Source organism: Streptomyces sp. BYX5S (assembly GCF_054724165.1).
In genome coordinates this window covers 6,977,777-7,033,914 of sequence record NZ_CM138829.1, presented here as the reverse complement: position 1 = coordinate 7,033,914, position 56,138 = coordinate 6,977,777, and the positions used below count along the sequence as shown (strand labels likewise).

Here is a 56,138-nt window from a genome sequence, read left to right as displayed (position 1 = left end):
CACGGCATCCCCGGAGGCGCCCTGTTCGTGCTCCAGTTCCAGGGCACGGGCACGGTCGTCGTGAAGACCCACGGCACGCCCGTCGTGCTGCCGGTGACGCCCACCACGTTCGCCGACTCCAACGCCGTCGTGGCCTGGTCCGCGGCCGCGCAGGTGATCGTCTCCAACCAGGTCCGCATGCGCCGCAACGCCTACCCCGGCGACAGTGGCGAGGGCGTCAACCTGCAATTCCGGGCCGCACCCGGCAACTTCATCGTCGTCCAGCCGTACGAGGTCTGAGGGAGCCCGTCATGAACCAGCCACTCGCGGGCTTCGCCCCGACCCCGGTCGCCGCACGCATGGAGAACCACGGCAACAACATGCTGAAGGTCGCCATGCAGACCGGCAACGACCTCTTCGCGCGCGTGGGCTCGATGATCGCCTACGAGGGCTTCGTCCAGTACGAGCCCAACCCGCCCGCCGTACGCCAGGTGGCCCGGGACTGGATCACCGGTGAGGGCGCGCCCCTCATGAAGTGCTCCGGCGACGGCCTGCTCTACCTCGCCGACTACGGCGCCGACGTCGTCGTCATCAACCTCGGCGGCGAGTCGATCTCCGTCAACGGCACCAACCTCCTCGCCTTCGACGCCCACCTCCAGTGGGGCGTGGAGCGCGTGAAGGGCCTCGCCAAGTTCACCGGGCAGGGCCTGTGGAACATCACGATCAGCGGTCAGGGATTCGTCGCCCTGACCTCGCGCGGCACCCCCATGGTGGTCGACTGCGGCCGAGGCGAGGACGAGACCTACGTGGACCCCGACGCGCTCATCGCCTGGTCGCCGAACCTGAAGGTGAAGGGCAAGCGCAGCTTCCGGGCGGCCTCGCTCATCGGGCGCGGCAGCGGAGAGGCCTACCAGATGGGCTTCTCCGGCGAGGGCATCGTCGTCGTCCAGCCCAGTGAGGACAGCACCGACCGTCTCCGAGCCCGGGGCTGAGGGGGAGCGAACACACCATGCAGAGCCCGCTTTTCGCACACACCGAGCAGCAGACCCAGGAGCGCTACGCGGTGCAGAACCCGCAGATGCTGCGGGTCACCCTGGAGGGCCACGACGACATCCTCGCCCGCAAGGGCGCGATGGTCGCCTACCAGGGACTGATGGAGTTCGACGGCGAGTACCAGTCGTCCGGCCAGCGGCGCGCCCGCGCGCACACCGGCGAGGGACTCAGCCTGATGCGCTGCCACGGCCAGGGCACCGTCTTCCTGGCGAACCTCGCCCAGTACATCCACGTAGTGGATGTCGAACAGGACGGGCTGACCGTCGACAGCAGCTACGTGCTGGCGATGGACTCGTCGCTGCACCACGAGGTCATCGCGGTGGACAGCCAGTTCGGCATCTCCGGCTCGGGCAAGTACCAGCTCAACATCACCGGGCGCGGCAAGGTCGCGCTGATGACCTCCGGCCAGCCGCTGATGCTTCAGGTCACGCCCGACCAGTACGTCAACGCCGACGCGGACGCCATCGTCGCCTGGTCCACCGGGCTTCGGGTGCAGATGCAGGCGCAGACGCATTCCTCGGGCGTCTGGCGGCGCCGGGGCAACACCGGCGAGGGCTGGGAGCTCAGCTTCATGGGCAGCGGTTTCGCGCTCGTCCAGCCCAGCGAGCTGCTGCCGCCGCAGAACGCGGCGATCGGCGGCGGTCTCGCCGCGCAGTACGGGATGGGCCAGCAGGGCGCCCGCGGCCAGAACCAGGGCAACGTCTGGAGCTGACGCTTCCATGAGCACACGTGTAAGGGGCGGTCGCCACGGCGACCGCCCCTTACACGTGCAGCTGTTCAGGACTCAGAGCCGAGCCCGCGTGGCCTCCACGAGACGGACGACGGACGTGTCGGCGACGTCCGCCACCTCGTCGTACGGGAACCAGCGCAGGTCCAGCGACTCGTCGCTGATGGCCTCCGTGGCGTCCGCCGGGGCGAGCGCCGCGTACTGCACGTCCAGGTGCTGGCTGCACGGGCCGGGGATCGGGTGCCGGTCCAGGCGGACCGGGCCGCCCGCGAGCAGCGTGAGGCCGGGGATGCCCGATTCCTCGGTCGCCTCGCGCAGGGCCGCGGCCGCGAGCGTCGCGTCGCCCGGCTCGCAGTGCCCGCCCATCTGGAGCCACATCCGCAGCTTCTTGTGGAGCGTCAGCAGCACGCGCCCGCGCTCGGGGTCGACCACCAGGGCGCTCGCCGTGATGTGCCCGGCGGTGCAGGGCTTCCACATCCCGGCGTCGCCGAAGGAGGCGAGGTGGTCCAGGTAGGCCTGGCGCAGGTCCGGCTGGTCCTCGTAGCCCTTGAGCACGAGGACCGTGTCGTCGTACAGGCTCACTTGCCGGAGTCGCCCTCGCCCTGGTCGCCGTCGCCCTTGTCGCCCCGGTCCTTGTCGTCCTCGCCCGCGCCGCCCTGGTCCTTCTTCAGGTTCGGCTTCTCGCCGGAGCCGCTCGCCGCCTCGCCGAGCATCTTGTCGATCTCGGAGAAGTCCAGCTGCTCGTCGCGGTGCACGAAGCCGTCCGGGTCGTCCAGGTCGGACGCCGTCGGCAGCATGTCCGGGTGCGCCCACAGGCCGTCCCGGCCGTCCACCCCGCGCGCGTCCGTGAGCGAGGCCCACAGGCGCGAGGCGTCCCGCAGCCGGCGCGGACGCAGCTCCAGGCCGATCAGCGTGGCGAACGTCTGCTCCGCCGGTCCACCGGTCGCACGGCGGCGGCGCAGCGTCTCACGCAGCGCGTCGGCGGACGACAGACGCGGCTTCGCGGCCGCGTGGACCACCGCGTCGACCCAGCCCTCGACGAGCGCCAGAGCCGTCTCCAGGCGGGCCAGGGCCGCCTTCTGCTCCGGCGTGTCCTCCGGCTGGAACATGCCCTGCTGGAGCGCTTCCTGGATCTGCTCCGGGTTCTGCGGGTCGAACTGGCCGACCACGTCCTCCAGCTTCGTGGTGTCGACCTTGATCCCGCGCGCGTACCCCTCGACGGCGCCGAACAGGTGCGAGCGCAGCCACGGCACGTGCGAGAACAACCGCTGGTGGGCGGCCTCGCGCAGCGCCAGGTAGAGGCGGACCTCCTCCTGGGGGACGCCGAGGTCCTTGCCGAACGCCTCGACGTTCAGCGGCAGCAGCGCGGCCTTGCCGGCCGGGGTCAGCGGCAGGCCGATGTCCGTGGACCCGACGACCTCGCCCGCGAGGACGCCGATGGCCTGCCCGATCTGCTGGCCGAACATGGCGCCGCCCATGGAGCGCATCATGCCGATCAGCGGGCCCGCCATGGCCTGCATCTCCTCGGGCAGCACGTCACCCATGGCCATGCCGACGCGCTCGGCGACCGGGTCGACGAGCTCCTTCCACACCGGGAGGGTCGCCTCGACCCACTCGGCGCGGCTCCAGGCGACCGACGAGTGCGCGCCCGAAGGCAGCGACGTCGCGTCGTCCAGCCACAGGTCGGCGAGGCGCACGGCGTCCTCGACGGCGGTGCGCTCCGCGGGGCCCACGCTGGTGTCCTTCACACCGTCCTGCGTGCCCTGCGAGACGGTCTGGCGGGCGATGTCCTTGGCCATGTCCCAGTTCACCGGGCCGCCCTCGTACGAGAGCATCTGGCCGAGCTGCTGGAACGCCGCCCCCAGGTCGTTCGGATTCATCGAGCCGAACATCGCCGCGAACGGGTTGTCCCCGCCCGCGCCACCCGGGCCGCCCGCGCCGGGCAGGCCCGGGAACCCGAATCCGAACGGGCCGGCCGGTCCCTGACCGCCACCGCCCTGCTGGTCCTTCTTCTTGCCCTCGTCGCCGTCTTCCGGCTCCTCCGGCGGAAGGCCGAAACCGAATGGGGTGTCACTCACGGGAATCCTCGGCTGGTTGGGCCGCCGGTTTCTGGGCCCGGCGGCGACTGCCCGACTACACACCCAGCGTAGACACCATGGCCGGATCGGGCCTCAGTGCTTCGCCGACTCGGTGCCTGCGGCAGGATGGATGCCTCCTGGTACGTACGCGTCATAAACGTACGTACTGAAGACAACCGCTGGAGACGCCCGGTGAGTTCCCCAGATCCGCAGGTTCGCGCAGCGCGAAACCCCTCGTCCACTTCCGCCGTACGCGGCCCCGTCGTCGCGGTCACCGGTGCCGCGTCCGGCATCGGCGCCCTGCTCACCGAGCGGCTCGCCGCGTCGGACGCCATCAAGCAGGTCCTCGCCATCGACGAGCGGCGCGGCGAGTGCACGTCCGCCACCTGGCACGTCCTGGACGTGCGGGACCCGGCCATCGCCGAGAAGCTGCGCGGCGCCGACGTCGTCGTGCACCTGGCCCTCGATCTCGACCTCGAGTCCGACCCCGCGGCCCGCACCGCGTACAACGTGCGGGGCACCCAGACCGTGCTGACCGCCGCGGCCGCGGCCGGAGTGCACCGCGTCGTCCTGTGCACCTCGACGATGGTCTACGGGGCCCTGGAGGACAACGAGCTGCCGCTCGCCGAGGACGCGGAGCTGCGTGCCACCGCCGAGGCCACCGGCGTGGGCGACCTGCTGGAGGTCGAGCGCCTCGCCCGCCGCGCCCCGCGCGCGCACCCGGGCCTCAATGTCACGGTGGTGCGCCCCGCGGTGCTCGTCGGCGGCGGCACCGACACGGCGCTCACCAGGTACTTCGAGTCGCCGCGCCTCCTGGTGGTGGCCGGTTCCCGGCCCGCCTGGCAGTTCTGCCACGTGGACGACCTGTGCAGCGCCCTGGAGCACGCGGTCCTGGAGAAGGTCGACGGAGAGCTCGCGGTCGGCTGCGACGGCTGGCTGGAGCAGGAGGAGGTCGAGGAGCTCAGCGGGATCCGCCGCATGGAGCTGCCCTCCGCCGTCGCGCTGGGCGCGGCGGCCCGCCTGCACCGGATCGGCCTGACGCCCTCCCCGGCGGGCGATCTGGCCTACACGATGTACCCCTGGGTGGTGAGCGGCAGCCGGCTGCACGACTCCGGTTGGCGACCCCAGTGGACCAATGAGGAGGTCCTCGCGGAACTCCTGGAGGAGGTCGCCGGGCGGCGCACCGTGGCGGGCCGGCGACTCGGCCGCAAGGACGCGACGGCGGCCGGTGCCGCGGGCGCGACCGTCGCGCTGCTGGGCACGGCGGCCGTGGTGCGGCGGGTCCGCAAGGCTCGGCGGCGCATCTAAGGAGCCGCGGGGGCGACTGTAGGAGGATCCAATTCACGGCTGTCAGTGGTGTGCGGCACGATGAGGGCATGGCACCCACCCAGCACGAGCACCCCGGCGAGCACGCGGCACAGGACCCCATCAAGCTGCTCGCGATCCGTGACACGCCGCTCTCCCTGGACGAGGTCTTCACGGCCGTCGGGGACGACGCGGCGGGCGGCACCGCGCTCTTCGTGGGGACCGTGCGCAACCACGACGGCGGGGCCGACGTGGACAGGCTCGGCTACTCCTGCCATCCGACCGCCGAGGCGGAGATGCGGCGCGTCGCCGAGAAGGTCGTCGCCGAGTACCCGGTGCGCGCCCTCGCGGCGGTCCACCGGATCGGTGACCTGACGGTGGGCGATCTCGCCGTGGTCGTCGCCGTGTCGTGCCCGCACCGGGGAGAGGCCTTCGAGGCCTGCCGCAAGCTGATCGACGACCTCAAGCACGAGGTGCCGATCTGGAAGCACCAGACGTTCTCGGACGGGACGGAGGAGTGGGTGGGGGCCTGCTGAGGCTCCGGTTGCGTAACCGCCCCCCTGCGGCGAGCGTTGGGACTGCGGATGGTTAATCTGCTGATACGTCAGTGGCAGTCGCTCAAGGGGTCGGGAGGTCGGCATGGCAGCACTCCTGTGGCTGCTCATCCCGGTTGTCGCTGCGGTGGCCGCCGGACTCTGGGGCATCTGGGCCGGTCGCCGGCGCCACAAGACCGGGGACGTCACGGAACTCAGCGGCTACGCGCGCTTCCGCGAGGCGATGGAGAAGTCGCACCAGGGCACCTGAAGGGCCCGGCCCCCAACGTGCACTGACAGCCTCGTCCCGTACTGTCGTTCCATGCCACGCCGCACTGCGACGATGCTCGCCTCGACCCTCATGCTGATCGCGCTTCTGTGCGCGGGGGTGCTCATCAAAGTGCCCTACGCGGAGATGTCGCCGGGACCGACGGTGAACACGCTCGCGGACCACGGCGGCGAACCCGTCATCCAGATCAACGGCCACAAGACGTACGACACGTCCGGCCACCTGAACATGACGACGGTCCGCGTCACCAGCGCCGACTACAACATGAACCTGGTGTCGGCGGTCTACGGATGGCTCGCGCACGACAGCATCGTGGTGCCGCACGACACGCTCTACCCGGACGGCCAGACCGAGCAGCAGTCCTCGCAGCAGAACGCCGAGGAGTTCAGCCAGTCCCAGGAGAGCGCCAAGGTGGCGGCGCTGCACGAGCTGGGCATCCCCGTGAAGTCCTGGGTGATCGTCTCCAGCGTCGTCAAGGGCAGCCCCGCGCAGGGCACGCTGCACGCCGGTGACGTCATCAAGGCCGTCGACGGGACCAAGGTCACCAAGCCCACCGACGTCGCCGAGCTCGTCACCAAGCACGAGCCCGGCGAGAACGTCGTGTTCACGGTCGTACCCGTGAAGGAGGCGGCCGCCGCCGAGAAGGAGGGCAAGGAGGCCACCCGCACGGAGAACGTGACGATCAAGACGGAGAAGGCGGAGGACGACCGCGCGATCGTCGGCATCCAGGCCGGGACCGACCACACCTTCCCGTTCGAGATCGACATCAAGCTGGCCGACGTGGGCGGTCCCAGCGCGGGCCTGATGTTCTCCCTCGGCATCATCGACAAGCTCACGTCACAGGACCTGACCGGCGGCGCGTTCGTGGCCGGCACCGGCACCATCGACGACGACGGCAAGGTCGGCCCCATCGGCGGCATCGGCATGAAGACCGTCGGCGCGCGCGCCAAGGGCGCCCAGTACTTCCTGACGCCGAAGGACAACTGCGCCACCGCGGCCAAGGACACCCCGGACGGGCTGACGCTCGTCGAGGTGGACACCCTGGACGACGCGATGGACGCCCTGAAGGACATCCGCAACGGCGACACCAAGGACCTGACGACCTGCTCCGCCAAGAGCTGAGCGGCTCCGCACACCGCAGCACGCGGAAGGGGCGCCACCGGGGGATTCCGGTGGCGCCCCTTCCGCGTCAGGCGGTGTCGAACTCACTCGGCGAAGGTCGCAGACAGGGCCTCGGCCAGGCCCGGCACCAGGTTCGACCCCGTGAGGACCTCCGTCGTCGCGTCCTTCTCGCGCAGCCGCAGCGCCGAGTCGCGGGTGCCGTCGCGCAGCACGCCGACCGTCATGCGGACCTCCTGGCGGTCCGGGTGCTCGGAGACCCACTTCGTCAGCTTCTTGCCGCTCAGGCCCTCCGGGACGGACGCCTCCGCGGACGGCGGCAGCATGAGCCGCTCGACCGTCAGGGCGCAGCCCGCGACGGCGTCGGGCCAGGCGATGGTGCCGAGGAAATCGTCGAGCGGCTTGCCGGCGGGAATCTCGTCCTGCTCGATCGGGGTGAGGCCGGGGGCCTCCTGCTCGCCGTCGAGCCCGAGCTGGGCCGCGAGAGCGGGTTCCTGGGCGCGCAGCGCGCCCGTGTCGACGAGGGCGAAGAGGCGAGCGGGCTGGTCCCAGCCCAGTCCGGAGGCGTACTCGTCGATCTCGAGAACGGCACGGGTGAGGGGGCTCGCTGCCATGGGAGTGTTGGACATGGTCACAATCCTGCCTCGTTCCTGCCCCGAACCGGGAACTGAGTAAAGCGTGAGTAAGTTGCATAGGTGATGGGTCCGCGATCTCGGGGGCCCGACCCACCGAATATCGAACTTCGAGGTGCGCACCTTGGCTTTCCAGATGCCGGACCGCGGCGGGGGCCCGACGGGACCGCGAATCAGAGTGGGCCGCCCCTCCAGGCGCGCCCGGACGTTGCTGTTGACGCTCGGCGTCCTGGCCGTGCTCGGCATGGCCTTCGTCATGTTCGCCGGGTTCTGGACCGACTGGCTCTGGTACCGATCGGTCAAGTTCTCGTCCGTCTTCACGACGCAGTTGTGGACGAAGATCGGGCTCTTCTTCGTCTTCGGTCTCCTGATGGCGCTCGCCGTCGGCGTGAACATCTGGCTGGCGCACCGGCTGCGTCCGCCGCTGAGCGCCATGTCCATGGAACAACAGAGCCTGGACCGCTACCGGATGGGCATCGCGCCCTTCAAGAAGTGGCTGCTGGTCGGCATCACCGCGCTGGTGGGGCTGATCGCGGGAGCGTCGGCCGCCAGTCAGTGGCGTACGTGGCTGATGTACGTGAACGGCGTGCCGTTCAACCAGAAGGACCCGCAGTTCAACATGGACGTGTCGTTCTACGCGTTCGATCTGCCGTGGTTCCGGTTCCTGCTCGGCTTCGGTTTCGCGGCCGCCGTCATCGGCCTGGTCGCCGCCGCGCTGACGCACTACCTGTACGGCGGTCTGCGGATCACCAGCCCGGGTGCGCGCGCCACGGCCGCGGCCACCGGGCACCTGTCCGTCATGCTGGGCGTGTTCGTGGCCCTGAAGGCGGTCGCGTACTGGCTCGACCGGTACGGGCTCGCGGTGAAGCAGAGCGACTTCAAGGCGACGGACAACTGGACGGGCCTCAGGTACGTCGACGCCAACGCGTATCTGCCGGCGAAGACGATCCTGTTCTGCATCGCCGTCATCTGCGCGATCCTCTTCTTCGCGACCCTGTGGCGGCGCACCTGGCAGCTGCCGGTCATCGGCTTCGGCCTGATGGTGCTCTCGGCGATCCTGATCGGCGGCCTGTACCCGGCCATCGTCCAGAAGTTCCAGGTGCAGCCGAACGAGCAGTCCAAGGAAGCCCCGTACATCAAGAAGAACATCGAGGCGACCCGTAAGGCCTACGGCATCGACAAGGCCAAGCCCGTCGACTACAAGGGCAAGGGCTCGGACGACACCGAGAAGCAGCGCGCGGAGTCCGACACCGCGGCCAGCTACCGGCTCAACGACCCGAACATCGTGTCGCCCACCTTCCAGCAGCTGGAACAGCAGCGGAAGTACTACCAGTTCCCGACGACCCTGGACGTGGACCGCTACAACGGCCAGGACACCGTGGTCGGCCTGCGCGAGCTGAACCTCGGCAAGCTCGACAAGCGCAACTGGATCAACGACCACTTCGTCTACACGCACGGCTACGGCGCCGTGACGGCGAAGGGCACGGCGACCTCCGGGGGCGCCCCGCAGTTCACCGAGTCGGGCCTGCCGACCACCGGCGACCTCGGCGACTACGACCAGCGCATCTACTACGGCGAGAAGACGACGCAGTACTCGATCGTCGGCGGGCCGCAGAAGGAGCTGGACTACGAGCAGGACGACGGCACCCAGAAGACGACGAGCTACAAGGGCAGGGGCGGCGTCAACCTCGCCAACCCGGTCAACCGCGCCGCGTACGCCGTCGCCTTCAGCGAGCCGCAGATCCTCTACTCGGGAGCCATCGGCGACGGTTCGCGGATCCTCTACAACCGCACGCCCAAGGAGCGCGTCGAGGCCGTCGCGCCGTGGCTGACGATCGACGGCGACCCGTATCCGACGGTCGTGAACGGCAAGATCAAGTGGGTGATCGACGCCTACACGACGTCGAACGGATACCCGTACGCGTCCCGTACGACGCTGGGCGACAGCACCGCCGACTCGCTCAACGAGGCCGACAGCCAGCGCGCCGTGGTGGCCCAGCAGAACCAGGTCAACTACATCCGCAACTCGGTGAAGGCGACCGTCGACGCGGGCACGGGCGAGGTCAAGCTCTACACGTGGGACGAGAAGGACCCGGTCCTGAAGACCTGGAAGAAGGCCTTCCCGGGCACGGTCGAGCCCAAGAGCGCGATCCCGGCCTCCCTGAAGGAGCACCTGCGCTACCCGCAGGACATGTTCAAGGTCCAGCGCGAGCTGCTGAGCCTGTACCACGTGACGAACTCGAACCAGTTCTACAACGCGTCCGACGCCTGGCAGGTGCCGAACGACCCGACCAAGAAGGACAACAGCGCGGTCCCGCCGTACTACCTGTCCATGAAGATGCCGGGTCAGACCAGCCAGCAGTTCTCGCTGACGACGACGTTCACGCCGAGCGGCAGGCCCAACCTGAGAGCCTTCATGGCGGTCGACGCGGACGCGACGAGCAAGGACTACGGCGCCATAAGGCTCCTCAGAGTCACCGAGGACAAGGTCGCGGGACCCGAGCAGGTGCAGAACACGCTCAACTCCTCGGGTTCGGTGGCTAACTGGGTGCGCGACATGAAGGGCGCCGACTCGACGGTCCTGTACGGCAATCTGCTGACGGTCCCGCTCGACAAGGGCTTCCTGTACGTGGAACCCATCTACGCCCAGGGCCGTAATGCCGAGTACCCCCTCATGCGCAAGGTCGCGGTCAGCTACGGCAACAAGATCGGGTTCGCGGACTCGCTGTCCGAGGCGCTCAACGAGGCGTTCGACGTGGACGGCTCCGAGCCGGCCGAACCGGAGGAACCGGGCGACGACACCTCGAAGACGCCGTCGAACTCGACGGTGAAGGAGGCGCTCGCCGACGCCGACGAGGCGTTCAAGGACGGCCAGGAGGCGTTGAAGGACAACGACTGGACCGCGTACGGCGAGGCCCAGGAGAAGCTCCAGGACGCCCTGGAGCGCGCCGAGAAGGCACAGAGCGAGGCCGACAAGGCGGCCAAGGACAAGGGCGACGACAAGTCCGGCGCCGACAAGGAGGCGGCCGGCGGCTGAGTGGTCGGGTGCCCCCTCCGCGCCGTGATACGGTTTCACACACAACGGCGCGGGGTGGAGCAGCTCGGTAGCTCGCTGGGCTCATAACCCAGAGGTCGCAGGTTCAAATCCTGTCCCCGCTACTGATGATCGAAGGCTCGGAAGCTAAGGCTTCCGGGCCTTCGGTGCGTCGGGGCCCCGTCTGTCATGGGCCCCTGGCATGTGCGAAGCATGTGCGAATGATGCTCCTCCCGAGGGGAGTTGAGCTTTCTGTGTTTCACTTGTCTCCCTGTGGGCATGTCGACAAAACGCTGAAGTGACCTCAATGGCTGCGGTATACCAGGTGTACCCGGGTTGCGGGTGGTGCGACGATGGACGTTATGGGGGACAAGGCAACTCTGTTGGAGACAGGGCGGTTTGTGCAGCCGACGGATCGGGATGAACCGGGCGAAGCTGTGGAAGAAGCACGCCAGCGGCTGGCCGCTGAGGCCGGCGACGTCGAGGCGATGAGCGTCCTCGGCGCCATGCTGCTGCGCCGCGGAGATCTCGGCGGAGCCGAGCCCTTGCTGCGTACCGCCACCGGAGCCGGTGACCGGGCCGCTGCCAACAATCTCGGAGTCCTGCTCCACCAGCGCGGATACGCCGACGAGGCCGCCGGATGGTGGCGCGTCGCGGCCGTCGCCGGATCCGCGCCCGCCGCGCACGCCCTGGGACGCCACTTCCGCGAGCGCGGCGACGAGCCCGCCGCCGAGTACTGGCTGCGCCAGGCCGCCGAGCAGGGCCACACCCTCGGCGCCTACGCCCTCGCCGACCTCCTGGAGCACCGCAGCGATGTCGGGGCCGAGCGCTGGATGCGGACCGCGGCCGAGCGCGGGCACCGCGAGGCCGCGTACCGGCTCGCCCGCGCGCTCGACCGCAAGGGCGGCACCGACGTGCTGGTCTCCGGGGACGGGAACCCGGCCGAGGAGGCCGAGCAGTGGTACCGGCAGGCCGCCGCGCGCGGGCACCGGCGGGCCGCGCTGCACCTCGGGTCGATCCTGGAGAAGCGCGGCGACCTGAAAGAGGCCGGACGCTGGTACCTGACCTCCGCCAAGGACGGCGAGGCGCGCGCCGCGTGCGCCCTCGCGTTCCTGCTGCGCGACGCGGGCGACGAGGAGAGCGCCGCCGTGTGGTGGCTGCGCGCCGCGCAGGACGGCGACGGCAACGCGGCGAACGCCCTGGGCGCGCTGCACGCGCAGCGCGGCGAGACGCAGACCGCCGAGCGCTGGTACCGCGCCGCCATGGACGCGGGCGACAACAACGGCGCGTACAACCTCGGGCTGCTCTGCGCCGAGCAGCAGCGCACGGTGCAGGCCGAGGGCTGGTACCGGCGCGCCGCCTACGCGGGTCACAAGGAGGCGGCCAACGCGCTCGCGGTGCTGCTTCTGCAGAACGGGGACGCGGTCGGCGCCGAGCCCTGGTTCTCCAAGGCGGCCGAGGCCGGCAGCGTCGACGCGGCGTTCAACCTGGGGATCCTCTACGCGAGTCGAGACGACGAGGCGGCGGCGCTCCAGTGGTACGAGCGGGCCGCGGCCGGCGGGCACACCGAGGCCGCCTTGCAGGCCGGGATCGCACGGCAGCGCGAGGGCGACGAGCAGGCCGCCGAGCGGCACCTGCGGTGCGCCGCGGGCGGCGGCAGCGCCGAGGCCGCGTACCGTCTCGCCGCGCTGCTCGACGTGCGGCGGCCGCCCGCGCCCCGGCACGAGCTGGGGGAGCCCGTCACCGAGAAGAGCGAGTGCGAGGAGTGGTACGAGCGGGCCGCCGAGCACGGGCACCGGCGTGCGCAGGTGCGGGTCGGCATGCTCGCCGCCGCGCGGGGCGACGTGGTGGAGGCGGCGCGCTGGTACCGGGAGGCGGCGGAGGCCGGATCGCGCAACGGCGCGTTCAACCTCGGGCTGCTGCTCGCCCGCGAGGGGAGCGAGCCGGAGGCGGCGCTGTGGTGGACCCGGGCGGCCGATGCCGGGCACGGGCGGGCGGCGCTGCGGCTCGCGCTGCTGTGCGCGCGCCGGGGCGACCTCGCCGAAGGCCAGAGATGGGCGTCGCGCGGGGTCGAGCTCGGCCCCGCGGAGGTCGCGGAGCGGGCGGGGCGGCTGCGGGACGCGCTGCGGCAGGAACTGTCGGCGTAACGCCGCCGGACCCGCCGCGGAAGCAATTTGCGCTGGTCGAAGGGGTGCCGTAGAGTTGTGTTCACCGACGCGGGGTGGAGCAGCTCGGTAGCTCGCTGGGCTCATAACCCAGAGGTCGCAGGTTCAAATCCTGTCCCCGCTACTGAAAGTCCGAGGCCCGGAACCAGTCACTGGTTCCGGGCCTCGGCGCGTGTGCGGCTACTGGTGGCCCACCGCCTCCTCGTAGAGCTTGCGGTTCACCGTCCTCGACTCCGGCAGCGGATCACCCTCCGCGACGCCCGCCGCCCGGTACGCCGCCTGCAACCGGTCCGTCGTACCCGAGCGGATCTCCCAGTCCATCCGCAGCGAAGGCGTCTCCTCCAGGACCTTCCGGTCCGTCTTCAGCAGCTTCGCCAGCTCCGACACGAACGCGGGGTCCTGCTTGTAGTCGCCGCGGAAGTACGTGTTGACCGTACGGATGTACGCGCGCAGGAACGCGACGCCCGCGTCCGGGTCCTTGCTGAGGAGGTTCGGGCCGAAGAGCATGCCGCCCAGCGGTTCGCCCTGGGGCTGGCCGCCGAGGAACGCGTAGCGCCGGTCGCCGTCGACCTTGCGCCAGATCGGGTCGAGGAGCCAGGCAGAGTCGACGCCGCCGTTCTGGAGGCCGGTCAGCACGTCGGCCGAGCCGAGCTGCTGGAACTGGATCCTGTCGAGGCCGCCGCCGTGCTTCCGCAGGGCGATGTTCATCGGGTACGAGGCGACCGAGCCCTTGCCGATCAGCGTGCCCATCTTCTTGCCCGCCATCCGGACCTGCGCCGCGCGCTCCCCCTTCTCGAGGCGCACCCACAGGCCGCTCTTGGACTTCGGGTCGGGGGAGAAGTTGCCGGACACCCACTTGATGTCGAAGCCGCCGAGGATGCCGTTCATGACGGCGGCCTCCGGGGCGGCCCACTGGGCGTCGATCTCGCCCTTGGCGAGGAGCGGGAGGGCGTCGGGGGTGGGCAGGACCTTCAGCGTCACGTCCAGGCCCTCCTTCTCGAACTCGCCCTTCTCGACGGCCATGGCGAGCGGCGCCACGTACTCGGCGCTCAGCGTGCCCGTCGCGATCGTCAGCTTCCGGGGCTCGCTCAGCTTGTGCGGTTCGGGTGCTCCCTTGGCGCAGCGGGCCGGTTCCCGGTCGGGGGAGCGGTCCTCCGGGTCGGTCCAGGAGCCCTTGCCGCAGCCCGCGACCGCCTTGATCGTGCGGGGCTTCGCGGCGGCGTCGGACGGGGTGTCGTGGGTGGCGCAGGACGTCGTGCCGAGGAGCAGGGCGCCGGCCACGAGCAGGGTCGTACCCATGTGTCTGGGGTGCATGGAGTCTCCGTACGAAGAAGGAGCCTTACGACAGGGTCAGGACTGGCCGCGGCCGCGGTCGCGCGGCGCCCACGGGGTGAGGAAGCGGCCCGCCAGGCGCACCAGTTCGGAGAAGACGACGCCGAGCACGGCGACACAGACGATGCCGACGAACATCACGTCGTTCTGGAAGAGGGCACGGGCGTCGAAGATCAGGTGGCCCAGGCCGTCGTTCGCGGCGATCTGCTCCGAGGCGACGATGACCAGGACCGCGACGCCCGCCGCGATGCGCGCGCCGACCAGTACGGCGGGCAGCGAGGCGGGGAGCAGGACGTGCCGGAACATCTGCCACGGGGAGGCGCCGAAGACCTGGCCCGCGTCCCGGTGGCCGGTGGGGACGGCGATGACCGCCGCCATCGTCGAGATCCACACGAAGAAGAACACCGTCGCCGCGACGAGCGCGATCTGCGGGCCCTCGCCGAGCCCGAACATGTTGAGGAAGACCGGCAGCAGGGCGAGCTTCGGGACGACGTAGAGGGCGTCCAGGAGGGGCTCGAGGGCCGCGCGGACCAGGGAGACCGAGCCCATGAGGAGACCGAGGAGGTAGCCGGAGACCGTGCCGATGACGTAGCCGGCGAGGACCCGCTGGAGGGTGGCCCACACGTCCGGCCACAGTTCGCCGTCGGCCGCGCGCTGCCAGCCGTCGGCGAGGATCGTGGACGGGGCCGGGTAGACGCGCGCGTCGATCCAGGACTGGGAGGCCGCGAGCTGCCAGAGCAGGATCAGGACGACCGGGACCGCGACCGCGAGGGAGAGTTCGAGGGCGCGGCGCCTGCGGCGGGCGCGGGCGGGGTGGAGTTCCCGCGGGCCGGGGGCGCGGACCAGGAGGTCGTCGTCCGCGGTCTTCGTCGGGGTGAGCGCGCTCATGCCGGGACCGCCTCCTGGTGCACCTCGCCGCGTAGCAGGTCCCACAACTCGCCCTTCAGGGACGTGAATTCGGGCGTGTCGCGGATCTCGCCGGTGCGGGGGCGTTCGAACGGCGGCCTGCGCTCGGCGATCACACGGCCGGGGCGGGCCGACATCACCAGGACGCGGTCGCCGAGGACGATCGCCTCCTCCAGGCTGTGCGTGATGAAGAGCGTGGTGGTGTGCGTGGTCTGGGTGAGCTCCAGGAGTTCGTCCTGGAGGATCGTGCGGAGCTGGGCGTCGAGGGCCGCGAACGGCTCGTCCATGAGGAGGATCTCCGGCTCCACCGCCAACGCCCGTGCGATGGCGACACGTTGGCGCATGCCGCCGGAGAGGGCGGCGGGGTGGGCGTGGGCGAAGTCGGCCAGGCCCATGCGGGCGAGCCAGTCGCGGGCGCGGGCGTTCGCCTCCTTGCGCGGCACCTTCTGGACGTCGAGGCCGAAGCGGACGTTGGCGAGGACCGTCTTCCAGTCGTAGATCCCGTAGTCCTGGAAGATCATCGCGGCCGGGCGGGGGTCGGCGGTGCGGATCTCCAGGGTGCCGGTGGAGGGGCGCGTGAGGCCCGCGGCGATCCGGAGCAGGGTGGACTTCCCGCAGCCCGAGGGGCCGACCACGCAGACGAACTCGCCGGGGGCGACCGTCAGGTCGAGGGGGCCGAGGGCATGGGTCGTGCCGAACGTCCTCGTGAGCGCGCGGGCTTGGAGCTTGGGATGCATGGGCCCTCCGGGGTGCGGCGGATTCTCGTGGGCGGGGGCGAGAATATGACGACCCGTCAGATTCCGGAAGGGGGTGCGTGGTCGGCTCACGCAACGCGGGCCGGGCCGGGCGGAGCGGCTCGGGCAACACGAAGGGCCCGCACCTCGCGGTGCGGGCCCTTCGGTGAAAAGGGGGGAGCTACGCCTTCGCGGCGCAGTTCGGGCACAGTCCTCGGTAGGTGACCTCGACGTCGGAGATCGTGAAGCCGAAGCGCTCCGACGAGGGGAGGGCCGTCAGCGGGTTCCCCTCCGGGTGGACGTCGCGGATCTGGCCGCACTGGTCGCAGACCAGGTGCTGGTGCGGGCGGTGCGCGTTCGGGTCGTACCGCTTGGCGCGCTTGTCGGTGGCGACCTCGATCACCTCGCCGAGCGAGACCATCTCGCCCAGTGTGTTGTAGACCGTGGCCCGTGAGATCTCGGGAAGCTTCGCCGTCGCGCGCGCGTGCACCTCGTCGGCGGTGAGGTGGACGTGATCCCCGTCGAGCACCTCGGCCACGACGCGCCGCTGCGCGGTCATGCGCCAGCCGCGTCCGCGCAGCCGTTCCAACAGGTCACTCATAAGGGCCAGCCTAACAGTCAGGGGACCTTGGCCCCGATTCGGTGTGACTTTGGAGCTTTCCTTGACTTAGACATTGTCCATTGTAGGATCAGACTCGGCTATAGCCAAGCGACAGGACGACTCGGGAAGGGCACCCAATGTCCGAGAATCAAGAATTTGTGACGGACCCCAACGCGGAAGCGGGCGGTTGTCCGGTCGCGCACGGCCGAGCGGCACACCCGACGCAGGGCGGTGGCAACCGCCAGTGGTGGCCCGAGAGCCTCAATCTGAAGATCCTTGCGAAGAACCCGGCCGTGGCGAACCCGCTGGGTGAGGAGTTCGACTACGCCGAGGCGTTCAACTCCCTGGACCTTCCGGCGGTCAAGCGCGACATCGCCGAGGTCCTCACGACCTCCAAGGACTGGTGGCCGGCCGACTTCGGGCACTACGGCCCGCTGATGATCCGGATGGCCTGGCACTCCGCCGGTACGTACCGGATCAGCGACGGCCGCGGTGGCGCGGGTGCGGGCCAGCAGCGCTTCGCCCCGCTCAACAGCTGGCCGGACAACGGCAACCTGGACAAGGCCCGCCGACTGCTGTGGCCCGTGAAGAAGAAGTACGGCCAGAGCATCTCCTGGGCCGACCTCCTGATCCTCACCGGCAACGTCGCCCTGGAGACCATGGGCTTCGAGACCTTCGGCTTCGCCGGTGGCCGCGAGGACGTGTGGGAGCCGGACGAGGACGTCTACTGGGGCCCCGAGCAGGTCTGGCTCGACGACAAGCGCTACACGGGCGACCGCGACCTGGAGGACCCGCTCGGCGCGGTCCAGATGGGCCTGATCTACGTCAACCCCGAGGGCCCCAACGGGAACCCGGACCCGATCGCCGCGGCCCGCGACATCCGTGAGACCTTCCGCCGCATGGCGATGAACGACGAGGAGACCGTCGCCCTCATCGCCGGTGGCCACACGTTCGGCAAGACCCACGGTGCCGGTGACGCCGGTCTCGTCGGCGCCGAGCCCGAGGGCGCGCCCATGGAGCAGATGGGCCTCGGCTGGAAGTCGGGCCACGGCTCCGGCAAGGGCCGCGACGCCATCACCTCCGGCCTCGAGGTCACCTGGACCGAGACGCCGACCCAGTGGAGCAACTACTTCTTCAAGAACCTCTTCGAGTACGAGTACGAGCTCACGCAGTCCCCGGCCGGCGCCAACCAGTGGGTGGCGAAGGACGCCGAGGCGATCATCCCGGACCCCGAGGACCCCTCGGTCAAGCGGCTCCCCACGATGCTCACCACGGACCTCTCGCTGCGCTTCGACCCGATCTACGAGCCGATCTCGCGCCGCTTCTACGAGAACCCCGAGGAGTTCGCGGACGCGTTCGCCCGCGCCTGGTACAAGCTGACGCACCGTGACCTCGGTCCGGTCGTCCGCTACCTCGGCCCGGAGGTCCCCTCCGAGGAGCTGCTCTGGCAGGACCCGCTGCCGGCGCGCGAGGGCGAGGTCATCGGCGCCTCCGAGATCGCCACGCTCAAGGAGCAGGTGCTGGCCTCGGACCTCACGGTCCCGCAGCTGGTGTCCGCCGCTTGGGCCGCCGCCTCCTCCTTCCGCGGCGGCGACAAGCGCGGTGGCGCCAACGGTGCCCGTATCCGCCTGGAGCCGCAGCGCGGCTGGGAGGTCAACGACCCGGAGAGCCTCGCGCAGGTGCTCCGCGTGCTCGAAGGCATCCAGGAGTCCTTCAACTCCGCCGGTGGCCGCAAGGTCTCCCTGGCCGACCTGATCGTGCTCGCGGGCTCCGCGGCCGTCGAGCAGGCCGCCAAGGACGGCGGCATCGAGATCGAGGTGCCGTTCACGCCGGGCCGTGTCGACGCCACGCAGGAGCAGACGGACGTCGAGTCCTTCTCGGCCCTGGAGCCGAAGGCCGACGGCTTCCGCAACTACGTGGGCAAGGGCAACCGCCTCCCGGCGGAGTTCCTGCTCACCGACAAGGCGAACCTGCTGACCCTCAGCGCGCCCGAGATGACCGTTCTCGTCGGTGGTCTGCGCGTCATCGGGATCAACACGGGCGGCTCGAAGCACGGCGTGCTCACCAACCGTCCGGGCGTCCTGAGCAACGACTTCTTCGTCAACATCACCGACATCGACACCCAGTGGAACTCGACGTCGGACGCTCAGGACGAGTTCGAGGGCCGCGACTCCTCGGGGCAGGTCCGCTGGACCGGCACCCGTGCCGACCTGGTCTTCGGCGCCAACTCCGAGCTGCGTGCGCTCGCCGAGGTGTACGCGAGCGACGACGCCAGGGAGAAGTTCGTGAAGGACTTCGCCGCGGCGTGGGCCAAGGTCATGGACCTGGACCGGTTCGACGTGCGCTGAGCGCCCGTGGCGCGTGACTGAAGCGTGAGTGAAGAGGGCCGGTTCCCTTCGGGGAGCCGGCCCTCTTCGGCGTGCCTAGGCGGGCAGCGGGGCGGGGTGTCGGCGGGCCGGGGCCCAGCAGCGGATGATGTCGCGGACCGAGACGATGCCGACCGGTTCCTGGCCGTCCAGCACGATCAGGTGCCGGAAGCCGCCGTGCGTCATGGCGGCGGCCGCTTCCTCCACGGACCACGCCGGTGCGGCGAAGACGACGTCGGTGGTGGTGTGCGTGCCCGCGGTCTCCAGATCCGGATTCTGGTTCTGTCCCAGGGCGTTGAGGATGTCGCGCTCGGTCAGGATTCCGATGCCGCAGCCGTCCGGGTCGAGGACGACGGCGGCGCCGACGCGGCGTACGGACATCAGCCGGGCCGCTTGGCGCAGGGTGTGGTCGGGACCGATGGTGAGGACCACCGTGCTCATGGCGTCACGGACGAGCATGGATGGAGCCACCTTCCTGTGTGAGGCACTCGCGGAACCGGGCTCGTACGTCACGAGAAACGGTTCACAAGTTCACAAGTGGGGGGACTCTCAGAGTTGCAGGTAAAGGGAGTGCCAACAAGAGGGCGCGAGAAGCGAGTTCAGGCGCGCGCGTAGCTCGGTGCGCGCTCAGACCGAAGCGCGCAGGTAGCTCAGCAGTTCCTCGTGGAGCAGGCCGTTCGACGCCGCCGCGTTGCCGCTGTGCGGGCCGGGGCGGCCGTCGAGACCGGTGTACCGGCCGCCCGCCTCGGACACCACGATCGCGGGCGCCGCCATGTCCCACAGGGAGAGCTCCGGCTCGGCGCACAGGTCGACCGAGCCCTCGGCGACCATCATGTACGGCCAGAAGTCCCCGTAGCCGCGCGTGCGCCACACGGCCCGCGTCAGGTCGAGGAACCCGTCGAGCCGGCCCTGCTCCTCCCAGCCGGTCAGCGAGGAGTACGCGAACGAGGCGTCCTCCAGCCGGCCGACCTTCGAGACGTGGATCCGCGACGCGGAGGTCAGGCTGCGGCCCGTGTACGCGCCCGCCCCCTTGGCCGCCCACCAACGGCGCTGGAGCGCCGGGGCGGAGACGACGCCGACCACCGGCTGGTAGCCGCCCTCGCCCGCCTCCATGAGCGAGATGAGCGTCGCCCAGACCGGGACGCCGCGCACGTAGTTCTTGGTCCCGTCGATCGGGTCGATGACCCAGCGGCGCGGGCCCGTGCCCTGTACCCCGTACTCCTCGCCCAGGATCGCGTCGCGCGGCCTCGCCCGTTGCAGGTTGCCGCGGATCAGCTCCTCGGCGGCCTTGTCGGCCTCGCTCACCGGAGTCATGTCCGGCTTGGTCTCGACCTTCAGGTCGAGGGCCTTGAACCGGTCCATGGTCGCGGCGTCGGCGACGTCCGCGAGGACATGGGCGAGACGCAGATCATCTTGGTAGTCGGGCATGAGTGAACAGTATCGATCGTGCTACGCCGAGTTCTACAGGGACCGATCCGACGGCGGGCCGGGCGTGCTCGGCGCGAGGCCTTGACAGTGCGTACGAGCGCGTCAACTCTGGCCACACAGGCCTGACAAACCCGGCGAACCGGGGAGGCGACGATGCCTGCAGCGCGGGAATCCCTACTGGAAGCGGCCTACACGGCGCTCGGGCGGCGGCCGTGGGGCGGAGTGCGGATGGTCGATGTCGCGGCGGTCGCCGGGGTCTCCCGGCAGACCCTCTACAACGAGTTCGGCAGCAAGGAAGGGCTCGCGCGGGCGCTCGTGCGCAGAGAGGCGGACGCGTATCTCGCCGGGGTCGACCGGGCGTTGAAGGAGGGCGGGCTCGACGCGGTCGCGGAGTGGACGGTCGCCAGCGCGCGGCGCAATCCGCTGGTGCGGGCCGCGCTGACGGGGTGCTGGAGCGAGCGGCTGCCGTCGCCGACGCTGTCCGCCGTGCCGTCCTCGTCGTCCGTGCCGGCGCAGCGGCGGGCGGACGGGCCGTTGCCGGGGCCGGGGGACTTCGTGGCGGCCGTACGGGATCGGAGCGTGGCGGCGCTCGGGGTGCCGGGGGGTGCGAAGAGTGAGGCGGAGGGGTTGGCGCGGGACTGTGAGGTCGCGGTGCGGCTCGCGTTGTCGTGCGTGATGGCTCCGCCGGGGGAGGGGGGTGCGGGGCGCCTGGTCCGCGAGGTGCTGGGCCGCCCCCGCGCCTGACCCCTACCCGTCGCGGCCCACGCCTCCCGTGAGGTGTGCCCGGCACCGTGGTGCCGCCTTGCCCACCCTGCCGCCCTTGGCGGCAGATTGCCCAAGGCGGCGCGGCGTCGGCCGGAGGGGGTGGGGAGCCGGTGGGTTGATGGAGCCTCTGCGGCGATTGAGCAGCGGGGTCCGGGGCGGAGCCCCGTGGGCGTAAGGGGGTATGGCTCAGCGGGTGGGGCCCCGTGGGCGTAAGGGCTACTGGGTCAGTGGGCGGAGCCGGAGAGTTGGAGGCCGATGACGCCGGCGATGACGAGGCTGATGGAGACGATCTTGAGGACCGAGACGACGTCGCCGAGGAAGATCATGCCGTAGATCGCCGTGCCGGCGGCACCGATGCCCGTCCACACCGCGTACGCCGGACCCACGTCCAGCTTCTTCAGCGACAACGTCAGCAACCCGAAACTGCCCAACGCGAACGCCGCGAACGCGACCGTCGGCCACAACCGCGTGAAGCCGTGCGAGAGCTTGAGGCAGACGGCGAACCCCGTCTCCAGGATCCCCGCGACGATGACCAGCAGCCACGCCATGTGATGTGCCTCCCGCGTTCCACTGATCTTCGACGATCTTGCGTCCGGCTTGGTGCGATTATGCCCTTACCGGAGCGCGGCGGCAGCAAACAGGACCGAGGTCAGTCGCCCTCGCGGCGCTCCCGTGTCGCGAGGAGCCGCCGCAGCGAGTACAGCCGCGCCGGATCCGCGTGCCCCTCCGCCACATACGCGTCGAGCGCACAGTCCGGCTCGTCGTGGCTGCACGCGCGCGGGCAGTTCTCCGTGCCCGGCTCCAGGTCGGGGAAGGCGTGGATGACGCGCGACGGGTCGACGTGGTGCAGCCCGAAGGAGCGCACACCGGGTGTGTCGATCACCCACCCCGCGTCCCCCGACAGCGGCAGCGCCAGCGCCGACGTCGTCGTGTGCCGGCCGCGCCCCGTGACCGCGTTGACGTGCCCCGTCGTACGCCGCTGGTCGTCCGGCACCAGCGCGTTGACCAGCGTCGTCTTCCCGACCCCGGAGTGCCCGACGAACGCCGTGACCTTCCCGTCGAGCTGCTCGCGCACCCGCTCCACGGCCCGGCCGTCCTCCAGCTCCTCACGGCTGGTCACGACGTAGGGGATGTCCAGCGTCCCGTACAGGTCGAGGAGCTTGTCCGGGGGTGCGAGGTCCGACTTGGTCAGGACGAGGAGCGGGTCGAGGCCGCTGTCGAACGCCGCCACCAGACAGCGGTCGATCATGCGCGGCCGCGGCTCCGGGTCGGCGAGCGCGGTGACGATGGCGAGCTGGTCGGCGTTGGCGACGACCACCCGCTCGTACGGGTCGTCGTCGTCCGCCGTGCGCCGCAGCACGGAGCTGCGGCTCTCGATGCGGACGATGCGCGCGAGCGTGTCCTTCTTGCCCGACAGATCGCCGACGACCGAGACCCGGTCGCCGACGACGGCCGCCTTGCGGCCCAGCTCGCGGGCCTTCATCGCCGTCACGGGGACGTCGTCGATGAGGACGGTGAGGCGGCCGCGGTCGACCGTGAGGACCATGCCCTCGGCCGCGTCCTCGTGCTTGGGACGGATGTTGGTCCGCGGCCGGTTGCCCTTGCGGTTCGGGCGCTGGCGGATGTCGTCCTCGTCGGTGTGCTTGCCGTAGCGGCGCATCGCGTTACGTCCCTACGCCTCGAGCATCCCGGTCCACATGTCGGGGAAGTCCGGCAGCGTCTTCGCGGTGGTCGCCACGTTCTCGATCTGCACGTCCTTGACCGCGAGGCCGATGATCGCGCCCGCGGTCGCCATGCGGTGGTCGTCGTACGTGTGGAAGATCCCGCCGTGCAGCGCCCGCGGGCGGATGTGCAGGCCGTCCGCGGTCTCCGTCACGTCACCGCCCAGCTCGTTGATCTCCTTGGTGAGCGCGGCAAGCCGGTCCGTCTCGTGCAGCCGCAGGTGCGCGACGCCGCGCAGGGTCGAGGGGGAGTCGGCGAGGGCGGCGACGGCGGCGATGCCGGGGGTCAGCTCCCCGACCTCGCTCAGGTCGACGTCGATGCCGTGGATCGCACCCGAACCGCTGAACTCCAGTCCCCGCGCGGTCAGTTCGCAGGCGCCGCCCATCTGAGTGAAGATGTCGCGCAGCGCGTCACCGGGCTGCGTGGTGTGCTCCGGCCAGTCGGGGATCGTGACCTTGCCGCCGGTGACCAGGGCCGCCGCCAGGAACGGCTGGGCGTTCGACAGGTCCGGCTCGATGGTGATGTCCCGGCCGAGCAGGGCGCCCGGGGCGACCCGCCACACGTTCGGCTCGCCGCCCGACTCCGGGGTGTCGACCTGCACGCCGACCGCGCGCAGCATGTCGACCGTCATCCGGATGTGCGGCATGGACGGCAGCGCCGAGCCGACGTGCCGGACCTCGACGCCCTGGTTGAAGCGCGGGCCCGACAGCAGCAGGGCGCTCACGAACTGGGACGACGACGAGGCGTCGATCTCGACCGGGCCACCCTCCAGGGCGCCCCCGCCGTGCACCGTCAGCGGCAGCGCGCCGGGGTTCCCGGAAACCCGATCGTCGATCCGCGCGCCGAGGGTGCGCAGCGCGTCGATCACGCCGTGCAGCGGACGCTCGTACGAACGGGGGTCGCCGTCGAAGCGGATCTCGCCGTCGGCGAGCGTGGCGACCGGCGGCAGGAAGCGCATCACGGTGCCCGCGTTGCCCACGTCGACCGTGGCCGGGCCCGCCAGACCGGACGGGATGATCCGCCACGCCTCACCGGAGCCGTCGGGACCCACGCCCTCCTCGATGCCCACGCCCATCGCGCGCAGCGCGCCCGCCATCAGCAGGCTGTCGCGGGAGCGCAGCGGGCGGCGCAGCCAGCCCGGCTCCGCGGCGAGCGCGGCGAGCACCAGGGCCCGGTTGGTGACGGATTTGGACCCCGGCACCTGGACGGTCGCGTCGACGGCTCCGCTTGCGAGGGGGGCGGGCCAGAGGGCGGTGTGGGCGGGGTTCGTGGTCATGCCTCAACTCTAGTGGGCCCCCGGGAACCCACCTGCTCACAGCCCCAGCAGCCAGCGACCCCCGCCCAGCAGTGAGCACAGTGAGACGGCGTGGAAGAAAAAGAGCCACATTCCCGCGGGTACGTGCGTGAGGCGCGAGAGCTGGTCGGCGTCCGAGTCGCCCGCGCCGCCCCTGCGGCGCTTGCCCTGGAGCTCGAAGGCGGGGCGCACGCCACCGAGGAGCAGGAACCAGACGACGGTGTACGCGAACGCGGCCTGCACCTGCGGCCCCGCGAGCCAGGAGACCAGCACGAAGGCGCCGCCCGCGACGACGACGGTCAGCACCCCGTACGCGTTCCGGATCATCACCAGCATCGCCACGAGCAGCGCCGTGGCCAGCCACAGCAGCAGCGTGATGTGGCCCTCGGAGAGCAGCGCGGCGCCGCCGAGGCCGAGCAGCGGCGGCGCCGTGTATCCGGCGGCCGCGGTCAGGATCATGCCGAGACCGGTCGGCTTGCCGCGGCTGACGGTCAGGCCGCTGGTGTCCGAGTGCAGCCGGATGCCGTCGAGCCGGCGGCCCATGAGCAGCGCGATCAGGCCGTGCCCGCCCTCGTGGGCGATCGTGATGGCGTTCCTGCTCAGCCGCCAGAGGTTGTGCGGGACGATCGCGGCGAGCGCGACGACGGCGGTGGCGATCGTCACCCACTGGTCGGGGTCGGACTGGGTGCCGAAGATCCGGTCCCAGAGGCTGGCGTCCATGTGGTTCGGCTGCTCCCGTTCGGGTTCGGTGGCGGGTCGGCATCTGGCACTGTGGCACGTATGTGCGGACGGTATGCATCGAGTCGTAGCCCCGAGGATCTCGCAGGAATCTTTGAGATCGAGCAGTGGGAGCCGGAGGAGGCCTTCGAGGCCGACTACAACGTGGCCCCCACCAAGGAGGTCTACGCGGTGCTGGACCGCCCCGTGAAAGACGCCGAGGATCCCCGTCCGGTTCGCCAGCTGCGCAAGCTCAAGTGGGGGCTGGTGCCGTCGTGGTCCAAGACGCCCGAGGGTGGCGCGCGCATGATCAACGCGCGAGCCGAGACCGTGCACGAGAAGCCCTCGTACCGGCGGGCCTTCGCCACGCGGCGCTGCATCCTGCCAGCCGACGGCTATTACGAGTGGGTGACCGCGGCCGCCGAGCGGGACCTGGAGGTCGAGGGCAGGAAGAAGCGCCCGCGCAAGCAGCCGTACTTCGTGACGCCCGCGGACGGGTCGGTGTTCGCGATGGCGGGGCTCTACGAGTTCTGGCGGGACCGTACGCTGCCGGACGAGCATCCGCTGGCGTGGTGGGTGACGTGCTCCGTGATCACGACGGAGGCGGAGAGCGGGCCGCTCGGGGTGGCGCCCAAGGAGGGGCCGAGGTCGCTCGCCGACATTCATCCGCGGATGCCGTTGATGCTGACGGCGGACCGGTGGGACGACTGGCTGGACCCGGCCCGTACGGACGTGGAGGACGTGCGGTCGTTGCTCGCGCCTCCTCCCGAGGAGTTGATGCGGGCGTATCCCGTGTCCACGGCGGTGAGCAATGTGCGGAACAACGGGGCGGGGTTGGTGGCGGAGCTGGAGGGGCCGGAGGAGGGCACGCTCTTCTGACCCGGTGCGCCAGCCGTGGCCGACGACACGGGGCTCCGCCCCGGACCCCGCTGCTCAATCGCCGCAGGGGCTTGAATGACCGGGCCCCGCTGCGCCGCAGGGGCTCAATGGGCTGGGATCGGTTGGTTCGCGAGGCACCATGGGGGCGTGACCCGTACCGAGACTGTTTCCACTGAAGCCGGTGACGCGCGCGTCACCTGGCACGTCGCCGAGGAGCCGGAGCTGGTCCTGGGGGTCAGTCACGGCGCCGGGGGCGGTATCGAGGCTCGGGACCTTCAGGCGCTCGCCGCGGCGCTGCCCGCCCACGGAGTGACCGTCGCGCTGGTCGAGCAGCCGTGGCGGGTGGCGGGGAAGAAGCTGGCGCCCGCGCCGAAGACGCTCGACGTGGGGTGGCGGGGGATCTGGCCCGCGCTGGAGAAGCCGGGACTGCCGGTCGTCGCCGGAGGGCGGAGCGCGGGCGCCCGGGTGGCCTGCCGGACCGCGCGGGAGCTCGGCGCCGTCGCCGTGCTCGCGCTGAGCTTCCCCCTGCACCCGCCGGGCAAGCCGGAGAAGTCGCGGGCCGAGGAACTGCTCGGGGCGGGGGCGCCCACGCTCGTCGTGCAGGGCGGCAACGACCCGTTCGGCAAGCCCGCCGAGTTCCCGGCGGGCGACACGTACGAACTCGTCGAAGTCCCGTACGGCGACCACGGATTCGCCGTGCCGAAGCGGGCGGACATCACCCAGGACGAGGCCCTCGTCGTCATCACCGACGCGGTCGCGAAGTGGACTCGATCACTCGTCTAGCGGTCGGGAATGTTGAGCGAGCGACCACTGTTGTGCGGACTGTCGGTGCACACAGTTCGTACGAGAGGAAGTCCGCCGCATGGGTTCAGTCGCTTGCCCCAGCCGTGCCACCGCTCCTGACCTGGAGTGGAGCGTGCTGAGCGCGGCCAAGACCGCTCCCGTTCGGGCGGCGGGCGGACCGGATCGTCGTCTATCCTCCGATTCGAGCGGGGTCTCGTTCGTCCCCGCGACGTCGCTTGAGGAGGTGGGTCCGGTCACAGGGACCGACGCAGGGACCGAGCACGGCCAGGCGGAGGAGCGCCCGGAGGGCTCCGGGACCCCCGAGATCGCGGAGAGCACCGCGGAGCGCAACGCGCGCTTCGAGCGGGACGCGCTGGAGTTCCTCGACCAGATGTACTCGGCCGCGCTGCGCATGACGCGCAATCCGGCCGACGCCGAGGACCTGGTGCAGGAGACGTACGCGAAGGCGTACGCGTCCTTCCACCAGTTCCGTGAGGGCACGAACCTCAAGGCGTGGCTGTACCGGATCCTGACGAACACCTTCATCAACTCGTACCGCAAGAAGCAGCGCGAGCCCCAGCGCAGTGCAGCCGAGGAGATCGAGGACTGGCAGCTGGCCCGCGCCGAGTCGCACATGTCGACCGGTCTGCGGTCCGCCGAGTCCCAGGCGCTCGACCACCTGCCCGACTCGGACGTGAAGCGGGCGCTCCAGGCGATCCCCGAGGAATTCCGCATCGCGGTCTATCTCGCCGACGTAGAGGGCTTTGCGTACAAGGAGATCGCGGACATCATGGGTACACCCATCGGTACGGTGATGTCCCGGCTGCACCGTGGCCGACGCCAGCTGCGCGGCATGCTCGAGGACTACGCCCGTGACCGCGGGCTCGTTCCGGCCGGTGCGGGTCAGGCGAACGAAGCGAAAGGCTCGGGCTCATGAGCTGCGGAGAGCCGCACGAGACGGACTGCGCGGAAGTCCTGGACCATCTCTACGAGTTCCTCGACCACGAGATGCCGGACAGTGACTGCACCAAGTTCGAGGTGCACTTCGAGGAGTGCTCCCCGTGCCTGGAGAAGTACGGCCTGGAGCAGGCCGTGAAGAAGCTGGTGAAGCGGTGCTGCGGTCATGACGACGTGCCCACCGATCTGCGGGCCAAGGTCATGGGCCGGATCGATCTGATCCGGTCCGGGCAGGCCACGCCCGAAGAGGGTCTGGGCAAGCCGCTCGCCTGAAGCGGCCCCGTTCACCCGATCGTGCGAATCCGGGGCCCGAGGCCCCGGCAATCCCCCTGATGCGGCGCGAGCGCCTTCCCGTGCGTCCTATTCTCCGTGAACTGGACGCCTTGGGGAGGGAGTTGGGTCATGCGGTCGGTTTCGCCGGTGGCCCGCGCGTATGTGCTCCTCACCGCCGGTGTCGCCCTCGTGTGCGCCGCGCCCGCGTTCTCCCTCGCCACGCCGTGGCTCCGCGTCGGACTGCTCGCCTGCCTCTACGCGGGCTGTGAGCAGATCGGCCGCTGCCGGCTCGTCGGGCGGCGCGCGCCCCGGGGCATGGGCACGTTCTTTCCCGTACTGCTCGCCGGGGCCTTTCTGCTGCCGCCGGCCGCCGCCGCGCTCGTCGCCCTGCCCGGCGCGCTGCTCGCGCGGGTCGAGCAGCGGCCCGTGTGGCCGCGCAAGGTGTGGCGGGCGGCCCAACTCGCGCTCGCGTGCTGGGCGTCGGCGCGGATCTTCGGCGTCCTCGGCGGGGTCGAGGCCGTGGCCGGACCCCGCTTCCCGTACGCGCTGGTGCCCGGCGGCGCCGCCGTCCTCGCCTTCTGCGCCGTCCTCACCGTGCTCGACGGGGGCGTGCTCGCCGCCGCCGAGCGGGTGCCGCTGCGCGGCGCGTGGCGCGGGCTCTTCCTGCGGCTGCTCGCGCCGGTGGTGGCGCACGGGCTCGCCGGTCTGGTCATGGCGATGATGTGGACGAGTTCCTACGGCCCCGTCGCCGCGCTGCTCGTGCTGCTGCCGATGTACATCTCCTGCTGGGTGTTCGCCCAGTACCAGCGCGAGCGGGCGGCCCACCAGGCCACGATCCGGGCGCTCGTGCAGGCCGTCGACATCAAGGACGGCTATACGCGCGGCCACAGTGAGCGGGTCGGGCAGGCGTCCATGATGATCGCGCGGGAGCTCGGGATGGCGGGGGAGCGGGTCGAGGCGTTGCGGTTCGCCGGGATCCTGCACGACGTGGGGAAGCTCGGGGTGCCGACGCGGCTGCTGCGCAAGGACGGGCCGCTCACCCCGGAGGAGCGCCAGATCATTCAGCTGCACCCCGAGTACGGGCACGAGATGGTGCGCGGCATCGCCTTCCTCGGGGAGGCGCGGGCGGCGATCCTGCACCACCACGAGCGGCTCGATGGCACGGGGTACCCGTACGGGCTCGTGGGTGCGCAGATTCCGGAGTTCGCCCGGGTGGTGGCGGTGGCGGACGCGTTCGACGCGATGACGTCCACGCGGACGTACTCGCGGGCGCGGCCCGTCGCGGTGGCGCTGGCGGAGTTGGAGCGGTGTGCGGGATCGCAGTTCGATCCGGAGATGGTGGGGGCGTTCGGGCGGGTGCTGCGGCGGGAGGGGTGGCGGCCGGTGGTCACGGCGGACGAACCGTCCCTCCCCTCGGCCCGCCGCGAGCCCGGTACGGCTGTGCCGCCGACGGCGGGGGCGAGGTGACGGCGCCGACGCCGACCACGGGTTCGGCCCGCGCCGGGGGCGTCCTGCCTGCGGGAGGCGACGCGCGCGTGCTGCCCGCACCGGGGCGCGCCCCTACGGAAGGCGCTGCCCCGTGGCCGCACCGGGGCCGGAGCCCCCGTCAAGGGTGCGCGGCACCGGCCGCCGCCTTGCCCACCCTGCCGCCCTTGGCGGCAGATTGCCCAAGGCGGGGGCGGCTGGCCGTAGGGGTGGGGAGCCGGGGTGGGGCTGATTGGTTGAGGCGGGTGCGGCCCGCCGCCAGGGCGGGGGAGCTGTGGTTGGTGGCAGATTGCCCCAGGCGGGGGCGGTTGGCCGTAGGTGGGGCTGATGGGGCGAGGTGGGTGCGGTGGGGCGGGGGATATCAAGCCCCTGCGGCGATTGAGCAGCGGGGTTCGGGGCGGAGCCCCGAGGGGTTGGGGTGGGCTCCGTGAAGGGGTGGGGGGTGCGGGGGGTGTACGGCCTGGCCCTGGCCATCGCTCTGGTCGCCCTCGGCGACACCATGTGGCACGGCGTCACCGAACGCGGAAACGCGCTGGCGTTCGGCCTGCTCGTCGCCGTGGGCGAACTGGCCCGGTGGGGCGGCCCCGAGGACCGGGAGGGCGCACCGCTCGGCGCCGCGGGCGCACTCGCGTACGCCCTGCTCGGCGAGGTCGCCGGGACCGCCACCCACCACGGCGTACCCCAAGTCGTCGCCATCGTCGTCGCGGGCGTCCTCGTCGGCTGCGTCCCCCACGTGGCACGCGGCAAGGGCGCCCCCCTCGACCACGTGGCACGCCGCGTCCTCACCGTCGGCTTCACCGCCGTCTGCTTCCAGCCGCTCTACAACCAGGGCGTCCTGGCGGAGTGGTTCGGCGACGGGGCGTACTACGCGCTGCTGATCGTCGGCCTGCTCGTCCTCACCGCGCTGTGCGACGCCGTGCTCGCCGCCGCGATGGCGCACTCCCGGACCCGCTGGCCGTTCGGGCCACTGCTGCGCGACGAACTGCGGGCCATGCCCGGGATCGGATCCGCCGTGTGCGCGACCGGCGCCGTCATGGCGCTCGCCGTCGCCGTCGTCGGGCTGTGGGCGCTGCCCCTGATCAGCCTGCCGCTGCTCCTCACCCAATTGGCGTTCCGCCGGTACTCCGTGGTCAGGGCCACGTACCGGCAGACCATCGCCTCACTGGCCCGCGCCACCGAGATCGCCGGCTACACCCCGCAGGGGCACGCCCTGCGGGTGGCGGCGCTGAGCCGGGCCGTGGGCCGCGACCTCGGACTCTCCGGGCCCGACCTGACCGTGCTCGAGTACGCCGCGCTGATGCACGACATCGGGCAGCTCTCCCTCGTCGACCCCGTCACCGAGGGCGCCACCGCCGCGCTCCCGCCCGCCCAGCAGCGCCGCATCGCGCTGCTCGGCGGCGCCGTCGTCCGGCAGACCGGTGTGGACACCCGGGTCGCCGTGGTGGTCGAGCGGCAGGCGGACCCGTACCGTGAGCAGCCGCTGATCGCCCGGATTGTGCGGACAGCGAACGCGTACGACGAGTTGGCAAGGGAACAGGGGCCTCAGGGGCCGCTCAGGGCACTGGAGAGCCTGCGCCTGGCCACGGGCCGGGACTACCAGCCGGAGGTCGTGGAAGCCCTGGCCAGAGTGGTTGCGCAGCCTGGTCTGAGCGTGGGGTCGGTTGGGTAACCCATGGGTAATGAGCGGTCGTCCGGCCGTACGTGGTTGGATGCGAAGCAAGGCAGAAAACGCAGGGAAAGCGGCGTCCGGGGGCGCAGGCCTCGAGTATCGGCAGGCGGGAATCGTGAGGATCTTCGGCAAGGGACGGCACCGGCCCTCCGCCTCCTGGCGGCAGGCCACGGATCGCGCGTTCACGCTGATCGGTGACGGCCGGTACGAGGACGCGGGGGCGCTCCTGACGCGCGCCGCGGATCTCGAGCCGTGGCTGTCCGAGTCCTGGTTCAATCTCGCGCTGCTCCACAAGTTCCGGCACGACTGGGAGCAGGCGCGCACCACGGGCCTGCGGGCCGTCGCGCTGCTGGAGAAGGAGAGCGGCGCACCGGACTGGTGGAACGTGGGCATCGCCGCCACCGCCCTCCAGGACTGGCCGCTCGCGCGGCGGGCCTGGCAGGCGTACGGGCTGAAGGTGCCCGGTGGTGCCGCAGCCGCCGGCGAGCCGACCGGAATGGACCTGGGCAGCGCCGCCGTGCGGCTCTCTCCCGAGGGTGAGGCCGAGGTCGTGTGGGGGCGCAGGATCGACCCTGCACGCATCGAGGTGCTGTCGATCCCGTTGCCGTCGTCCGGGCGGCGCTGGGGCGAGGTCGTGCTGCACGACGGGGTGCCGCACGGGGAGCGGACCACCGCCTCCGGGCACTCGTACCCGGTCTTCGACGAGATCGAGCTGTGGGCGCCGTCGCCGGTGCCGACGTGGGTGGTGCTGCTGGAGGCGGCCACTGAGGCGGACCGGGACGCGCTGGAGCGGCTGGCCGCCGACGCGGGGTTCGCGGCGGAGGACTGGTCGTCGTCCGTGCGGTTGCTGTGCCGGACGTGTTCGGAGTCGCGGATGCCGTCCGACGAGGGCGACGAGACGCACCTCGATCCGCACGACCACAGCGAGCCGGGGCATCCGGGGCCGCTCGGCCACCGGACCGACGGGCAGCTGTGGGTGCCGGAGCGGGAGTGCGGGGTGGCCGCGCCCGCATCCCTGGTGCGGGGGCTGCTCGACGGGTGGGTGGCGGACTCGCCGGACTCGCGGGACTGGCGGGACCTCGAAGAGGTCTGTTAGAAGATTGCGCGGTTCCCCGCGCCCCTGGTGGGGCCCGTACCCTGTAAAGGTTCGACCCTCGTTTTCCCAGGAAGGCATTCGTCCCCCATGGCTCAGCAGGACACCGATCAGCAGAAGGCGGGCGTGCTTCCCGTGGACGACGAGGGGTTCGTCGTCGACACCGAGGACTGCGAGGCGCGGGAGGCGGCCTACCGGGAGCGCGGTACGTCGCGGCCGATCACCGTCGTGGGGAACCCGGTGCTGCACAAGGAGTGCAAGGACGTCACCGTGTTCGACGACGAGCTGGGCCGGCTGGTCGACGACATGTTCGCCAGCCAGCGCACCGCCGAGGGCGTCGGCCTCGCCGCGAACCAGATCGGGGTGGACCGCAAGGTCTTCGTCTACGACTGCCCGGACGACGACGGCGTGCGGCACACCGGTGTCGTCTGCAACCCCGTGCTCCAGGAGCTGCCCGCGGAGCGCCGCAGCCTCGACGACTCCAACGAGGGCTGCCTGTCGGTCCCGACCGCGTACGCCGAACTCGCCCGCCCCGACTACGCGGTGGTCACCGGGCAGGACGAGAAGGGCAACGCGATCACGGTGCGCGGCACCGGCTACTTCGCGCGCTGCCTCCAGCACGAGACGGACCACCTGTACGGGTACCTGTACATCGACCGGCTGTCGAAGCGGGAGCGCAAGGCGGCGCTGAAGCAGATGGAAGAGGGCACGCCCCGCTACCCCGTGGTCCCCAACGACTGAGAACTTTCACCAATCGTACGCAAGTTGGTGCAGCGGCGTACGCGAGTGCGACGCCGAGCGGCGTCCGGTCCGGGATATCCCGGTCGGGCGCCGCTTTTTTGTGCCTGGGCACAGGCTGTCGTACGCCCGCTTGTGCGAACAGGATCAGCCGTGGGTGATCCATATTCAGTCATGTAAGGGGACGAATCGCGTAACCGGGGGTAGTGAGGGGAGCAAATACGTTCCCAGATCGGTCAGTTGTGGTGCTGAATAGAAAGCGCGGGGATACGCAACGGCGCGCGCCCGCAGTGCTTGAGGGGCGTACGCCAACACGCGGCAGAGAGGGGTTTGTACGTGCGTTATCCACAGACAGCGGTCCCAGCGGCGCTGGCGCTACCGGTGGTCGAGGACGCGTTTCCTCGCAATCTGCACCCGTATTGGCCCAAGCTCCAGGAGACAACGCGCTCCTGGCTGCTCGAAAAACGCCTGATGCCACCGGACAAGGTCGAGAAGTACGCCGACGGCCTGTGCTACACGGACCTGATGGCGGGCTACTACCTGGGCGCCCCCGACGACGTGCTGGCCGCGATATGCGACTACAGCGCGTGGTTCTTCGCCTGGGACGACCGGCACGATCGCGACGTGATCCACGGAAGGACGGCGAGCTGGCGGCGGCTCGCCGTTCAACTGCACGCGGCGACCGAGGCGCCGGAGCTCCACCTGGACCACCGGGACCCGCTGGTCGCGGGCTTCGCGGACAGTGTGCAGCGGCTCTACGGCTCCCTGAGCCGGACCTGGAACGCCCGCTTCGCCCGCCACTTCCACGTGGTGATCGACGCGTACGACCAGGAGTTCCGCAACCGGACCACGGGCACGGTCCCGACGGTCGACGAGTACATCGCGCTGCGCCGGAACACCTTCGCGCACTGGATCTGGCTCGACCTGCTGGAGCCGAGCGCGCGGTACGAACTGCCCACATGGGTAAGGAAAAATGAGGCGTTCGCGCGCGCGGCACTCGCCTGCCAGGATTTCTCTGCCTGGTACAACGACCTGTGCTCACTGCCCAAGGAACTCGCGGGCAACGAATTGCACAACCTCGGGATAAGCCTCATAAGGCACGAGGGCTATTCGCTCCCCGAAGCGGTCGAAGAAGTACGCCGAAGGGTTCAGGGAACCATAGACGATTTCCTCGCCGCGGAGCGGGAAGTGGAAGACCTCGCGGTCGTCACGGAAAACGTGGGGCCGCACGGAAAGGAACTCGCGGCGGCCGTCCGGCAGTGCGTCGGAAACATGCGGAACTGGTTCAGTTCCGTGTACTGGTTCCACCACGAATCCGGCCGCTATCAGGTCGACAGTTGGGACGACAGGGCCACCCCGCCCTATGTCACCGACACCGAAACAGGAATCACGGAACCGGAAATGACGGATCAAGTAGGTGAGCGCACGTGACCGTCGACTCCACCCTGCCGGCCCCCGTGCCGAGCACCGCGCCCGAGCAGCCGCCGCCCGCCCCCGGCGGCGCGCCGCTCCTGGGCCACGCCTGGAACCTGCTGCGCGACCCGCTCGGCTTCCTGGCCGGGCTGCGCGACGGCGGCGAGGTCGTCCGGCTGCGCCTCGGCCCGAAGACGGCGTACGCGGTGAACGACCCGGAGCTGGTCGCCGCACTCCTCAAGAGCCCCGACTTCCTGGTCGGCGGACCGCTCTGGGAAACCATGGGTGTCCTGCTCGGCAAGGGTGTCGCGACCAGCAACGGGCCGCTGCACCGACGCCAGCGGCGCGCCGTCCAGCCCGCGTTCAGGATGGACCGGATCCACAGTTACGCGGCCGTGATGGAGCAGGAGGCGCGCGCCATGGCCGACCGGTGGGAGGACGGGCAGACCGTCGACATCGGCGCCGAGGTGTTCCGCACGGCGACCCGGATCGTGGCGCGCTCCGTGCTCCAGGTCGACTCGATCGACGAGCGGGCCGACCGGCTCAGCGCCGCGCTGCACACGGTCTTCGAGGGCCTGTACCGGCGGATGATCCTCAGCTTCGGACCGCTCTACCGGCTGCCGCTTCCGGCCAATCGGCGTTTCGAGAACGCCTTGGCCGATTTGCATCGGCTGGTCGACGAGATCATCGCCGAACGCAGGGCGCAGACGGCCACTGGTTGCAATCCGGACGACCTGCTCGCGGCATTGCTGGACGACCGGGACGAGAATGGCGAACCGGTCGGCGAGCAGGAGGTGCACGACCAAGTCGTGTCGCTCGTCGTGGCCGGGGCGGAGAATGTGGCGAAGACCCTGACTTGGGTCTTTCAGTTGCTCGCCGAACACCCGGAGCACGAAAAGCGGTTGAGCGAGGAACTGTCGTCCGCGACCGGTGGCCGGCCGGTCGCTTTCGGTGACCTCAAAGAACTCGCATATATGCGGAATCTTCTCACCGAATCGATGCGAATACGCCCCGCGGTATGGATATTGACGCGGCTCGCCGCCGTCGACACCACGCTCGGTGGGTATCGCATTCCGGCCGGGGCGGACATCGTCTACAGCCCGCTCGCCATGCAGCGCGACCCGCGCGCCTTCCGTGACCACCTGACGTTCGACCCCGACCGGTGGCTGCCCGAACGCGCCGCGGACGTCACGCCCGCGGCGCACGCCCCGTTCAGCGTGGGCAACCGCAAGTGCCCCGGCGACCACTTCAGCATGGCCGAACTCGCTCTGGTCCTCGGGGCGGTCGTACAGAAGTGGCGGGTGACACCGGCCGCCGGCGCGGACGGCACGGCCCGCATAGGGATCACGCTCCAGCCCCGGCGGGCGCTGATCAAGGTGACGGCGCGGTAGGCCTACGCCACCGACCGCACCCGGAAGGTCCTCCTGAAGGCGTTGGGCGTCGTGCCCAGCGCCTTCATGAACTGGTGCCGCATCGCCGCCGCGTTGCCGAACCCGGCACGGTAGGCGATCGCGTCCACCGTCTCGTCCGTACCCTCCAGCAACTCCTGCGCGAACAGCACCCGTTGGCGCAGCAGCCAGCGGTACGGCGTCGTCCCGGTCTCCTGCTGGAATCGGCGCGCGAACGTGCGCGGCGACATGTGCGCCCGCGCCGCCAGCTCCTCCACGGTCACCGCCGCGTCCAGATTCCGCTCCATCCACGCCAGCACCTCGCCCACCGTGTCGCAGCGCGTCGCGGGCAGCGGGCGCTCCACGTACTGGGCCTGGCCGCCGTCGCGGTGCGGCGGGACGACCATGCGGCGGGCTATCGCGTTGGCGACCCCGGAGCCGTGCTCGGTGCGCACGATGTGCAGACAGGCGTCGATGCCCGCGGCCGTGCCGGCGGAGGTGATGACCGGCCCCGCGTCGACGTAGAGCACGTCCGGGTCGACCCGGGTGCGCGGGAACTGGGTGGCCAGGTCCCGCGCGTAGCGCCAGTGCACCGCGCACCGGCGCCCGTCGAGCAGCCCGGCCTCGCCGAGCACGAACACCCCCGCGCAGAGGCTGAGCACGCGCGCACCCCGGTCGACCGCCCGGCGCAGCGCGTCGAGCAGCTCCGGCGGATGGCCACGGAACCGCCGCCCCGCCGAGGGGATCGCGATGAGGTCGGCCTCCTCCAGGCGTTCGAGGCCGAACGGGGTGGAGACCGTCATTCCGGGGACGTGCGTGGAGAGCGAGGACCCCTCGGCGGAGGCCACGGCGAAGTCGTACACGGGAAGCCCGGCGTCGCCGCGGTCGAGGCCGAACACCTCGCAGACGACGCCGAGTTCGAAGGGATGCACACCGTCGAGCAGCACTGCGGCCACGTTTTTCAGCATGTCCTTCAGTGTGCCGCAGCGTTGGCAGTAATTCGAGGGTCAGTGACGGTCCTGCCACTGCCGCGCGGCGTCCCGCGGCAGCAGAGTGGAGGACATGAACACAGCGATGAACTACCTCACCGTCCTCTTCGTCTTCCTCCTCCTGGCGGCCCCGTCCCTGTACGGAATGGCCCACGACCGCCGCATCGACCGCCAGCTCCGCGCCGCCGCGGACCGCCGCACCGAGGCGCCCCCCGTCCGCTACGAGAAGGCGGCCTGACCGGGCCGCCGCCCGAAGGCCAGCAGATGCGAGCTCGCGACCAGCAGCTCCGCGTGCGCATCGGCGACCCGGGCCGCCGCCAGCGCCGACTCGAACAGCTCGGAATCCCGCGGCACTTGGCGCCCGGTGGCCGTCTCCGCAGCCTTGAGGAGCGCGTCGCCGGGCCCCTCCACCCCGTACAGCCGGACGCCCTCCAGCCCGGCGTCCCGCACCTCCGCCGCCAGCCGCTCGGCCCGGTGGAAGTACGCGAACGTGAACTCCCGCCCCTCGTTCCTCCCGGTCGCGAGCACCCGCCCCGACCGCTCCTCCCGCCCGTCGAGGTGCAACCGGCCCTGCGCGGCATGATCGAACAGCGCGGCGAACCGCTGAATCCCGGCGGCCACGACCAGCCCGCCGGGCCGCACCACCCGCATCGCCTCCGCCAACACCCGCTCCCGGTCCGCCGGTTCGGGCAAGTGGTACAGCGGCCCGAGCAGCAGCACGACGTCGTACGAGGCGTCGGACGCGCTCAGCGCACGGGCATCGCCCACCTCGACCGAGCACCCGGCGTCCGCCGCCTCCCGCCCATGCCGCTCCACGGGATCGACGAGATGCACCCGATACCCGTCCCCGCCCAGCCACCGCGCGTGCACCCCGGGCCCACCACCCACGTCGAGCACCGACGCGGGCGCGGCGGGCAGGTGCCGCCGCAACAGCTCTTGCGTACGCACGAGTTCGAGAACGCCGGCGGCGGACGCGTTCAGCGGGGCGTGTTCGTCGAAGGCGTGGGAGTAGTAGGCGAGGACGTCTTCTGGGACCTGAGGGCGTGTCATGCCATCGCAGTGTGTGCGAAGGGTGGCGAAGGACGCATCCTGATTTCGTCCACACCGCGCTGAACCTAGCGGGGTGAGGGCTGGGCCGCCGCGTCGGTGCGACCGCTGTTGTCCTCTGCCTCCGTCAGCAACCGTGCGACCAGATCCGCGGACCGGCCTGGCGGGAGCGCGTACGAGAGCAGGCGGTCGAAGAGCCGACGGTACCCCTCTACCTGTTCGGCCCCCATGAGGCAGCTGGTCTGCGGCCACTGAGGCACACATACTGCGTGCAACGGGGACGGACCGAACCGGCTGATGATGCGAAACGGGCCCCAGGCGCTGGGGTAGCCGCCGCGTGCGAACGGCACGACCTGAATGCCCAGCCCACCGCTGTCTCCCAACGCGAGCAAGTGCCTCAGCTGCCGCGCCATGATGCGGGGTGTGCCCACTGCGCGGTGGAGTACGGCCTCGTCGAGCACCCAGGTGAACCGGGCCCCTTGTGCGCGGTTCAGGACCGTGCCTCGCCGCTCGCGCAGCTCTGCCCTGAACTCGGCCTCAAGCCCCGTAATTTCAGGGTCCGAGTGCCGGTCCAGGGCATCGGCGTACTCGGGTGTCTGGAGAAGCGTGGGCAGGGTCGCGAACCCGTACTCGCGGATCTCGTCCGCGCAGTCCTCGAGTTCGATGACGTTCAGGAGGCCTGGTGGCAGCTCTTCCGCGTACATGTGCCACCAGCGGGTTCCGGGGCGTGGTCGCTCGCGGAGCAGCGTCACCAAGCTGTCGCGCACTGCCTCGTCGTGCACGCCGTAGAGATCGAGCAGAGCCAAAAGCTCCAGGCGACGGATGTTCTGACGGCCTGCCTCGATCTTCGAGAGCTTTCCTTGGGTGCCGTCGATGTGTTCCGCGGCACGACGCTGCGATATGAGTGCCTGCTCCCTCAGCCGCCTTATTGCAGCGCCGAGTTGGCGCTGTTGGACCAACGGAACCTGTTGTGTCGGCATGGCGTCCCCACCTGCGTTCTGGGCGCCCGAGCAGGTTGGCGCCCAGGTCGAGCCAGCCTACGCGCGCGGAGATGAGGGCGTCACTCGATCGAATGTATTCGCTCAAGAATGTTGCTCTACTCGGTGAACCGGCCGCAGGGTGAGTCATCTCAACCGGGCTTCCGTGGTGCGCAGTTGCGTGCTCGGCCGGCATTGGTCACCGAAAGGGGGATCGAGTGGACTCGGCTTCGTACGGGGTGGTGCATCCCGCGCTGGCGGACGCGCTGGAGTTGGGAGGCACGCTTGACGAGTGGCTGGCCGGTCGGACTCCAGTGGTCTCCTACGCTCGCGTGAGCCTCGACGTCCGCGGCGAAGGCAGGGGAGTGGGCCGACAGCACCTCAACTGTGATGCTGCGGCTGCAAAAGAAGGGTGGGCAGTGGTCTACCGCTACACCGACAGCGGTATCTCGGCGTCGGACCCCACCGTGGAACGACCGGCCTTCGTGCGGATGCTGCGAGCCCTGCGCGCGGGGCAGACCGATGAAGGCCTGGCACTGCGCGGTGTCCTCGCGGTGGAGGAGGAACGACTGGTGAGACTGGCGCGGGACGAGGCGTTGCTGCACCGTGCGCTGGCCGGAGGGTTCGACGCCTTTCTGTATCTCGTGGACGAGGGGCAACTGGTCGTTCCGAAAGCGCACTTGAGTGAGGTGGGCACCGAAAGAACCGCTCCAGCCGGACAGCGCGAGACGGAACGGATGAGCAGGAGGAGGCTGAGATCGGTCAGGGACCACGCGAGGGAGGGCAGAGGTACGGGTGGGGCTCGGCGCTTCGGATGGCTCGGCCCCGACATCGCGGCGGGGCGGCGATCGAACACGGTGCTGCACCCCGACGAGTCCCCGTACCTCCGCGAGGCCATCGATCGCGCGCTGGGCGGACAGGCGTGGACCGCGATCACCGACTGGCTCACGGCGGAGAGCGTCCGCACGGTGCGTGCAGGGCGGTGGACGGTGCCCACAGTCCAGTCGATGGTGACGAACCCGGCGATCTGCGGCTACCGCGTGATCGACGGTGGGTTGGTGCGCGACCCCCGTACCGGGGAGCCGGTGGTCGGTGACTGGCAGTCCATCGCCACCCCGGCCGAGTGGGCGAGGCTCATCGACCGTTGCGGCAGATGGCACGCACCGGGTCTGGGACGACGGGCCGTGGAGCGTACCGAGAACATCGGCGGGCGCGCACAGGCGTCGGACTCGACACGGAAGTATCTGCTCGCCGGATACCTGGTCTGCGGTTACCCAGGGCTCGACGGGGCGTACTGCGGAGCGAAGATGGGAGGCCAACCTCCCCGGGGCACGAACCGCCATCCGTCGTATCGATGTGTGGCTGCGGGTTGCCGGAAAGTGGGACGCCGGGTGGATCTGGTGGACGAGTACGTCGTGGGAATCGCTCTGCGTGCTCTGGAGGAGCGGTACGAAGGGATACTGCCCGATCTTCGGCCGTATCCCGGTGAACGGCGACTCGCGGACCTTCGAACCTGCGCGGACGGAGAGGGGCAGATCGAGGCTCTGATCCGCGACCTCGAGGAGGACCGTCGGACGTTTCTCGCGAGCCAGGCAGATGCCAACCTCCTCGCTGGATTCACCCGAGAGCGATGGCCGCACCTCGACATGCGACAACGACGCCTTGCGCTCAGGGAAGTGATCGAAGCGGTGACGATCCTGCCGATGCCCCGAGACCGCAGCAGGAACGCCCCCTTCGACAACGCGCTGGTCCAGGTGACCCTCAAGGGGCAGGGCAGCGCCGTGCGGGCTGCTCCTGGTGGGGTGTGGGAGCAGCCCGCACTGGTCTAGCGCGGCTCAGAAGTCCTCGTCGAAGCCGACCGAGCCCTCGACGGCCACCTGGTACGCCGACGGGCGGCGCTCGAAGAAGTTCGTCAGCTCCTGGACGCCCTGGAGCTCCATGAAGGAGAAGGGGTTCTCGGAGCCGTAGACCGGCTTGAGGCCGAGGCGCATCAGGCGCTGGTCCGCGACGCACTCCAGGTACTGGCGCATCGAGTCGGTGTTCATGCCCGGCAGGCCCTCGCCGCACAGGTCGCGTCCGAACTGCAGCTCGGCGTCGACGGCCTCCCGGATCATGTCGGTGATCTGCTGGTCGAGTTCGTCGTCGAAGAGGTCGGGCTCCTCCTCGCGCACCGTGTCCACCACGGCGAACGCGGCGTTCATGTGGCCCGTCTCGTCCCGGAAGACCCAGTTCGTCCCGGTCGCCAGCCCATGCAGCAGGCCCCGGCTGCGGAACCAGTAGACGTAGGCGAACGCCCCGTAGAAGAAGAGGCCCTCGATGCACGCCGCGAAGCAGATCAGGTTGAGGAGGAAGCGGCGGCGGTCGGCCTGGGACTCCAGGCGGTCCATCTCCTCGACCGAGTCCATCCACTTGAAGCAGAACTGGGCCTTCTCGCGGATCGACGGGATGTTCTCCACCGCCGCGAACGCCGCCGCCCGGTCGTCCGGGTCGGGGAGGTAGGTGTCGAGCAGCGTCAAGTAGAACTGGACGTGCACGGCCTCCTCGAAGAGCTGGCGGGACAGGTAGAGGCGCGCCTCGGGGGAGTTGATGTGCTTGTAGAGGGTGAGGACGAGGTTGTTGGCGACGATCGAGTCGCCCGTCGCGAAGAACGCGACCAGGCGGCCGATCATGTGCTGCTCGCCCGGCGACAGCTTCGCGAGGTCGGCGACGTCCGAGTGGAGGTCGACCTCCTCCACCGTCCACGTGTTCTTGATGGCGTCGCGGTAGCGCTCGTAGAAGTCCGGGTAGCGCATGGGGCGCAGGGTCAGTTCGAAGCCCGGGTCGAGCAGGTTCTTGTCCGAAGAAGAAGTGGTCATCACTGACAGGCCTCGCAGGACTCGGGGTTTTCCAGGGAGCAGGCGACCGCGTCGGGGTCCGGGGTCGCCGGGGTCGCGGTCTGGGCGGGGACGGTGCTGTTGCCGGCCGCCCGTGCGATGCGCGTCGCGGGGCGCGAGCGCAGGTAGTACGTCGTCTTCAGGCCCGACTTCCAGGCGTACGCGTACATCGAGGAGAGCTTGCCGATGGTCGGCGTCTCCATGAACAGGTTCAGGGACTGGGCCTGGTCGAGGAACGGGGTGCGGGCCGCCGCCATGTCGATGAGGCCGCGCTGGGGGATCTCCCAGGCCGTGCGGTAGAGGGCGCGTACCTCCTCGGGGACCCAGGTGAAGCCCTGCACCGAGCCGTTGGACTCGCGCAGCGCCTCGCGGGTCTGGGCGTCCCAGACGCCGAGCTTCTTCAGCTCGTCGATCAGGTACCCGTTGATCTGGAGGAACTCGCCGGAGAGCGTCTCCCGCTTGAACAGGTTGGAGACCTGCGGCTCGATGCACTCGTAGACGCCGGCGATGGAGGCGATCGTGGCCGTCGGCGCGATGGCGAGCAGGAGGGAGTTGCGCATGCCGACCGACGCGATGCGTTCGCGCAGCGCCGCCCAGCGCTCCGGCCACGTCAGCTGTACGTCGTAGTGGTCGGGGTGCAGCACGCCGCGCGCGGTCCGGGTCTTCTCCCAGGCGGGCAGCGGGCCGTTGCGCTCGGCGAGGTCGGCGGACGCCTCGTACGCGGCGAGCATGATGCGCTCCTGGATCCGCGTGGACAGGGCGCGGGCCTGCGGCGAGTCGAAGGGCAGGCGCAGCTTGAAGAAGACGTCCTGGAGGCCCATCGCGCCGAGGCCGACGGGGCGCCAGCGGGCGTTGGAGCGGCCCGCCTGCTCGGTCGGGTAGAAGTTGATGTCGACGACGCGGTCGAGGAAGGTGACGGCCGTGTGGACGGTCTCGTCGAGGCGCGCCCAGTCGATGTCCTGCGTCCGGGTGTCCACGAAGGCGCCGAGGTTCACCGAGCCCAGGTTGCAGACGGCCGTCTCCCCGTCGTCCGTCACCTCCAGGATCTCCGTGCAGAGGTTGGAGGAGTGCACCGTGTGGCCGGGCTCCGCCGTCTGGTTGGCGGTGCGGTTGGCGGCGTCCTTGAAGGTGAGCCAGCCGTTGCCGGTCTGCGCGAGGGTGCGCATCATGCGGCCGTACAGCTCGCGGGCGGGGATCTGCTTCTGCGCCTTCCCCTCCGCCTCGGCCTTGCGGTACGCGGCGTCGAACTCCTCGCCCCACAGGTCGACCAGTTCGGGCACGTCGGCCGGGGAGAACAGCGACCACGGCTGGTCGGCGTTCACGCGGCGCATGAACTCGTCCGGGATCCAGTGCGCGAGGTTGAGGTTGTGGGTGCGGCGCGCGTCCTCGCCGGTGTTGTCGCGCAGCTCCAGGAACTCCTCGATGTCGGAGTGCCAGGTCTCCAGGTAGACCGCGGCGGCGCCCTTGCGGCGGCCGCCCTGGTTCACCGCCGCCACCGACGCGTCGAGCGTCTTGAGGAAGGGGACGATGCCGTTGGAGTGGCCGTTCGTGCCGCGGATCAGCGAGCCCCGGCTGCGGATGCGGGAGTACGAGAGGCCGATGCCGCCCGCGTGCTTGGAGAGGCGGGCCACCTGGTGGTAGCGGTCGTAGATCGAGTCGAGCTCGTCGAGCGGGGAGTCGAGGAGGTAGCAGCTCGACATCTGGGGGTGGCGGGTGCCGGAGTTGAAGAGGGTGGGGGAGGAGGGCAGGTAGTCGAGGCGGCTCATCAGGCCGTACAGGGCGGCCACCTCGTCGAGCGCGCGGACGGAGTCGTCCTCGGCGAGACCGCAGGCCACGCGCAGCATGAAGTGCTGCGGGGTCTCGACGACGTGCCGGGTGAGGGGGTGGCGCAGCAGGTAGCGGCTGTGCAGGGTGCGCAGGCCGAAGTAGCCGAAGCGGTCGTCGCCTGCCGGGTCGACGAGGGCGTCGAGGCGGGCGCCGTGCACGCGGACGAACTCGGCCGTGCGGTCCGCGATCAGGCCCTCGCGGTGGCCGACGGCGACGGATTCGGTGAACCGGGTGACGCCCTGGGAGGCGGCTTCGGCGGCGATGGCGCGGGTGAGCAGGCGGGCGGCGAGCCGGGAGTAGGCCGGGTCCTCGGAGATCAGGCCGGCCGCGGCCTCCGTGGCGAGATCGCGCAGCTCGGCCTCGTCGGCCCGCGCCGAGCGCCCGCGCAGGGCGGCCGTGGCGATTCTGCCGGGGTCGGCGTCGGGGAGGTCGGCGGTCAGCTCGGTCAGCGTGCGCAGCAGCGCGGTGCCCGGGGCATCGGCAGCGGCATCGACCGTGGCTGAAGCAGGATCAGCGGGCGCGATGGTCACGTGGAGGCTCTCCCTCGCTCGGCTCGGGGCCTGCGGGGAGGTGGTGGCAGCGCGGGCGCACGGGCCCTCGTCCACCGGCCCTTTCCGCGAGGCCCGGACGTCGTCGACGCCCAAGCCGGACGGCTCGGGCGTACCGTCGACAGGTCATCGGACTCGCGCGGGCGGTTTTGTACGCCTACGCACACCGTTGCGGGACAGTTCCGGATTCGCACCGGATTCCCCTGCGGCGACAGCGAGAGCGAGCATACATGTTGTGTCGGGCTTGTGCTTCAGCCCCATATCTTGTGTGTCGGCGTGTCCGGAGGTGAGTCCGGAGGTGAGTGCGGTGCGTCACGAGGTGGGCCCGGCGCGTGACGGACCTCAGCCGTCGGACAGCTTCAACTCGTACGCCCGCAGCAGCACTTCCGGGACCGGCTCCCAGTCCCGCTCCGGGACCCGCGTGAAGCCGAGGCGCTCGTACAGCCGGTGCGAGGAGGTCGCCACGGGCTGCGTGCACAGCACCAGGGCCTGCTTCCCGGCCGCCCGCGCCCGCTCGATCACGGCCCGTACGAGCGCCTCGCCGACGCCCTTGCCGCGCGCCTCGACCGCCACCGCGAGCATCCGGAACTCGGCCTCGCCGGGGCGGGACACCTCCGCGTACGGGTGGTCGTGCGAGGGAACGTACGTGACGCCGCCGACGACCCGGCCCTCGGGGTCCTCCGCGACGAGCACCTCGGCCTGCCGTGCGCGCTTCTCGACGTCGCGCAGCTCGGCGGCGTACCAGTCGTCGTCGCCGAACGCGAGGAGGCCGCTGCCGAGATAGGCGCGGGCGCTCAACTCGCCGAGGACGTCGTACTCTTCGGGGCGCACAGTTCTGATCACGAGGTCATGGTTACGCGACGTCCGGCCGCGCCCGCAACGCTTTCCCGGAAAACGCGTCGGGCCCCTCCGCCGTGGAGGGGCCCGACGCGTGCGCGTGCGCGTCGTCAGTGGCCGGAGCCGGCGCCGACCGTCGGCAGGTCGACCTGGACGCCCTTGTCGCCCGCGTCGGCCGTGTAGTCCTCGGGGGACGTCTCGTCGATGCCGTCCGGGGCCTTGACCGCCCGCAGGACGAAGGTCATGACGACGGTGACGACGACGTTGAGGACGAATGCCGTGAGGCCGATGTAGCCGATCTCACCGATGCCGGGGATCTCCGCCGAGGAGCCGCCGAAGTGCTTCTGCGTCGGGGAGGCCACGCCGTACGCGGCGAGCGTGCCGTACAGCATGCCGACCGCCCAGCCGGCGAGCAGCGCCCAGCGGTGGAACCAGCGGGTGAACAGGCCGCCGACGAGGGCGGGCATCGTCTGGAGGATCCAGATGCCGCCCAGCAGCTGGAAGTTGATCGCGACGGTCTTGTCCATGGTGAGGACGAAGGCCAGCGCGCCCACCTTCACCAGGAGCGAGACCAGCTTGGAGACCTTGGTCTCCTGCGCGGGCGTCGCGTCCGGCTTGATGAAGTCCTTGTAGATGTTGCGCGTGAACAGGTTCGCCGCGGCGATGGACATGATGGCCGCGGGGACCAGCGCGCCGATGCCGATGGCGGCGAACGCGACGCCCGTGAACCAGTCCGGGAACATGTCCTCGAACAGCTGCGGGATCGCCAGCTGCCCGTTCTGCACCTTGATCCCGGCGGCGATCGCCATGAACCCGAGCAGCGCGAGCAGGCCCAGCATCAGCGAGTACAGCGGCAGGATCGTGGTGTTGCGGCGAATCACGTCGCGGCTCTTGGAGGACAGGGTCGCCGTGATCGAGTGCGGGTACATGAACAGCGCGAGCGCGGAGCCGAGCGCGAGCGTCGCGTACGTCCACGTGCCGGAGGAGCCCGGCGCGAGTCCGGCGACCGGCTTGCCCGCCGCCTCGTTCGCGGCGTCGAACTTGTCGCTCGCCGCGGCGAAGATGTTGTCGAAGCCGCCCAGCTTGATCGGGATGTAGATGATGGCCACCGCGATCACGAGGTAGATCAGGGTGTCCTTGACGAACGCGATCAGCGCGGGGGCGCGCAGGCCCGAGGAGTACGTGTACGCGGCGAGCACGCCGAAGGCGAGCAGCAGCGGCAGGTCCTTGATGAACCAGTTGGTGTTCTCGCCGCCGCCGACGCCCATCACGTCCAGGACGGCCTGGATGCCGACCAGTTGGAGCGCGATGTAGGGCATCGTGGCGAGGATGCCGGTGACGGCGACCGCGAGCGAGAGCCCCTTGGAGCCGAAGCGGCCGCGGACGAAGTCGGAGGTCGTGACGTATCCGTGCCGGTGGGAGACCGACCACAGGCGCGGCAGGAAGGTGAAGATCAGCGGGTACACGAGGATCGTGTACGGGACCGCGAAGAAGCCGGAGGCTCCGGCGGCGTAGATCGCGGCGGGGACGGCGACGAACGTGTACGCCGTGTAGAGGTCGCCGCCGAGCAGGAACCAGGTGATCCAGGTGCCGAACGACCGTCCGCCCAGGCCCCATTCGTCGAGCGAGGCCTCGTTCTCGGCCTTCCGCCAGCGCGCGGCGAGGAAGCCCATGACCGTGACGGCCACGAAGAAGATGATGAAGACGGTGAGCGCGACACCGTTGACGCCGCCGTTCACGCCTGGCCTCCAGCAGACTTGCGGGCACGCTGATCGCGCTGCCACAGCTTGTACGCGATCATGGTGAGCGCGGTCGAGATGAGCACCCAGAGCATCTGGTACCAGTAGAAGAACGGGATGCCGATGAAGGTCGGTTCGACCTTGGCGTAGGAGCTGACCCAGAGCATCGCGACGAACGGTGCGACCAGACAGAGTGCAATGATCACGCGGACCGGCGTGACCACCGGTTGTTTCACTTCAGGCGCATCGGACATTCGCGGACCCGTTCCCCTCGCTGATCAGAGATCCCACTTACCTCAGGTTTAACGCCCGGGAAATCTAAGCGAGAGTCTTGATCTACGGAACCCCTGTCCGGATAACGGATACGTAGACGGGCCGGTTCAGCAGCAGCGGAACCCCTGTCGCGGATCCGATTCCTGGCGGTCCGTCCGCATGCGCTCGAACTCGCGCCGCGAGGGCGCGGGCGCACCCGGGTGGGTCTCCCCGAGGTGCGCCACGTACCGCTCGTAGGCGCTCTCGTCCGTCAACTCCCGGACGAACCAGCGCACATACCTAGCCACCCGTAGCACTGCCGACGCCGGCATCGCGCGCCTCCGCCTTCTCCGCCTGCGTGGGAACGAGCCCGGCCGGGGCCACCAGCGTGGACTCGACGTACGGGGCCTCGCTCAGCTTCGACGCCTGCGGGTTCCGTACGTGCTTCACGCATACCCGCAGCGCGTCGAGGACGACCACCACGATGAGGAGCGCGAGCGCGGCCGAAAGGACGCCGTCCACCGTGGAGTTGGTGACCACGGTGTGCATGTCGTCCATGCTCTTCGCGGGCGGCAGGATCTTGCCCGCGTCGATGGCGTCCTGGTAGTTGGAGCGCTGCTGGAAGAAGCCGACGCGCGGGTCGGAGGAGAACACCTTCTGCCAGCTGGCCGTGAGCGTCACGACGACGTCCCAGATCAGCGGAACGCCGGTGATCCAGGCCCACTTGAGCCGCCCCGACTTCACCAGGAGCGTCGTGCAGACGGCGAGGGCGACCGCCGCGAGCAGCTGGTTGGAGATGCCGAAGATCGGGAAGAGCTGGTTGATCCCGCCGAGCGGCTCGTGCACGCCGACCCACAGGAAGTAGCCCCACAGGCCGACGACGACGGCGCTGGTGAGCAGCAGGCCCGGCTTCCAACTCACGTTCTTGAAGGGCTTGTAGACGTTGCCGAGCATGTCCTGGAGCATGAACCGCCCCACGCGCGTGCCCGCGTCGAGCGCGGTCAGGATGAACAGCGCCTCGAACATGATCGCGAAGTGGTACCAGAAGGAGCGCATCCCGCCGCCGGTGACCTGCGAGAAGATCTCCGAGACGCCGACGGCGAGGGTCGGCGCGCCGCCCGTGCGGGACAGCAGGCTCGCTTCCTCGACGTTCTTGGCGGCCTGCGCGAGTTCGGCCGGGGTGATCGAGTACCCGAAGTTCGCCACGGCCTGGGACGCGGACTGCACGCTGTCGCCGATGACGCCGGCGGGCGCGTTCATCGCGAAGTACAGGCCGGGGTCGATGATCGACGCGGCGACGAGCGCCATCACGGCCACCGACGACTCCATCAGCATGGAGCCGTAGCCGATCATCCGGACCTGCGTCTCCTTCTGGATCATCTTCGGCGTCGTACCGGAGGAGATCAGCGCGTGGAAGCCGGAGAGCGCGCCGCACGCGATGGTGATGAAGACGAACGGGAAGAGCGAGCCCGCGAAGACCGGCCCGTCGCCGCGCGAGGCGAAGTCGGTGACCGCGTCCATCTTCAGCGTCGGAAGCGCGACGACGACTCCGATGGCGAGCAGCGCGATGGTGCCGAGCTTCATGAACGTCGACAGGTAGTCGCGCGGTGCGAGCAGCATCCACACGGGCAGGACCGAGGCGACGAACCCGTAGGCCACCATCCAGATCACGAGCGTCGACGGCGCGAGCGTGAAGGCGTCCGCCCACGAGGACTCGGCGACCCAGCGCCCGGCGACCAGCGCGAGCAGCAGCAGCGCCACCCCGATGAGCGACACCTCGGACACCCGTCCGGGGCGCAGTACGCGCAGATAGAAGCCCATGAGCAGGGCGATCGGGATGGTCATCGCGATGGAGAAGGTGCCCCACGGCGACTCGGCGAGCGCGTTCACCACGACGAGGGCGAGCACGCCGAGCAGGATGATCATGATGGCGAAGGCGGCGACCAGCGCGGCGGCCCCGCCGAACGGGCCGATCTCCTCGCGTGCCATCTGCCCGAGCGAACGCCCGTCGCGCCGCGTCGAGAAGAACAGCACCACCATGTCCTGCACGGCGCCCGCGAAGATCACGCCGACGATGATCCAGATGGTGCCCGGCAGATACCCCATCTGCGCCGCGAGCACCGGCCCGACCAGCGGCCCGGCCCCCGCGATGGCGGCGAAGTGGTGGCCGAGCAGCACGCGCCGGTCGGTCGGGTGGTAGTCGATGCCGTTGTTGAGCCGCTCGGCGGGCGTGGCCCGTTTCGCGTCGACCTTCAGGACCTTGTACGCGATGAACTTCGCGTAGAAGCGGTAGGCGATGGCGTACGTCCCGAGGGCGGCGGCCACCATCCAGGCGGCGGAGACCTCCTCGCCGCGGGAGAGGGCGAGTACGGACCAGCCGGCCGCGCCCACGAGGGCGACCACGGTCCACAGGATGATGGTTCTAGGAGACGCGGTACGCACCGATCTGTCCTCCCCGTCCATGCGATGACGGGAGGACCGTAAGCCAGAAATGTGAGCCGCGCTACACCGCGTACGGGAAAGCGTCTACTCCGTTATGTGCGCTGCGGGGCAAGGGAATTGACGCTCATTCAGTCGGCCGCTTGAGGCGCGCCACGAACTTGTACCGGTCCCCGCGGTACACCGAGCGCACCCACTCCACCGGCCGGCCCGAGCCGTCGATCGAGTGGCGGGAGAGCATCAGCATCGGCAGGCCCACGTCCGTGCCGAGCAGGCCCGCCTCGCGCGGCGTGGCGAGCGAGGTCTCGATGGTCTCCTCGGCCTCGGCGAGCCGTACGTCGTAGACCTCGGCGAGCGCCGTGTAGAGGGAGGTGTACTTGGCGAGGCTGCGGCGCAGCGCCGGGAAGCGCTTGGCCGACAGGTGCGTGGTCTCGATGGCCATCGGCTCGCCGCTCGCGAGGCGGAGCCGCTCGATGCGCAGGACGCGGCCGCCGGCGGTGATGTCGAGCAGTCCGGCGAGGGTGTCGTCGGCGGTGACGTAGCCGATGTCGAGCAGCTGCGAGGTCGGCTCCAGGCCCTGGGCCCGCATGTCCTCGGTGTACGAGGTGAGTTGCAGCGCCTGGGAGACCTTGGGCTTGGCGACGAAGGTGCCCTTGCCCTGGATGCGTTCGAGGCGGCCCTCGACGACGAGCTCCTGGAGCGCCTGGCGGACCGTGGTGCGGGAGGTGTCGAACTCGGCGGCCAGCGTGCGCTCGGGCGGCACCGGGGTGCCCGGCGGCAGCGTCTCCGTCATGTCGAGCAGGTGCTTCTTCAGGCGGTAGTACTTGGGCACGCGTGCGGTACGGACGGGCGCCCCGCTCTCGTTCTCCGCACTGCTGACGTCGGTGCTCATGCTCCGCCTTCCCGGCTCCGGTGCCCACGCGACTCCGTGACCCCTCCTTATACCGCCCGGTGGGCGTCTGGTCTAGTCCACCCGCCGGGGTGCGGCGGACGGCCTCAACGCCCCTGCCCTGTCCGGCGGATGCGTCTCGGATGTCGTTCCGATAACGGACGCGGAGACCTTTCTCGGCCACCCTTGACAGCCCAATTGGTCTGGGCCAAGCTCCCCGTACTGGTCTACACCATTAAAGATCAGGTCCCAGTCCCATCAGCCGTATCCGCGTACACAGACGTGTGCTCGCCGTATGTCATCGCTGTGGGTGGGGGGTTGCAGGCATCCCTGAGGAGGGTGACATGAAGCGCAAGCTCATAGCGGCCGTAGGTGTCGCGGCCATGATGTCCGCGGTCGCGGCCTGTGGGGGCGGCAGTGACAGCAACGCCGGCAAGGACCCGAAGGACCGCACCGGCGACGTCACGGTCTGGCTGATGGTCGACGCGCAGAGCACCTGGCCCGAGCTGGTCAAGGACGTCAACGCGCAGTTCAAGAAGAAGTACCCGAAGGTCAAGGTCAACGTCTCCTACCAGCAGTGGGCGGACAAGGCCAAGAAGCTCGACACCGCCCTGGGCGGGGACAAGTTCCCGGACGTCGTCGAGCTCGGCAACACCGAGACCATGCAGTACATCCTCAACGGGGCGCTCGCCGAGATCGACCCCAAGAAGTACGACAACAGCGACTCGTGGATCAAGGGCCTCGCGGACACCTGTTCCTTCGAGGGCAAGATGTACTGCGTCCCGTACTACTCCAGTGCGCGCGTCGCCATCTACAACAAGGACATGCTGAAGTCGGCCACCGGCTCCGACGAGCTGCCCACCGACGAGACCGCGTTCCTCAAGGCGATGGACAAGGAGACCGCGAAGCAGGGCGCCAAGGACAAGCGCTTCTCCTCGCTGTACCTGCCGGGCCGCTACTGGTACGCCGCCATGTCCTACGTCCAGGCGTACGGCGGCCAGATCGCCACGTACGACGACGGCACCAAGAAGTGGAAGGGCTCCCTGTCCGACGCCAAGTCGCAGGAGGGCATCCAGCACTTCATCGACCTGGTGAAGAAGTACAACAAGGGCGACATCACCAAGGACGAGCAGGACCACGCCAACGTGATGGCCAACGAGAAGGCCGGCGTCCTGTACGGCAACGGCTGGGAGGCCGGCTCCGTCGTCGACGGCAAGGCCAACGGCAACCCGAAGCTGAAGGACAAGATCGCCGTCGCCTCCATGCCGGGCCCGAACGGCAAGACCCTGCCGTCCTTCGTCGGCGGCTCCGACCTCGCCGTCACGCAGAAGTCGAAGAACGCGGACCTCGCCCAGGACTGGATCTCCATGTTCACGAGCGAGAAGTCCCAGGAGGTCCTCACCTCCAAGAACGTGCTGCCCAGCAACACCAAGCAGCTCCAGCCGCTGAAGGAGAAGGCGGAGACGGAGGCCGCCGCGAACGCGGTGGAGAGCGCCTGGTTCACGCCGATCGCCCCGGGCTGGACCGCGATCGAGAAGGAGGAGGTCCTGAAGAACATGCTTCTCGACATCCTCAAGGGCAAGTCCGTCGCCTCGGCCACCAAGACGGCCGACGCGAAGATCGACGAGCTGATCAACAAGGAGTCCTGAGCCCTCGCGGCTTCGGCAGAGCTCCGCAAAGGGCTCCGAAGTGAAGGGCGGGGCCGACGCGATCGGCCCCGCCGTTACGAGAAAGGTCAGCCACGTGACTGCCGCCGACACCAAGGCCGCCGGGCCGCCGCCCCTCGTGGCGGAGAGGCCGGAAGGGGACGTCCTCGCCAAGGGGCCCCGCGGCACCGGCCGCCCACCGCGGAAGAAGGGGGCGTCGCTCCCCTACCTCCTGATCCTGCCGGCGATCGTCGCGCTGGCCGCTGTGTATGCGTACCCCCTGGTCAAGACCGTGATCATGTCCTTCCAGGACATGGGGCGGCGCGAGCTGTGGACGGGCGACAGCCCGCCGTGGGTCGGCTTCGACCAGTTCACCAACATCCTCGGCGACGCCGAGTTCTGGCAGGTCACCGTCCGCACGGTGGTCTTCATGGTGGTCTGCGTCGCGCTCACCATGGCGATCGGCCTGCTGATCTCGCTGCTGATGATGCGCCTGTCGACCTGGGTGCGGCTCACGCTCACCACCGCCCTGATCGCCGCCTGGTCGATGCCGCTGCTGGTCGCCTCGTCGATCTTCCGCTGGCTCGCCGACTCCGACTACGGCCTGATCAACACGCTCATCGCCAAGGTCGCGGGCGACGACTGGCTCGGCCACAACTGGTTCCTCGACCCGTTGCAGGGCTTCTCGGTGATCGCCGCGCTCGTCATCTGGGGCGCCGTCCCGTTCGTCGTGATCACCCTGTACGCGGCCCTCACCCAGGTCCCCGCCGAACTGGAGGAGGCCGCCCAGCTCGACGGCGCCAGCGCCCTCGGCGTCTTCCGCTTCGTCACCTGGCCGGTCATCAAGCCCGTCTTCATCATGGTCACCACGCTCTCGGTGATCTGGGACTTCAACGTCTTCGGGCAGATCTGGCTGCTGCGCGGCAACAAGCCCGAACCGGACTACGAGACCCTCGGTCTCTACTCCTTCTCCAAGGCGTTCACCTCGACGTCCTTCAGCCAGGGCACCGCGATCGCCCTGATCACCGTTCTGCTGCTCTCCGGGGTGGCCGTGTACTACCTGCGCCAGCTCATGAAGACAGGAGAGGTCGAATGAGCGCCTCCACGGCGGGGCTGCGCCCCGACCGGAAGAAGACCCGGCTCGGCTACAACATCCTCGGGCTCGTCATCGCCGTCGTCATGGCCTTCCCGGTCTACTGGCTCATCATCTCGGCGCTGCGCCCCAACCACGAGATCCGGTCCTACGACCAGACGCTGTGGCCGTCGTCGATCACCTTCGACAACTTCGCGCGCGCCGTGAAGCAGCCGAACTTCGGCACCGCGATCCAGTCCAGCCTCATCATCTCGATCACCGCCGTCGTCGGCGGCATGATCATCGCGACCCTCGCCGCGCTCGCCATCGGACGCTTCCGCTTCACCGGCCGGCGCGCGCTGCTCATGGCGATGATCCTGGTCCAGATGCTGCCGCCGACCGCGATGCTCATCCCCATCTACACCCAGCTCAACGCGATGGGCGGACTCAACGAGTACTGGGGCGTCATCGTCGTCTACCTGGTCTCCACGCTGCCCTTCGCCACGGTGATGATCCGCGGCTTCGTGGTCAACATCCCCGTGGAGCTGGAGGAGTCGGCGATGGTCGACGGGTGCACGCGCATGGGCGCGTTCCGCCGCGTCGTCTTCCCGCTGCTCGCCCCCGGCCTCGCCGCTTCCTCGATCTTCGCCCTCGTGAACGCGTGGAACGAGTACCTGTTCGCGTACATCCTGATGAACGAGGACTCGAAGTACACGCTCAACGTGTGGCTGATGACGTTCACGACCGAACGGGGCACCGACTACGGCGCGTTGATGGCCGCGTCCACGATGATCGCTCTGCCGGTGGTGGTCTTCTTCATGTTCATCCAGAAGAAGATGGCCACGGGTCTCACCTCCGGCGCCGTGAAGGGATAACGCCGCACGATGACGACTATGACACGTGGTACAGACACTCTGACGCGCGATGCCCTCACCGTCCTCCAGCCCGGCTTCACCGGTACTTCCGCGCCGGACTGGCTGCTCAGGCGGCTGGGGGAGGGGCTGGCGTCGGTCGGCCTGTTCGGGCGCAACATCCTGGGGGCCGAGCAACTGGCGGCGCTGACGGCCCAGTTGCGGGCCGAGCGCGGGGACGTCCTGGTCGCCATCGACGAGGAGGGCGGCGACGTCACCCGCCTTGAGGTGCGCACCGGCTCGTCCTTCCCCGGCAACCACGCGCTCGGCGCGGTCGACGACGTGGAGCTGACGCGCGCGGTGGCCGCCGAGCTCGGCCGCCGGCTCGCCGAGTGCGGCGTCAACCTCAACTGGGCGCCCTCCGCGGACGTCAACGCCAACCCCGACAACCCGGTCATCGGTGTCCGGTCCTTCGGCGCGGACACCGCGCTGGTGGCCCGGCACACCGCCGCGTACGTCGAGGGCTTGCAGTCCGCGGGCGTCGCCGCCTGTACGAAGCACTTCCCCGGCCACGGGGACACGGCGGTCGACTCGCACCACGACGTGCCGCGCATCGACGTGGACCTGGAGACGCTGCGGGCCCGCGACCTCGCCCCGTTCCGGGCGGCCATCGCGGCGGGCTCGCGGGCCGTGATGAGCGCGCACATCCTGGTCCCGGCGCTGGACCCGGAGCTTCCGGCAACGTTGTCGCGTCGGATCCTGCACGGTCTGCTCCGCGAGGAGTTCGGCTACGACGGGCTCATCGTCACGGACGGCATGGAGATGAAGGCCATCTCCGCCACGTACGGGATCGAGCGCGGCAGCGTCCTCGCCATCGCCGCGGGGGCCGACGCGATCTGTGTGGGCGGCGGGCTCGCCGACGACGACACGGTGCTGCGGCTGCGCGACGCGCTCGTGGGGGCGGTGCGCTCCGGCGAGCTCCCCGAGGAGCGGCTCGCGGACGCGGCGGCGCGGGTGCGGGAGCTGTCCCAGTGGACCGCGGCGCCGGCCCGGCCCGGGGCTGCGGCGGGCGATCCCGAGGTGGGCCTCGTCGCGGCCCGCCGGGCGGTCACGGTGACGCGGGGCGTGGGTGCGGCCGTGGACGGGCCGGTGCACGTCGCGGCCTTCACGCCGGTCGCCAACATCGCGGTCGGCGACGAGACGCCGTGGGGCGTCGCCGCCGAACTCGAACGCCTCCTGCCCGGCACCACGACCGGTTCCTACACCGGGGCCGACGCCGCGCGGGACGCGTTGGCCGCGGCCGGGGAGCGGAGGGTGGTGGCCGTCGTCCGCGACGAGCACCGTCACCCGTGGATGTCCCGCGCCCTGGACGACCTCCTGGCCGTGCGCCCGGACACGGTCGTCGTGGAGATGGGCGTGCCTCAGGCGGCGCCGCGGGGTGCGCTGCATGTTGCTACGCACGGGGCGGCGAGGGTGTGCGCGGTGGCGGCCGCCGAGGCCCTCACCCACCTCTGACCTGGACGTGCCCCGCTCCTCAATCGCCGGAGAGGCTGGAGGGGCGGGGCACCGGCCATCCGGACCGCCCCGGACCCCGCTGCTCAATCGCCGCAGGGGCTTGATCAGCCCACCCGCCGCCCACGCGACCGACGCCCGCGGACGGCGGGTGCCCCGCCTTTGAGCCCCTCCGGCGATTGAGGAGCGGGGTCCGGGGCGGAGCCCCGGGGGCGTACCCCCGGGTGAGCGGGGCGGCGGGCTACAGGCCCTGCCACTCCGGCTTGTTCGCGTACGTGTGCCGAAAGTAATCCGCAAGCTTCAGCTTCGACGCCGCCGCCTCATCGACCACCACGGTCGCGTGCGGATGCAGTTGCAGCGCCGACGCCGGCACCACGGACGCCACCGGCCCCTCCACGGTCGCCGCCACCGCATCCGCCTTCCCCTCACCCGTGGCGAGCAGCACCAGGTGCCGCGCCTCGAGGATGGTCCCGATGCCCTGCGTGATGACGTGCCGCGGCACCTGCGCCAGGTCGCCGTCGAAGAACCTCGCGTTGTCCGTGATCGTCTGCTCGGTCAGCGTCTTGATCCGCGTCCGCGACGCGATCGACGAGCACGGCTCGTTGAACCCGATGTGCCCGTCCGTCCCGATCCCCAGCAACTGGAGGTCCACACCCCCGGCGTCCGCCAGCGCCTGGTCGTACGCCTCGCACGCCGCCTGCACGTCGTCCGCGCTGCCGTCCGGCCCCATGAAGGACGCCTCGCTCAGCCCGAGCGGCTCCACGACCTGCCGCAGCACCGTCGCCCGGTACGACTCGGGGTGCCCGGTCGGCAGCCCCACGTACTCGTCCAGCTGGGCGATCCGCGCCTTCGACGCGTCGACCGCGCCGGCGCGCACCTGGGCCGCGAGCGCCTCGTAGATGGGCAGCGGAGTCGAGCCGGTGGCGACGCCGAGCAGCGCGTCGGGCTTGCGCCGCAGCAGCTGGGCCATGGCCTCGGCGATGAGCTCGCCACCTGCCGTGGCGTCCGGAACGATCACAACTTCCACGCTGGGCCTGCCGTTCTGGTCAGAGGGGACGGAATGACATGTGGTATAGACCAATCTAACAGAGCGCGACCCCTCGGTCAGGCCCTTCACCACACCTCTTCGACCATGCTCGGCGCTGCGCCGGAGCCCGGCACCTCGAAGCGCCCGGTAGGCGGC

The 56,138-nt window shown here is 70.3% G+C and carries 52 protein-coding genes, 2 tRNA genes and 1 riboswitch (1 of these 55 cut by a window edge); of the genes, 29 read left to right on the top strand and 25 right to left on the bottom strand.

Features of this window, described 5'->3' with window-relative positions:
- The 3 genes in view from ACYBSK_RS31660 to ACYBSK_RS31650 are tightly spaced (at most 17 nt apart) and all read left to right on the top strand, a layout consistent with a single transcriptional unit that may run on beyond the window.
- Positions 1–279 carry the 3' end of a TerD family protein gene (locus ACYBSK_RS31660; RefSeq protein WP_460244147.1) on the top strand. 1,407 nt of this gene lie to the left of the window's left edge, so 279 of the gene's 1,686 nt are visible here — the last part of the coding sequence; the start codon falls outside the window, past its left edge; its stop codon occupies positions 277–279.
- An 11-nt stretch (positions 280–290) separates the two neighbouring features.
- Positions 291–971, top strand: coding sequence for an AIM24 family protein (locus ACYBSK_RS31655; protein WP_457480673.1), 681 nt, complete (start codon positions 291–293; stop codon positions 969–971).
- A 17-nt stretch (positions 972–988) separates the two neighbouring features.
- On the top strand, positions 989–1,744 hold the full coding sequence (locus ACYBSK_RS31650; RefSeq protein WP_457480672.1) for an AIM24 family protein: 756 nt from the start codon (positions 989–991) through the stop codon (positions 1,742–1,744).
- A gap of 72 nt (positions 1,745–1,816) precedes the next feature.
- Here ACYBSK_RS31650 and ACYBSK_RS31645 read toward each other — a convergent pair whose 3' ends face one another.
- Positions 1,817–2,341 carry an NUDIX hydrolase gene (locus ACYBSK_RS31645; protein WP_460244146.1) on the bottom strand — a complete coding sequence of 175 codons (525 nt, stop codon included), beginning with the start codon at positions 2,339–2,341 and terminating at the stop codon, positions 1,817–1,819.
- Positions 2,338–3,837 (bottom strand): zinc-dependent metalloprotease, encoded by a 1,500-nt coding sequence (locus ACYBSK_RS31640; protein WP_460244145.1) that lies wholly within the window; start codon positions 3,835–3,837, stop codon positions 2,338–2,340. Before ACYBSK_RS31640 ends, ACYBSK_RS31645 begins: the two co-directional genes overlap by 4 nt.
- 192 nt (positions 3,838–4,029) lie before the next feature.
- Here ACYBSK_RS31640 and ACYBSK_RS31635 point away from each other — a divergent pair, with 192 nt between their 5' ends.
- From ACYBSK_RS31635 to ACYBSK_RS31620, 4 genes are all read left to right on the top strand, one after another.
- On the top strand, positions 4,030–5,145 hold the full coding sequence (locus ACYBSK_RS31635) for an SDR family oxidoreductase (RefSeq protein WP_457480669.1): 1,116 nt from the start codon (positions 4,030–4,032) through the stop codon (positions 5,143–5,145).
- A gap of 68 nt (positions 5,146–5,213) precedes the next feature.
- Positions 5,214–5,678 carry a molybdenum cofactor biosynthesis protein MoaE gene (locus ACYBSK_RS31630; protein WP_457480668.1) on the top strand — a complete coding sequence of 155 codons (465 nt, stop codon included), beginning with the start codon at positions 5,214–5,216 and terminating at the stop codon, positions 5,676–5,678.
- Between the two features lie 103 nt (positions 5,679–5,781).
- Positions 5,782–5,946, top strand: coding sequence for a hypothetical protein (locus tag ACYBSK_RS31625; protein WP_457480667.1), 165 nt, complete (start codon positions 5,782–5,784; stop codon positions 5,944–5,946).
- Positions 5,947–5,997: 51 nt separating this feature from the next.
- On the top strand, positions 5,998–7,086 hold the full coding sequence (locus ACYBSK_RS31620) for a YlbL family protein (RefSeq protein WP_457480666.1): 1,089 nt from the start codon (positions 5,998–6,000) through the stop codon (positions 7,084–7,086).
- 83 nt (positions 7,087–7,169) lie between these two features.
- On the opposite strand, the gene ACYBSK_RS31615 is transcribed toward ACYBSK_RS31620, so the two are convergent.
- Positions 7,170–7,712 (bottom strand): PPA1309 family protein, encoded by a 543-nt coding sequence (locus tag ACYBSK_RS31615; RefSeq protein ID WP_457480665.1) that lies wholly within the window; start codon positions 7,710–7,712, stop codon positions 7,170–7,172.
- A gap of 139 nt (positions 7,713–7,851) precedes the next feature.
- On the opposite strand from ACYBSK_RS31615, the gene ACYBSK_RS31610 reads away from it, so the two are divergent.
- The 4 genes from ACYBSK_RS31610 to ACYBSK_RS31595 all read left to right on the top strand — a co-directional run bounded on the left by ACYBSK_RS31610 (position 7,852) and on the right by ACYBSK_RS31595 (position 13,038).
- Positions 7,852–10,752, top strand: coding sequence for a UPF0182 family membrane protein (locus ACYBSK_RS31610; protein ID WP_457481927.1), 2,901 nt, complete (start codon positions 7,852–7,854; stop codon positions 10,750–10,752).
- A 48-nt stretch (positions 10,753–10,800) separates the two neighbouring features.
- Positions 10,801–10,874, top strand: a tRNA-Met gene (locus tag ACYBSK_RS31605).
- Between the two features lie 228 nt (positions 10,875–11,102).
- Entirely contained in the window at positions 11,103–12,896 is a 1,794-nt protein-coding gene (locus tag ACYBSK_RS31600) for a tetratricopeptide repeat protein (RefSeq protein WP_457480664.1), read from the top strand.
- Between the two features lie 68 nt (positions 12,897–12,964).
- Positions 12,965–13,038: transfer RNA gene (locus ACYBSK_RS31595), tRNA-Met, on the top strand.
- Between the two features lie 56 nt (positions 13,039–13,094).
- On the opposite strand, the gene ACYBSK_RS31590 is transcribed toward ACYBSK_RS31595, so the two are convergent.
- The 4 genes from ACYBSK_RS31590 to ACYBSK_RS31575 all read right to left on the bottom strand — a co-directional run bounded on the left by ACYBSK_RS31590 (position 13,095) and on the right by ACYBSK_RS31575 (position 16,487).
- A complete protein-coding gene (locus tag ACYBSK_RS31590; RefSeq protein WP_460244144.1) occupies positions 13,095–14,228 on the bottom strand; it encodes an ABC transporter substrate-binding protein in 1,134 nt (377 codons plus the stop codon).
- A 36-nt stretch (positions 14,229–14,264) separates the two neighbouring features.
- Entirely contained in the window at positions 14,265–15,134 is an 870-nt protein-coding gene (locus tag ACYBSK_RS31585; RefSeq protein WP_460244143.1) for an ABC transporter permease, read from the bottom strand.
- Complete coding sequence (locus tag ACYBSK_RS31580) at positions 15,131–15,889, bottom strand: ABC transporter ATP-binding protein (RefSeq protein WP_460244142.1); 759 nt, start codon at positions 15,887–15,889, stop codon at positions 15,131–15,133. The genes ACYBSK_RS31585 and ACYBSK_RS31580 overlap by 4 nt, the downstream gene beginning before the upstream one ends.
- Positions 15,890–16,067: 178 nt before the next feature.
- Positions 16,068–16,487 (bottom strand): Fur family transcriptional regulator, encoded by a 420-nt coding sequence (locus ACYBSK_RS31575; protein ID WP_457480660.1) that lies wholly within the window; start codon positions 16,485–16,487, stop codon positions 16,068–16,070.
- Positions 16,488–16,624: 137 nt separating this feature from the next.
- Between ACYBSK_RS31575 and katG the strand changes: the two genes are divergently transcribed.
- Positions 16,625–18,835, top strand: coding sequence for a catalase/peroxidase HPI (gene katG / locus ACYBSK_RS31570; RefSeq protein ID WP_457480659.1), 2,211 nt, complete (start codon positions 16,625–16,627; stop codon positions 18,833–18,835).
- A 75-nt stretch (positions 18,836–18,910) separates the two neighbouring features.
- On the opposite strand, the gene ACYBSK_RS31565 is transcribed toward katG, so the two are convergent.
- Together ACYBSK_RS31565 and hisN are read right to left on the bottom strand one after the other, a co-directional pair.
- A complete protein-coding gene (locus ACYBSK_RS31565; protein ID WP_457480658.1) occupies positions 18,911–19,312 on the bottom strand; it encodes a CBS domain-containing protein in 402 nt (133 codons plus the stop codon).
- Between the two features lie 168 nt (positions 19,313–19,480).
- A complete protein-coding gene (gene hisN / locus ACYBSK_RS31560) occupies positions 19,481–20,281 on the bottom strand; it encodes a histidinol-phosphatase (protein WP_457480657.1) in 801 nt (266 codons plus the stop codon).
- A gap of 153 nt (positions 20,282–20,434) precedes the next feature.
- Here hisN and ACYBSK_RS31555 point away from each other — a divergent pair, with 153 nt between their 5' ends.
- Positions 20,435–21,025 (top strand): TetR/AcrR family transcriptional regulator, encoded by a 591-nt coding sequence (locus ACYBSK_RS31555; protein ID WP_457480656.1) that lies wholly within the window; start codon positions 20,435–20,437, stop codon positions 21,023–21,025.
- A gap of 245 nt (positions 21,026–21,270) precedes the next feature.
- Here the strand turns inward: ACYBSK_RS31555 and ACYBSK_RS31550 are convergent, their stop codons facing one another.
- The 4 genes from ACYBSK_RS31550 to ACYBSK_RS31535 all read right to left on the bottom strand — a co-directional run bounded on the left by ACYBSK_RS31550 (position 21,271) and on the right by ACYBSK_RS31535 (position 24,782).
- The gene (locus tag ACYBSK_RS31550; RefSeq protein WP_356374070.1) at positions 21,271–21,594 is read right to left on the bottom strand and encodes a DMT family transporter; all 324 of its coding nucleotides are present in this window, start codon (positions 21,592–21,594) and stop codon (positions 21,271–21,273) included.
- Positions 21,595–21,695: 101 nt separating this feature from the next.
- Entirely contained in the window at positions 21,696–22,706 is a 1,011-nt protein-coding gene (gene rsgA / locus ACYBSK_RS31545; RefSeq protein ID WP_457480655.1) for a ribosome small subunit-dependent GTPase A, read from the bottom strand.
- A 12-nt stretch (positions 22,707–22,718) separates the two neighbouring features.
- Positions 22,719–24,044 carry a 3-phosphoshikimate 1-carboxyvinyltransferase gene (gene aroA, locus ACYBSK_RS31540; protein WP_460244141.1) on the bottom strand — a complete coding sequence of 442 codons (1,326 nt, stop codon included), beginning with the start codon at positions 24,042–24,044 and terminating at the stop codon, positions 22,719–22,721.
- Positions 24,045–24,080: 36 nt separating this feature from the next.
- Entirely contained in the window at positions 24,081–24,782 is a 702-nt protein-coding gene (locus ACYBSK_RS31535; protein WP_457480653.1) for a M50 family metallopeptidase, read from the bottom strand.
- A 60-nt stretch (positions 24,783–24,842) separates the two neighbouring features.
- On the opposite strand from ACYBSK_RS31535, the gene ACYBSK_RS31530 reads away from it, so the two are divergent.
- From ACYBSK_RS31530 to ACYBSK_RS31485, 10 genes are all read left to right on the top strand, one after another.
- On the top strand, positions 24,843–25,658 hold the full coding sequence (locus ACYBSK_RS31530; RefSeq protein WP_460244140.1) for an SOS response-associated peptidase: 816 nt from the start codon (positions 24,843–24,845) through the stop codon (positions 25,656–25,658).
- Positions 25,659–25,805: 147 nt separating this feature from the next.
- Positions 25,806–26,441, top strand: coding sequence for an alpha/beta hydrolase family protein (locus ACYBSK_RS31525; protein ID WP_460244139.1), 636 nt, complete (start codon positions 25,806–25,808; stop codon positions 26,439–26,441).
- Positions 26,442–26,685: 244 nt separating this feature from the next.
- Complete coding sequence (gene sigR, locus ACYBSK_RS31520) at positions 26,686–27,378, top strand: RNA polymerase sigma factor SigR (RefSeq protein WP_457480650.1); 693 nt, start codon at positions 26,686–26,688, stop codon at positions 27,376–27,378.
- Positions 27,375–27,671, top strand: a complete 297-nt coding sequence (gene rsrA, locus ACYBSK_RS31515) for a mycothiol system anti-sigma-R factor (protein ID WP_457480649.1) — start codon at positions 27,375–27,377, stop codon at positions 27,669–27,671. Before sigR ends, rsrA begins: the two co-directional genes overlap by 4 nt.
- Before the next feature lie 129 nt (positions 27,672–27,800).
- Positions 27,801–29,138, top strand: a complete 1,338-nt coding sequence (locus ACYBSK_RS31510) for an HD-GYP domain-containing protein (protein ID WP_460244138.1) — start codon at positions 27,801–27,803, stop codon at positions 29,136–29,138.
- A gap of 517 nt (positions 29,139–29,655) precedes the next feature.
- Complete coding sequence (locus tag ACYBSK_RS31505; protein ID WP_460247139.1) at positions 29,656–30,825, top strand: HD-GYP domain-containing protein; 1,170 nt, start codon at positions 29,656–29,658, stop codon at positions 30,823–30,825.
- A 115-nt stretch (positions 30,826–30,940) separates the two neighbouring features.
- Entirely contained in the window at positions 30,941–31,921 is a 981-nt protein-coding gene (locus ACYBSK_RS31500) for a tetratricopeptide repeat protein (RefSeq protein ID WP_457480647.1), read from the top strand.
- Positions 31,922–32,008: 87 nt separating this feature from the next.
- The gene (gene def, locus ACYBSK_RS31495) at positions 32,009–32,659 is read left to right on the top strand and encodes a peptide deformylase (protein ID WP_457480646.1); all 651 of its coding nucleotides are present in this window, start codon (positions 32,009–32,011) and stop codon (positions 32,657–32,659) included.
- A 333-nt stretch (positions 32,660–32,992) separates the two neighbouring features.
- On the top strand, positions 32,993–34,087 hold the full coding sequence (locus ACYBSK_RS31490; protein ID WP_457480645.1) for a terpene synthase family protein: 1,095 nt from the start codon (positions 32,993–32,995) through the stop codon (positions 34,085–34,087).
- Positions 34,084–35,460 (top strand): bifunctional albaflavenone monooxygenase/terpene synthase, encoded by a 1,377-nt coding sequence (locus ACYBSK_RS31485; protein ID WP_460244137.1) that lies wholly within the window; start codon positions 34,084–34,086, stop codon positions 35,458–35,460. Before ACYBSK_RS31490 ends, ACYBSK_RS31485 begins: the two co-directional genes overlap by 4 nt.
- A gap of 2 nt (positions 35,461–35,462) precedes the next feature.
- Here the strand turns inward: ACYBSK_RS31485 and ACYBSK_RS31480 are convergent, their stop codons facing one another.
- The gene (locus ACYBSK_RS31480) at positions 35,463–36,425 is read right to left on the bottom strand and encodes a GlxA family transcriptional regulator (protein WP_457480643.1); all 963 of its coding nucleotides are present in this window, start codon (positions 36,423–36,425) and stop codon (positions 35,463–35,465) included.
- A gap of 94 nt (positions 36,426–36,519) precedes the next feature.
- On the opposite strand from ACYBSK_RS31480, the gene ACYBSK_RS31475 reads away from it, so the two are divergent.
- Positions 36,520–36,684: a hypothetical protein gene (locus ACYBSK_RS31475; protein ID WP_460244136.1), complete on the top strand. Its 165-nt coding sequence runs from the start codon at positions 36,520–36,522 to the stop codon at positions 36,682–36,684.
- Here the strand turns inward: ACYBSK_RS31475 and ACYBSK_RS31470 are convergent.
- Positions 36,666–37,496: a class I SAM-dependent methyltransferase gene (locus tag ACYBSK_RS31470; protein WP_460244135.1), complete on the bottom strand. Its 831-nt coding sequence runs from the start codon at positions 37,494–37,496 to the stop codon at positions 36,666–36,668. The two genes, ACYBSK_RS31475 and ACYBSK_RS31470, sit on opposite strands and share 19 nt — an antisense overlap.
- Positions 37,497–37,561: 65 nt before the next feature.
- Positions 37,562–38,473, bottom strand: a complete 912-nt coding sequence (locus ACYBSK_RS31465; RefSeq protein WP_460244134.1) for a helix-turn-helix domain-containing protein — start codon at positions 38,471–38,473, stop codon at positions 37,562–37,564.
- 215 nt (positions 38,474–38,688) lie between these two features.
- Here ACYBSK_RS31465 and ACYBSK_RS31460 point away from each other — a divergent pair, with 215 nt between their 5' ends.
- Positions 38,689–40,299: a recombinase family protein gene (locus ACYBSK_RS31460; protein ID WP_460244133.1), complete on the top strand. Its 1,611-nt coding sequence runs from the start codon at positions 38,689–38,691 to the stop codon at positions 40,297–40,299.
- Positions 40,300–40,305: 6 nt separating this feature from the next.
- Here ACYBSK_RS31460 and ACYBSK_RS31455 read toward each other — a convergent pair whose 3' ends face one another.
- The 8 genes from ACYBSK_RS31455 to ACYBSK_RS31420 form a co-directional block, all read right to left on the bottom strand.
- Entirely contained in the window at positions 40,306–41,325 is a 1,020-nt protein-coding gene (locus tag ACYBSK_RS31455) for a ribonucleotide-diphosphate reductase subunit beta (protein ID WP_460244132.1), read from the bottom strand.
- On the bottom strand, positions 41,325–43,700 hold the full coding sequence (locus ACYBSK_RS31450) for a ribonucleoside-diphosphate reductase subunit alpha (RefSeq protein WP_460244131.1): 2,376 nt from the start codon (positions 43,698–43,700) through the stop codon (positions 41,325–41,327). The genes ACYBSK_RS31455 and ACYBSK_RS31450 overlap by 1 nt, the downstream gene beginning before the upstream one ends.
- 121 nt (positions 43,701–43,821) lie before the next feature.
- Positions 43,822–43,952, bottom strand: a riboswitch (cobalamin riboswitch).
- A 108-nt stretch (positions 43,953–44,060) separates the two neighbouring features.
- A complete protein-coding gene (locus tag ACYBSK_RS31445) occupies positions 44,061–44,561 on the bottom strand; it encodes a GNAT family N-acetyltransferase (RefSeq protein WP_460244130.1) in 501 nt (166 codons plus the stop codon).
- A 104-nt stretch (positions 44,562–44,665) separates the two neighbouring features.
- Entirely contained in the window at positions 44,666–46,294 is a 1,629-nt protein-coding gene (gene mctP / locus ACYBSK_RS31440) for a monocarboxylate uptake permease MctP (protein ID WP_457480635.1), read from the bottom strand.
- Positions 46,291–46,548, bottom strand: a complete 258-nt coding sequence (locus tag ACYBSK_RS31435; protein WP_457480634.1) for a DUF3311 domain-containing protein — start codon at positions 46,546–46,548, stop codon at positions 46,291–46,293. Before ACYBSK_RS31435 ends, mctP begins: the two co-directional genes overlap by 4 nt.
- 126 nt (positions 46,549–46,674) lie before the next feature.
- Complete coding sequence (locus tag ACYBSK_RS31430) at positions 46,675–46,878, bottom strand: YbdD/YjiX family protein (protein ID WP_457480633.1); 204 nt, start codon at positions 46,876–46,878, stop codon at positions 46,675–46,677.
- On the bottom strand, positions 46,847–48,988 hold the full coding sequence (locus ACYBSK_RS31425) for a carbon starvation CstA family protein (protein WP_460247138.1): 2,142 nt from the start codon (positions 48,986–48,988) through the stop codon (positions 46,847–46,849). Before ACYBSK_RS31425 ends, ACYBSK_RS31430 begins: the two co-directional genes overlap by 32 nt.
- Positions 48,989–49,112: 124 nt before the next feature.
- Positions 49,113–49,877 carry a GntR family transcriptional regulator gene (locus ACYBSK_RS31420; RefSeq protein WP_457480631.1) on the bottom strand — a complete coding sequence of 255 codons (765 nt, stop codon included), beginning with the start codon at positions 49,875–49,877 and terminating at the stop codon, positions 49,113–49,115.
- A gap of 341 nt (positions 49,878–50,218) precedes the next feature.
- Here ACYBSK_RS31420 and ACYBSK_RS31415 point away from each other — a divergent pair, with 341 nt between their 5' ends.
- The 4 genes from ACYBSK_RS31415 (at position 50,219) to ACYBSK_RS31400 (ending at position 54,958) form a co-directional block, all read left to right on the top strand.
- On the top strand, positions 50,219–51,523 hold the full coding sequence (locus ACYBSK_RS31415; protein WP_457480630.1) for a sugar ABC transporter substrate-binding protein: 1,305 nt from the start codon (positions 50,219–50,221) through the stop codon (positions 51,521–51,523).
- Between the two features lie 136 nt (positions 51,524–51,659).
- A complete protein-coding gene (locus ACYBSK_RS31410) occupies positions 51,660–52,616 on the top strand; it encodes a carbohydrate ABC transporter permease (protein ID WP_460247137.1) in 957 nt (318 codons plus the stop codon).
- Positions 52,613–53,467, top strand: coding sequence for a carbohydrate ABC transporter permease (locus tag ACYBSK_RS31405; RefSeq protein WP_457480629.1), 855 nt, complete (start codon positions 52,613–52,615; stop codon positions 53,465–53,467). Before ACYBSK_RS31410 ends, ACYBSK_RS31405 begins: the two co-directional genes overlap by 4 nt.
- A gap of 9 nt (positions 53,468–53,476) precedes the next feature.
- The gene (locus ACYBSK_RS31400) at positions 53,477–54,958 is read left to right on the top strand and encodes a glycoside hydrolase family 3 protein (protein WP_460244129.1); all 1,482 of its coding nucleotides are present in this window, start codon (positions 53,477–53,479) and stop codon (positions 54,956–54,958) included.
- A gap of 238 nt (positions 54,959–55,196) precedes the next feature.
- Here the strand turns inward: ACYBSK_RS31400 and nagB are convergent, their stop codons facing one another.
- Positions 55,197–55,982 (bottom strand): glucosamine-6-phosphate deaminase, encoded by a 786-nt coding sequence (gene nagB, locus ACYBSK_RS31395; RefSeq protein ID WP_457480627.1) that lies wholly within the window; start codon positions 55,980–55,982, stop codon positions 55,197–55,199.
- Positions 55,983–56,138: the final 156 nt, after the last annotated feature.

Coding starts and splice junctions, on each gene's coding strand:
- ACYBSK_RS31475 (WP_460244136.1), top strand. CDS start 36,520: ATGAACACAGCGATGAACTACCTCACCGTCCTCTTCGTCTTCCTCCTC.
- ACYBSK_RS31465 (WP_460244134.1), bottom strand. CDS start 38,473: ATGCCGACACAACAGGTTCCGTTGGTCCAACAGCGCCAACTCGGCGCT.
- ACYBSK_RS31575 (WP_457480660.1), bottom strand. CDS start 16,487: ATGAGTGACCTGTTGGAACGGCTGCGCGGACGCGGCTGGCGCATGACC.
- katG (WP_457480659.1), top strand. CDS start 16,625: ATGTCCGAGAATCAAGAATTTGTGACGGACCCCAACGCGGAAGCGGGC.
- ACYBSK_RS31655 (WP_457480673.1), top strand. CDS start 291: ATGAACCAGCCACTCGCGGGCTTCGCCCCGACCCCGGTCGCCGCACGC.
- ACYBSK_RS31435 (WP_457480634.1), bottom strand. CDS start 46,548: ATGTCCGATGCGCCTGAAGTGAAACAACCGGTGGTCACGCCGGTCCGC.
- ACYBSK_RS31610 (WP_457481927.1), top strand. CDS start 7,852: ATGCCGGACCGCGGCGGGGGCCCGACGGGACCGCGAATCAGAGTGGGC.
- hisN (WP_457480657.1), bottom strand. CDS start 20,281: ATGCCCGACTACCAAGATGATCTGCGTCTCGCCCATGTCCTCGCGGAC.
- ACYBSK_RS31585 (WP_460244143.1), bottom strand. CDS start 15,134: ATGAGCGCGCTCACCCCGACGAAGACCGCGGACGACGACCTCCTGGTC.
- rsrA (WP_457480649.1), top strand. CDS start 27,375: ATGAGCTGCGGAGAGCCGCACGAGACGGACTGCGCGGAAGTCCTGGAC.
- ACYBSK_RS31580 (WP_460244142.1), bottom strand. CDS start 15,889: ATGCATCCCAAGCTCCAAGCCCGCGCGCTCACGAGGACGTTCGGCACG.
- ACYBSK_RS31600 (WP_457480664.1), top strand. CDS start 11,103: ATGGACGTTATGGGGGACAAGGCAACTCTGTTGGAGACAGGGCGGTTT.
- ACYBSK_RS31535 (WP_457480653.1), bottom strand. CDS start 24,782: ATGGACGCCAGCCTCTGGGACCGGATCTTCGGCACCCAGTCCGACCCC.
- ACYBSK_RS31405 (WP_457480629.1), top strand. CDS start 52,613: ATGAGCGCCTCCACGGCGGGGCTGCGCCCCGACCGGAAGAAGACCCGG.
- ACYBSK_RS31505 (WP_460247139.1), top strand. CDS start 29,656: ATGTGGCACGGCGTCACCGAACGCGGAAACGCGCTGGCGTTCGGCCTG.
- ACYBSK_RS31470 (WP_460244135.1), bottom strand. CDS start 37,496: ATGACACGCCCTCAGGTCCCAGAAGACGTCCTCGCCTACTACTCCCAC.
- ACYBSK_RS31650 (WP_457480672.1), top strand. CDS start 989: ATGCAGAGCCCGCTTTTCGCACACACCGAGCAGCAGACCCAGGAGCGC.
- ACYBSK_RS31530 (WP_460244140.1), top strand. CDS start 24,843: ATGTGCGGACGGTATGCATCGAGTCGTAGCCCCGAGGATCTCGCAGGA.
- ACYBSK_RS31430 (WP_457480633.1), bottom strand. CDS start 46,878: ATGCCGGCGTCGGCAGTGCTACGGGTGGCTAGGTATGTGCGCTGGTTC.
- ACYBSK_RS31590 (WP_460244144.1), bottom strand. CDS start 14,228: ATGCACCCCAGACACATGGGTACGACCCTGCTCGTGGCCGGCGCCCTG.
- ACYBSK_RS31455 (WP_460244132.1), bottom strand. CDS start 41,325: ATGACCACTTCTTCTTCGGACAAGAACCTGCTCGACCCGGGCTTCGAA.
- def (WP_457480646.1), top strand. CDS start 32,009: ATGGCTCAGCAGGACACCGATCAGCAGAAGGCGGGCGTGCTTCCCGTG.
- rsgA (WP_457480655.1), bottom strand. CDS start 22,706: ATGCGCCGCTACGGCAAGCACACCGACGAGGACGACATCCGCCAGCGC.
- ACYBSK_RS31480 (WP_457480643.1), bottom strand. CDS start 36,425: ATGCTGAAAAACGTGGCCGCAGTGCTGCTCGACGGTGTGCATCCCTTC.
- ACYBSK_RS31420 (WP_457480631.1), bottom strand. CDS start 49,877: ATGAGCACCGACGTCAGCAGTGCGGAGAACGAGAGCGGGGCGCCCGTC.
- ACYBSK_RS31400 (WP_460244129.1), top strand. CDS start 53,477: ATGACGACTATGACACGTGGTACAGACACTCTGACGCGCGATGCCCTC.
- ACYBSK_RS31615 (WP_457480665.1), bottom strand. CDS start 7,712: ATGTCCAACACTCCCATGGCAGCGAGCCCCCTCACCCGTGCCGTTCTC.
- ACYBSK_RS31625 (WP_457480667.1), top strand. CDS start 5,782: ATGGCAGCACTCCTGTGGCTGCTCATCCCGGTTGTCGCTGCGGTGGCC.
- ACYBSK_RS31415 (WP_457480630.1), top strand. CDS start 50,219: ATGAAGCGCAAGCTCATAGCGGCCGTAGGTGTCGCGGCCATGATGTCC.
- ACYBSK_RS31630 (WP_457480668.1), top strand. CDS start 5,214: ATGGCACCCACCCAGCACGAGCACCCCGGCGAGCACGCGGCACAGGAC.
- ACYBSK_RS31555 (WP_457480656.1), top strand. CDS start 20,435: ATGCCTGCAGCGCGGGAATCCCTACTGGAAGCGGCCTACACGGCGCTC.
- ACYBSK_RS31620 (WP_457480666.1), top strand. CDS start 5,998: ATGCCACGCCGCACTGCGACGATGCTCGCCTCGACCCTCATGCTGATC.
- ACYBSK_RS31510 (WP_460244138.1), top strand. CDS start 27,801: ATGCGGTCGGTTTCGCCGGTGGCCCGCGCGTATGTGCTCCTCACCGCC.
- ACYBSK_RS31550 (WP_356374070.1), bottom strand. CDS start 21,594: ATGGCGTGGCTGCTGGTCATCGTCGCGGGGATCCTGGAGACGGGGTTC.
- ACYBSK_RS31565 (WP_457480658.1), bottom strand. CDS start 19,312: ATGCTCGTCCGTGACGCCATGAGCACGGTGGTCCTCACCATCGGTCCC.
- aroA (WP_460244141.1), bottom strand. CDS start 24,044: ATGACCACGAACCCCGCCCACACCGCCCTCTGGCCCGCCCCCCTCGCA.